This is a genomic window from Microthrixaceae bacterium (assembly GCA_023957975.1).
GTDB lineage: Bacteria > Actinomycetota > Acidimicrobiia > Acidimicrobiales > Microtrichaceae > JAMLGM01.
On the sequence record JAMLGM010000003.1, the window covers coordinates 1 to 57,384 of the forward strand.

Here is a 57,384-nt window from a genome sequence, read left to right on the forward strand (position 1 = left end):
TTTCCCCGCGTTCTGATCGCGCGGCGCGACCAGAACGCGAGGGGGCCGGACCGCCGCCGGCCCGCCCCACTCGCGTTGGTGCGCTGCGCAACTGCGACTCAGTGGCCTTCGGCAGCGAAACGCTCGATCGATTCGGCGATCTCCTTGGTGGCCGAGGCGAGGTCGGCCCACTCGCCCTTCTCGGCGGACTTGCCCGGCTCGAGCGTCTTGTACGACTCGAAGAAGTGCGCGATCTCGTCGAGGAGGAACTTGTTGACGTCGCCGAGGTCGGCGATGTCGTCCCAACGGGGATCCTTGGCCGGTACACAGAGCACCTTCGCGTCGTCCCCCGCCTCGTCGACCATGTGGTACACCGCCACCGGACGAACCCACAGGTGGGTTCCGGGCACGACCGACTCGTTCAACAACACGAGTGCATCGAGCGGGTCGCCGTCGCCGCCGAGGGTGTTTTCGAGGTACCCGTAGTCGGTCGGGTACGCCATCGAGGTGTAGAGGTACCGATCGAGCCACAGGGCCCCGGTCTCATGATCGATCTCGTACTTATTGCGGGAACCGCGGGGGATCTCGATGATTGCTTCCAGCTTCAGTGCATCGCTCATAACGGGGGTCATCGTACCGGTCGCCCTCGGGCGGCGGTATCTCAGCCGTTGAGCAGCGACGGGATCATGTCGAACAGCGCGTGGGTGAAGGTGATCGCCTCGGAGAGCATCCAGTTGCCGGTGATGATCAACACGATGCCGATGGCCGCGAACTTGGGGACGAAGGCGATGGTCGACTCCTGCAGCTGGGTCGCTGACTGGACGAGTCCGATCAACACGCCGACCGCCAACGCGGTCAGCAGCACCGGTGCCGCGAGCTTGGTGGTGAGGATCATCGTCTGGATACCGATGTGGGTGACGGCGGAATCGGTCATCGAATCTCCGAAGAATGGGTGCGCTATTTGAAGTTGGCGATGAGCGACTGGGCGATGAGCGCCCATCCGTCGACCATCACGAACAGCAACAACTTGAACGGCAACGAAACGAACGTGGGCGGCAGCATCATCATGCCGAGGCTCATCAGGCCGGCGCTGACGACGAGGTCGATGACGAGGAACGGCAACAGCACCATCACCCCGATGATGAACGCGGACTTGAGTTCGCTGAGGATGAACGCCGGGATGACCGTCATGAGCGACAGGTCGTGGAGATCGTCGGGGCGTTCCGAATCGGACGCCTTGATCATCAGGTTCAACTCGTCGTTGCGGGTGTTCGACAACATGAAGTTCTTGATCGGCCCCTCGGCCTCCTTGAACGCCACCGACTGCTCCATGTCGCCCTTGAGGTAGGGCTGGAATGCGTTGTCGTTGATCTCCTTGATCGTCGGTGCCATGACGAACAACGAGAGGAACAAAGCGAGCCCGGTCACGACCTGGTTGGGAGGGATCGACTGCAGGCCGATCGCGTTTCGGGCGATCGACAACACCACGACGATGCGGGTGAAGCTGGTCATGCACACGAGCAGTGACGGCACCAGCGACAGCAACGTCAACATGATCAGGATGACGATGCTGCGCGACGGTCCGGCGTTGCTGTCGGCGCCCGTGCCGTCGGGTCCGCTCTTGGCGTCGGTGTCGCCGAACATCGACCCGAAGTCCAAGTCGATGGTGATCTTGTCGTCGCCCGGGCCGGCGTCGCCGATCTCGGGAATGCTGGCTGCGGGCGTCGTCTGCGCTCGCGGCGGCGCAGGGGTTGCTTGCGCTGAGGCGCCGGACGCGGACGCGGTGAACCATCCCAACATCGCGACGCAGACGACGATGATCACACCGATTCGGCGCAGCATCAGTCGATTCGTCGTGGCGTGAAGTGACTCGGACATCACGGATCAGCTCGGGATGTGCCGGACGGTCTTGTCGCGAAGGCTGTCGAGCCACCCGCGACCTTCGATGGGCCGTGTCGTCGCAGGCCTGGTCGCAGCATGCCCGCCATCCGCCGGCGAACCGATCGCAGAGGTCGACACCGGGATATGGGCCGGTCCCATCGAAACGGCGTCGAGTTCAACGACCGTCGGCTGCGCCGTACCGTCGAGGTTCGCCTCGACGGTGACCTCGCCGAGAACCGTGACGTTCGATTCGCTGACCCCGAGGGCGAAAACGTTGTCGCCGACCCGAACGACGGCCACGGAGGTGTTGCGGCTCAGCGCCTTGCGTTCGATGATCTCGACATGGTCGTCGTTACGGCGAGCGGCGAGCGGCGAACGGCCCTTGACGACGCGTCCGGCAACCCACATCAGCCCGAAGACGAGGGCGAGGGAGAACCCCAGGCGCACAAGAAGAAGAAAGGTGTCGGCGCTCACGCCGGAACCCCACCGCCCACCAACTCGGTGATTCGAACGGCGTACTGGTTGTCCACCACGATGACCTCGGCGCGGGCGAAGAGGGTGCCGTTGACCAGCAGGTCGACGGGGCTGCCGGCCTCTCGTTCAAGACCGATGACCGAGCCGGGTTCGAGCGACAACAACTCGCTGACCCGCAGTCGGGTTCTGCCGAGTTCCGCGGTCACTTCAAGGTTGACATCGGCGAGGAGCGCCAGGCCGCGGGCGAGGCGGTGGTCGTCGACCTCGGGCCGGGTGCTGGATTCGGGCACCACGTCGGAGACGGTTGGCTCGATAGCGGGTGCACCCGGTTCGGCGAAGGCGATGTCGGGGATGATCGGGTCGGGGGTGGTGGCCGGGGCCTGTGTCGGGACCTGGGTCGGGGCCGTCGCCAGCGCGGGACCGGCGGCACCGAGCGTGGCGACGACGTTGTCGCCGTCGAAGACCCCGGCACCGACCAGGCCGGGCCGGCTGCTCAGGAACTCGACCAGGTCGTGTTCGTTTTCGAGGCCGACGACTTGGGCGAGCTGTTCGTGCCGGGCTCCGGCCAACTCCGCAATCGTGTCCGAGAGGGCATGTTGCAGCGCCGTCGGGGTCGTCTCACCGGCGAATTCGCTCGCGAACCCGTTCGTCAGGGTGATGGCCAGGACAATGTCATCGCCGTAGACCAATCCGATCCCGACACATCCCGACGCCAGATCGGGCACCAGTTCTGCGGCCGAGTCCTGCGGGGCAGCGGGCCCAGCAAGTCGAGCGTCTCCGATCAGGCCGACCGTGCCGCGCTGGAGCAGCTCGCTCAGGTCGTCCACGAACGTCGCAGTCGAATCGATACCGGTACTCACAATGAGCCTCCGAAAGTGTGGGAATCGGGTGTCGCTGAGCTGTCTGCGGTGCCGTCGCGGAAGGTGGATACGACCTGACACGCCACTTGGGTGCCGGAGCGGGCGGGACGCACCTCTGCGAGCCGCCGTTCGTCGACGAACAAGGGCAGGGCCGAGTCCGGCGTCATTCGCAGCGAGATGATGTCGCCCACATCGAGCGCGAGGACGCGATGAGAGGGCAACTTGATCGGCTCGAACGCGACGACGACCTCGACGCTCACCGACGCGAGTGCGGACTGCATCTTGAGTTCGCTCTCCGATTTCGACAGCGGGGTCGTGTGGGTCGACTGCGAACGCACTCCGGCGAGTTCGCGCGTCGCCGCCGGGCCGAGCACGATGTGCAGCGGCAGTCGTTCATCGCCGATCACCACCGTGATGGTCACGGTGGAGCCGGCAGCGAGCCGGTCGTTGAGTTCCGACTCGATGGTTTCTGTCATGCGCCCGATGGGAAGGTGGCCCTGCCCGGATGGGCGCAGCTCTCCGATCGCGCCGAAGGTCGGTTCCAGCACCGTCGACAACAGGTCGCGGTCGATGTCGGTGAGGCGACGGTTGTCGATCGTGCGTCCGGTTCCGCCGAGGAGCCGGTCGACCACCGTCAGGCCGAGGGCGGTGGGAACCACGACCGCGATGGCGTCGAGGTCGGGACCGAAGGTTGCGATCACCCGGTAGGAGCCGGCGCCAGCGACGTTGTCGAGCAGCGTGGCGGAGCTGGATGGATCGAGGGTCTCCGAGGTGGGATCCGGTCCGGGGGTCACCTCGGAGACATTGATGAGGACCTCCGAACCAAGCAGATTCGACCACCCGGCGGTCAGCGGAAAGGTCAACTCGGCGAAGCGACGCGCGACGACCTCGAAGTCGGCGGGGGAGAACTGGTGCATGCCGTCGCCGAACACGGCGCGTGGGTCACGGTTCGTTCGCCGAGGGTCCGCGGAATGGGTGGTCACAGGTACCTATCGGCACCCCGGGCCGAACGATGAGCGCTGATCTCGGATTTCTGGGCTGAATGACCCAGTCGCCCGCGCAGTGCCCTTACTGCATGACGAACTCGGTGAAGAACACGTCGACGACCTCACCCTCGTAGGTCTCCTTGAGGTGTTCTTTGAGTTCGGTCTTGATGAGTTCCCGACCCTCAGCGCTGGCGAGTTCCGCCATCGACCGCCCGCCGAGTTGGGAAATCAACAGGTCGTTGGCCTTCGACGTGGCACCCGCTTCGAATTCTTTCTTCTCCACGCCCTCGATGAGCTGCAACGCCACACCGACCCGGAGAAAGTGTCCGTCGGCCAGGTTGACGTTGATCGGTTCCATCGTCGCGATTTCGCCGAGCACCGGCGCCAGCGTTGTCGTGGGGTGTTCCGCGGCTTCGGCGCTTCCGCCAGAACCCATGAAGTAGCCGCCACCAAGGAGGCCCAAGGCCAAGATGATCGCCGGAACGGTGTTGGACTTTCCGCCCTTGTTTCCCTTGTCCTTCTTCGCCTTCTTCGCGCCTTCGTCGGCGTCTGCGCCGGTCTCGGCTGCTTCGGTCGTGTCACTCATGGGACCCCTCCTTGGGTGCGTGAGCTGTGGGATTTGAGCTGGTTGGAGCCGTGTCGAACGGGCTCGCCGGGGCGACGTCGGTGTCGAAGGCGGCGGTGTTGGACGCTGCGACGACGAGGCCCTCGGTCACGATGACAAAGTCGACCCGACGGTTGCGGGCGCGGCCTTCGGCGGTGGCGTTGTCGGCGACGGGGTGATGCTCACCGCGTCCGGATGCTGTGATTCGCTGTGCGGGCACGCCGCGTTGATCGACCAGGTGTCGCGTCACCGCGGTAGCCCTCGCGGTCGACAGCTCCCAGTTCGAAGGAAACAGTGCCGTCGAAATCGGCGTGTTGTCGGTGTGTCCCTCGACGATCACATCGTTGGGGATCGCTGCGATCACGGTCGCGAGCCGGTCGAGCACGACGAGTCCGTCGATGCGCAGCGCCGCCGACCCGGCATCGAACAGCACCCCCTCAGCCGCAACGGACACGATCAGTCCGCGTTCCTCGTTACGGAAGGTGACGTCGTTCGCAACGCCGGCCTCGGCGGCGCCCTGTTCGATCTGTTGGCGGACCGCTTCGAGTTGCTCCAAGGCCGCTGCGTGCGCTGCGGCGTTGAGCTTTGATTCCTCAAGCGCCTGGAGGGCTTGGCCGGTCAGGAGGTCGGGTTTCACATCGGGTTGAACCCCGCCGTCGAAAACCCCCTTGCCGCCGACGCCGTCACCGCTGCCGACGATGTGCAGTGAGTCGGCAAAGCCGGCCGCGACCTCGCGGGCCTTGTTGACGTCGACCTGGCTCGATGCCCACATGACGAGAAACAGCGCCATCAACAACGTCAACATGTCGGCATAGGGAATGACCCATGCCTCGTGATTGACGTGTTCCTCGTGTTCCTCGTGGTGCTTTTTCTTCTTGCTCACTTCTCATCCTTGAGGCGACGGTGACGCCGGCCTAGGCGCTCTTCTTGTCGGCGTCGCCCCGTTCCGACGGCGGCAGCGAGCTGCGCAACATGTCGTCGAGCAGGCGCGGGTTCGCCCCGGACTGGATCGACAGCACCCCTTCGGCGATGAGGCGCTTCTGTGCGATCTCCACCGCCGACATCACCGCCAGCTTGTTTCCGAGCGGCAGGAAGATGCCGTTTGCTGCGAACACGCCCCAGAACGTCGCGGTGAACGCGCCGGCGATGCCTTGGCCCAGTTCGGAGGGTGAATCGAGCAGGTGCATCGTGTGGATGAGGCCGATGACGGCACCGATGATGCCGAAGGTCGGTGAATAGATGCCGATCGAGGTCATCATCTTCGACCCCTGCTTGTGGCGGGCCGACATGGCGGTGATGTCGGCCTCCATGACGTCGCTCACCATGTCGGGGTCGGCCCCGTCGATCGCCAGTTGCAGCCCGCGACGAAAGAACGGGTCCTCGATGTTCTTGGCCTGATCCTCAAGGGCCAACAGTCCCTCGCGGCGGGCCATCTCGGCGAAGCTGACGATCTGGTCGATCAACTCGCCGTTGTCGCGGAGCTTCTGGCCCTTGATGCCTTTGATCAGCACCTTGGGCAGTGCCTTCGCATCGGCCATCGTGTTGGAGAAGAACGTCGCACCGAGGGCGGAGAGCAACACGATGAGAAACGCCGCCGGCGTGGCGAAGAAGGTCATCGGGCTGACGCCGTCGAGGATGGCTCCGACGAAGACGCCCACGAGCACCAACGCGAGTCCGAGAAGGGTTGCTGGATCCATCAATACTCCTGTGTGCCGGGTGCGGCGACCCCATGACGGTCGGTCACGAGATGCAGGGGTGCCGGATCGGCGATGATGCGGTCATTGTGTCGTTGAGCGGCGGCGATGACCCTGGCGCGGAACTCGATCACGCGGGCGATCACCTCGGTAGTCGGCTCCGAAACGACGTACTTGGTTCCGTCGATCAGCGCGATGACGGTGTCGGGAGTCGACTCGACGCGTTCGATCAGGTCGGGGTTGAGGCCGAGTTCCGATCCGTTGAGGCGAGTGAGGAGAATCATGGGAGATCCGTTGGCAGGGCCGCGACAGGGCGACGGTGGTGGTTGTTACATCGGACGTTTCGTCGCGAAGCTGAGGCGTTGACCCGATATCTCCGGGACGGTTCTCAGGTGACCGGGCGCGCCCCGGCGGGGCGCGCCCGGTCAGTGTCAGCGCTTGAGGTTGACGAGTTCCTGGAGCATCTCGTCTGAGGTCGTGATCACGCGACTGTTGGCCTGGAATCCCCGTTGAGCCACGATCAGGTTGGTGAATTCCATGCTCAAGTCGACGTTGGACATCTCGAGGGTGCCCGAGGACACAAGTCCTCGTCCCGCCCCGCCTCCGGGGGTGCCGACCTGGGGAATTCCCGAGTTCACCGACTCCTTGTAGTTGGTGCCACCCGAAGCGGTGAGACCTCCCGGGTTGGCGAAGGTGGCGAGGGCGAACTGGCCGATGAATCGTGTGCGGCCGTTGGAGTAGGTTCCGACGATGAGACCTTCATGGGAAACGGAGAAGGTCTGCAGCGAACCGGCCGCCGAGCCGTCCTGGACGAGGATGGCGACCGATTCGATGGTGCCGTACTGGTTGATCGGGCTTTCCGAGGCCAGATCGATGGTGACGGCCTGGGTTCCGAACCCGGGCAGGCCGCTGCCTGCCGGAATCGTGAGCTGTCCACTCGCTGGCGTGGCGAGCTTGCCGCTCGCGTCGAACACCAGGTTGGAACCGAGTCCGATACCGGCGGCCGGAGGTGCCGGCTGCAGGCCGCCTGCACCGTCCACATAGCGTGCCTCGGCCTGCCAGGTGTCGGGAACCCCGGCGACCTTGGTGAACTCGAGCCGCAGGCTGACGGGGTTGCCCTGGCCGTCGAAGATCGACGCCGCGGTGGTGAACACCGTGCCGTCTGCCGCTCCAGCGGGAAGGTTGCCGCCGACGGTGACCACCTGGGTCTGGATCGGGGGCACGAGGTCGCCGACCGGGATCGTGATCTTGTCGATCGGCTGGGTGATCGGAATCGTGCCGTCGAGCTGTGCCTGCCAGCCCTGGACGAACGAGCCGTCACTGGTCGTGAGCCGTCCGAGCGCGTCGACTGCGAAGGAGCCGGAGCGGGTGTAGCTCGTGCCGGTCGGGTTACTCAGGATGAAGAAGCCGTCACCTTGGATGCCGAAATCGGTGGAACGCCCGGTGGCCTGTAGCGAGCCCTGCCCGAAGTTCGTGGAGATGGCGGCGACCTTTGAGCCGAGCCCGATGGCCGACGGGTTGGTGCCGCCGGTCGTGGTCGTCGCCAGGCCTGCGCCGCGGTACTGCTGGCTGAGCACGTCCTGGAAGACCACCGACGACGACTTGAAGCCGGTGGTGTTGACGTTGGCGATGTTGTTGCCGACGACGTCCATCATCGTTTGATGGTTGCGAAGGCCGGAGATGGCGGAATACATCGAGCGGATCATGAATTACTCCTGGAGGTGAGAGGGTGGACCGTGTGGTGCGGGCCGTGGTGTGCGGGTCAGCCGGTCAGCTGATCCTGGTGACGGAGGTGAGTTCCGCTTCCTTGCCGCTCACCTGGAGGGTTGTCTTACCGGCGACCTTGCCGGCGCTTTCGACGACGCCGGAGGCTTCGACCCCGGTCGCTGCATCGATGTAGGTGACCGTTCGTCCGATCAGCGCGCTCGCCGTGGAGAGGTGCTGTGCGGCGGTCATGTCCTTGATCATCTCGACCTGACTGAGCGTCGAGGTTTGCTGCATGAGTGCGGCGGAGTCGGTCGGCTTCATCGGATCCTGGAACCGGAGTTGAGCGACGAGCAGGTTCAAGAAGGCCTGGTTATCGAGTTGCCCCTTCGGGTTGCTCACGGCCTTGCCTTCGCCGTTGAGCGAATCGATCGAGTACGACGCAGCGGCGGTTGAAGAGATGGGTGTGGTCATGGCTGCTCCTTAGAGGTCGACCTCGACGGACGCGGACCCGCCGGGGCGCTGGCGCCGCGTGGTCGGCGGCGCGGTGTCGGTGTGCTGATCGGTGTCGGTCAGCGAATCGGTCGCCGAATCGGTGCTTCGCGCAGTTGAGGTGTGGTCGCTCGAAGATGTGGCCTGGCCGCCACCGTGGTGCGGGGAACCCTGCTGTGAGAGGTCGACGCCGAGGTGGGCGAGCCGTACCCCGTCGGCTTCGAGGGTGTCGCGTAGCTGGGGCATCTGGGCGTTGAGCGCTTGGACCGCCTGGGCCTTGTCGGCATGGAGACTCAAGGCAACCTGACCCTCATGGAGGCTGAGCTCGACGCGGATCTTGCCGAGCGCCGCCGGGTCGAGGTTGATCGTGAGCGTGCTGGCAGCGCCGGGCCCGCCTCGGAGAAGTCGGGAAGCGCCGAGAATCTTGGTTCCGTTCGGACCGTGTTGAGCGAGCGCGGTTTCCAGTTCGGCGAGCCGGGCCTCGGCGATGACCCGAGTGGCAACCTCGGCCAACGGATCGGGGGCGCGGGTGGATCCGTCGGTCGCCACCGGTGGCGTCGAAGCCCTGGTGAGCGCCGCGAAGCCGGGTTCGAGCGCCGATTGGCCGTCCGACGGTGACCCGGTGGTCATCGGTGCAGTGTGGGCTCCGGTGGGCGGCGGGTCCGCCGTATCGGCTGGATCCTCGCCGGACCGGGGGTGCCCCTCGGTTGAGGCGGACGTGTTGGCGGCTGAAGCCGGCGTCGTTTCGGGACCTCGTGACCCAGCGACGAGTTCGGCGGTCATGGCGGACGGCTGGGTTGGATTCGGCGCGGCGGTTCGCGTGGTCGAGCCTGCGGTGCCGGCGCTCGGTGTGCGACCGGTGTTCACGGCGTCGGGTTCAACGTCATGGGTCTCGGAGGAAGCGACCGCCGCAGCGATAGTGAGGGCCGCCTCGGCTGGGGCGGGTGGTGTCGTGGCCGACGAAGCGGTTGAGGTGGGGTCGTGGGCGGTGCTAGCGACCGTCGCCGAATCGAGTGCCGATTCCGAGGGTGCGTCGGTCGTCGGGGTGGCGCTGTGCGCGTGAGCCGTGCCGGCGGGGGCCACCTGGCCGGTCGCCGCCGCAGCAACAGCAGCGCTGTCGTCCACCGCCGTCGGAGCCACCTGCAGGCCCTGGGCGGTCAGCGCCACCAACACTGCGACCTCAGCGGGTGAGTTCAACGATTCGTCAGCCGACGCGGCATCGGTGTCCGGCGAATCGTCGGAGGTTGACGTCGTGGTTGACGCGGCCTGACCGGCCTTGTCGCTCGTTGTTCCAGCGGTCTTGGACGTCACCCGCCGGAATTCGCGTCCGAAGGCGGCGCCCCCGTTCGATGTCGTGGCGTCGCGAGACCGGCGTTGCGCGACCGGTGGAGCCGCGGCGGCAGGGGCGAATGCAAGAAGATCGGTGCTCATGGTTCTCGGTTCTCGGAATCTCGCAAGGGGGGTGGCTACGGGGAGTGGAAAGCTGGTGTGGATGACCGTTGTCGGGGGGTCAACGAAGCGGTGAGGCGCCCCCGAGGAGGCCGGTCACCTTGGCGACGTAGTTGCGGGTCTCGGTGAAGGGCGGGATGCCTCCGTATTTCGCGACGTTTCCAGGGCCCGCGTTGTAGGCGGCCAACGCCAGTTCGATGGATCCGAAGCGATCGAGTTGTTGGCGGAGGTACCTGGCTGCACCATCGATGGCCTGCGCCGGGTCGCTCGGGTCGATGCCCAACCCGGCGGCGGTTGCCGGCATGAACTGCATGAGGCCCTGAGCACCGACGGGGCTTCGAGCGGTCGGGTCGAAGTTGGACTCGGTCTTGGCGATCGCCGCGAGCAGCGTCGGATTGAAGCCGTACTTCGCACCGGCGGTCTCGAACAGTGACGCGTATGGTGCGGCGCCGGCCATCGACGCGCCCAGCGAGGCGGAGGAACTGGCACCGACCCCCAGGGCCCGGGGGGACGCGACGGGGTTGGCGGCACCGAGGAGGCTCAGCGCCGCTGCCGCGTCGCTTGCGGTGGGAATCACTCGACGGATGGCGACGATCTCTCGGGTGATATCGCCGATCTTCACAACCTCGCCGCTACGTGGCGCGTGAAGCATCTTTCCGCCACCCACGTAGAGTCCGACGTGATTGACCGGTTGTCCGAACGCCAAGATGTCGCCGGGGCGGGCCTGGTCCAGCGATTCCACCGCCGTGCCGGACGTTGCCTGTTGGCGGCTGACCCGCGGCAGCTCGATGCCGAGTTCGCCATAGACACGTTGGATGAGTCCCGAACAGTCCAGGCCGGTTTCGGGGTCGGTCCCACCCCAGCGATAGTCGACGCCGAGGTACTTCGAAGCGGTGGTGATGACGTCGTGTCCGGTGGGGAGTGGCGAAGCTGCTCCGGTAGCGGTGGATCCTCTTCCCAAACCCCCGAGCGACGCGACGAGCGCGGCGTTCATCGGGTTGTTCTCGATCGCGGTTGCGAGCAACGGAGCCATCGACAGCTGGGATGTGTTCGTGGTGGCGGTGGCCCTCGACATGGCGGCTCCGAAGGCGCCGGCGTCTCGGTGCGAGGTCGGGCGAGTGGCCGCCGGAGCGAAGCGCTGTTCGATTTCGGCGATCCGCTGGGGGACGATCGAGATCGGGGTGCTCATTGTCGCGGCCCCCGGTAACGGATTGTGGCCGTCTCATCGGTCACGAGTTGCGCTGCTCTGGTGACCTCGAAGCGCCACTCTTCGCGCTTGCGTTCGTCGAGGCGATCCAGCGTCCGGACCTTGCGTGCGGCGGCGACGTAATCGTCGTGTCGTTGCTGCATGATCGAAAGCGCGTTGGCTTCCGCCGAGCGAGCGGCGATGACTGCGTCGCGATGGCGGTCGAGTTGCTCGCGCTCGGCGAGGAACTGTTGAGATGACCGTTGGCCGGTATCGGGAAGGACCGAGCCGATTTCGGCGAGGCGCGCCTGCAATGCAGCGCTCGCCTCGTCGGCGTCGTGGCGAGCATCGGCGAGTGCCGCCTTGGCCTGGTCCTCGGCGATTCGCTGAACCCGTTGTGCACCGGCAAGGGAGAAGCGGTACTTCTTCATGGCAACATCCCGGCGCTCGTCGCCGTCTGGGCTGCCATGGCCTGGGCCATCGGAATCTGCCCGGGAACCGGAAGCTGCATCCCGACCGGGACCGTGCCCCCACCGGTGTGGTCGGCGACGTTCGGCGTCGCCAACAGGTCGCGGAGACGTTGCCATGCGACGCCGGGCGCGTCGGTCTCGTTCATCGATTGACGCAGAAATGCGTTGATCTGGTCGTGCAGCGCCACGGCGCGATCGACGGTCGGGTTGGCTCCCGGCTTGTAGGCCCCGATCTCGATGAGGTCGCGCGCCTCCCGGTAGGCGGCGAGCAAGGCTCTCAACTCGCGCATCAGGGATTGTTGGTGGTCGTCGGTGACGGCGCCGGCGACGCGAGAGACCGAGTCGAGCACCTCGATGGTGGGGAAGTGGCCCTGCGATGCCAGTGACCGCGACAACGTGACGTGCCCATCGAGGATCGAGCGCGCAGTATCTCCGACCGGATCGTTCATGTCGTCACCCTCGACGAGCACGGTGTACAGGCCGGTGATGCTGCCGTGCTCGGCCGCGCCGGCGCGTTCGAGCAGCTTCGGGAGCAGGCCGAACATCGAAGGTGGATAGCCGCGCGTGGCCGGAACCTCGCCTGCGGCAAGTCCGATTTCACGCTGGGCCATGGCGAATCGGGTGAGGCTGTCCATCATCAGGTTGACGTTCTTGCCCTGGTCGCGGAACCACTCCGCGATTCGGGTGGCGACGAATGCCGCACGCTTGCGGACCAAGGCGGGTTGATCCGAGGTGGCGACGACGACGACGGCGCGCTGCAGTCCCTCCGGGCCGAGATCGTGTTCGATGAATTCGCGCACCTCGCGGCCGCGTTCGCCGATCAGCGCCAACACGGAGACGTCGGCTTCGGTGCCTCGGATGATCATCGACAGCAGCGATGACTTGCCGACACCGGAGCCGGCCATGATTCCGATTCGCTGGCCGCGGCCGCACGGCACGAGGGTGTCGAGTGCACGAACTCCGAGGTGCTGCGGTTGGCGCACGAGGGCACGTCGCAACGGATGCGGCGGCTCGGCGTCCACGTCGACGTGGGCGAGGGCATCGAGCGAGGGGCCGTCGTCGAGGGGCACGCCCATTCCGTCGAGGACCCGGCCGAGCAATTCGAACCCGACCGGCACTCCGGGCGCGGCGGCGTCGATGCGTGCCGGGGTGCCGATCTGCATTCCGCGAAGCTCGCCGAGGGGCATGCCGATCGGGCCGTGTTCGCCGAGCGCGACGATCTCTCCGAGCACTCCCGGGTGGTCGCCGAGCCGGACCATGTCGCCGATCGCGGCGGGAAGCCCTTCGATCTCGAAGGTGAGCCCGACCACGCGGACGACCCGGCCGGTGACGGTCGGCCTGGCGGCGTTCAACGCCTTGCGGATTGCGGGGTCGGTCAGAACTGAACTCATGGCCGGACCTCGTCGCGGCCGCCCCGGCCACGGGCCAACTCGCGCCGGACGCGATCGAGCGCTGGGCCGAGCTGCCCGTCGATCGTGGTGGAACCGACACTCAACACACATCCACCGCGTTCGACGGCGCTGTCTGCGATGAGTGCGATCGGGCGAGCGTCGAAGACCGGATCGGCGGCGTCGATGGTGGCCAGGTCGTCGGGGTTGAGGTGGGCGGCGACGTCGCCACGGTCGGGTGCGAGGGCCAAGGTGCGAACGAGCGCATCGCGCCCGGGATCCGCGGCGGTGTCCAACGCGCGACCGATCACCGCCTCGGCAATGGCCATGGCCAGGTCGACCACGTGGGCTCCGAACGCTTCAACGCCGGCAACGTCGCGGTGATGCAGGTCCTCGACCGCTTCGGTGAGCGCCGTGAGCGCGTAGGAGATCTGGGGGGTGGCCGCAGTCATGGCCGCGACACGACCCTCGTCGAGTCCGCGGCGGTACCCCTCGAGGCGCTGGCGTTCGAATTCCGCCTCCATGGCCGTGTCGAGAGCCTCACGGTCGACGACGCTTTGCGTGCTCATGGCGATGGTCCCGCCGGGCAACGACAGGTCCTCGATGGTCGGGAACGGATCAGTCAACAACATCATCGAGTCCTCGGTTGATCACGATGTCGCCGCTGTCTTCAAGGGTGCGGATGACCTTGACGACCTCGGTGCGGGCGAGCGCTACCTCGGCGGCGCGAACGCCTCGGAGCAGGTCGATCTCCTCCATCAGGTTCTCGGCAGCACGAGAGCTCATGTTCTTCAAGACCTTGGTCTTGGTGGTCTCATCGGCTCCCTTGAGTGCGACGGCGAGACCGCGGGTGTCGACCTGGCGCAGGATCTGCTGGACCGCCCGATCGTCGAGGGTGACGATGTCTTCGAACGTGAACAGCTTGGCCCGGACCTCGTCGGCCAATTCGGGATCGATCTGTTCGAGCTCCGCGAGCACGACCCGCTCGGTGGCCTTGTCGGAGCGGGTCAACAACGCGATCAAGCCCTCGGCGCCGCCGACCCGTTCTTCTGCGAGCTCGGCAAGCAGCGTCTGAGCGCGGTCGTGGAGCCGGTGTTCGATGGCGTCGATGGCGGCAGGATTGGTTCGTTCCATCGTCGCGACGCGGATGCCGAGGTCGCGCTGGGCTTCCTCATCGAACCCGGCGAGGACCCGGGCGGCGCGTTCAGGGCGCAGGTGGGCCAGCACGACGGCGACCGTCTGAGGATGTTCGTCGGCGAGCATCGACACGAGGGTCTCGATCTCGAACGGTGCGAGAAACCCGAACCGGCCGTGTTCGACCCGTCCGAACAGTTCCGCAGCGGCGATCGGACCGAGCGACAACTCGATGAGCTCGCGGACATCCTGGTGGGTGACCCTGACGTCGCCGCGTTGGCGTTCCGCGGTGCGAGCGAAGTCATCGATCACCCCGTCGATCGTCGGAGCGGTCACATAGCCGACCCGCTCAAGTTCTCGGGCGACCGCCGCGACGTCTTCGGTCGACAGCTCGCGCAACACGCGGGCAGCTCGTTGCCGGTCGAGGCTCATGATGAACACGGCGACCTTCTGCACGCCGCTGAGTCCGTCGATTCCATCAAAGCCGTCGACGGACGGCATCGTTGCGGTCATCGCGGGGTCTCGCGTCGATCGCCAAGCCACGACCGCAACAGGTCGGCGACTTCGTCGGGTTGGTTGTCGATGAGGTCACCGAGCGCCTCGCGTCGGCCGGTCGGATCGATCGACCGCGAGGTCGCCTCGCTGGAGGCGGCGTCGAGCGCGGCGCTTACGGCGACCAACTCGCCGGGGCCGTCCTCGCGGTCGCTGCCCCCATATCCCTCGACGAGGTCCCGCTCGCTGGTGGGGAGCTCGCGGGTCATCATCTCGATCGGTTCGAGCGTCAGGTTCTTGCGCTTGCGGCGGCGCAGCACGAAGCCGATTACGGCCACAGCAGCAACCCCGGCGACGGCGTACATCCAGATCGGGGTGGCGGTCGGTTCGTCGCCGTTCTCGCGAAATGCCAGTTCCTCGCGCATCGATTCCGTTGCGGTCTGGTCGAGCTTGAGCCGCGAGATCGCAACGGTGTCGCCACGGTCCGGATCCAAGCCGGCCGCGGCGGAAACCAGCGTCTGAACTTCGGTGATCTGGTCGGGGCCGATCGCATCCTCGTCGAGGACGACGGCGACCGACAGGCGATTGATCGCCCCGGGGGCCTTGGAGGTCTCCTCGACGACCTTGTCGACGGCGTTGTTCACCTGCCGTTCGTCGAGTTGGTACCCTCCGGAGCCGTCGGTCGGGGAGTTGGTCCCTTCGGCCGAACCCTCGGTCCCGAGGACTCCGGCGGCATTGTCGCCAGCCCCGGAGCCCGAGTAGTTCTCGCTCCTCGTCGATTCGTTGATCGCCAGCGCCTGGCCAGGCACGATCGTCGACGGTGGTGCGTAGGACTCCGACACCGACTTCGATGAGTCGAAGTCCAGGTCGGCGGCGACGGTGACGCTGGCATGGCCCTCGCCGACGATCTTGGCCAGCATCGACTCGATCGATCCGGCAAGCGAGGTTTCGTACGCCGCGGTCGTTTCCTGGTTGTCGACCCCGCCACCCCCGGTGCCCACCGGCCCGTTGGGGGAGGCGAGCACGCGCCCCTCGGCGTCGGTGACGGTGACGTCGCTCGGATCGAGGTTCTCAATCGCGCCCGAAACGAGGTTCACGACCGCTTGGACCTGGCTGCCAGACAACGAGGAATTACCTTCGGTCTTGACCATGACCGAACCGGTCGCGGCCTGGTGGTCGAGTGCGAACGTGCTGTTCTTCGGGAGCGCGAGATGGACGGTTGCGGCGACGACGCCGTCGATCGACTCGATCGTGGTGGCGAGTTCGCCTTCCATCGCCCGTTGGTAGTTGACGTGTTGACTGAACTCGGAGCTGGTCAGGTCGGTGTTGTCGAGGATCCCGTATCCGACCTTGCCGGAACCCGGGAGGTCGACCGAGGCGACGTCGATCCGCGTCTGATACACACGATCCTTTGGCACCATGATGGTCGAGCCTCCGCCGGCGAGTTCGTACGGAACGCCGAGCGAGTCGAGTTGTGCGGTGATGGCCTGGGCGTCCTCGGCGACCAGGTTGGTCATGAGCGGCGCGAACTCGGTCTTGTTGCCGAAGACGCTCATCGCCAGGACGCCGATCACCACCAGCGCCGCCGCGGCGCCCATCATGGCGCGCTGTCCCGGGGAGAACGCGGCCAGCGAGTCGGTGGCCTTGGCGTTCCAACCGGCAAGCCCTGCGGAGCTTTCGGCGTTGGGATTCATCGTGTCGACCATCTACCTCAGACCTGCATTCTCATGATCTCGTTGAACGCCTCGAGCGCCTTGTTGCGCACGGCGACGGTCAACTGGGTGCTGAGCTGCGCTTCGGTCGCAGCCATCATGTAGTCCTCGATGCTCTGCAGATTGCCGGTCGCAGCGTCGCGGGCGAGCTGGTCGGCGTAGAGGTGCTGATCGTTGAGGCTGTTCAGCGCGCCGGAGATCGCGGTGTCGAACCCCTCGGCCCCGCTGGAGCGGGTCGACAGGTTCGAGTCGGTCGGGGTCGCGACCGGGGCGACCGTGGCACTGGACAGTCCGGCGGAGACGGGGCTGATGATCGCCACGGCTACTTACCGATCTCGAGTGCTCGAAGGTACGAATCGCGAGCCCGCTCGAACACCGAGGTGTTCACCTGGTACGCGCGTTGGGCGATGATCATGTTGGTCATCTGTTCGCCGAGGTCGACGTTCGGCAAACGCACGAGACCCTCTTCGTTGGCGAGTGGATGATCGGGCTGATACGCGAGGATCCCCTCCGGGTCGTTCTCGACGATGCGACTCACCGAGGTCCCCCGACCGATCTGGCCGCGCACACCGTGGCCGGAGCCAGGTCGCGATTGTGCGACGACGTACTTCGACTCGTACGCGTTCTCGTCCATTCCACGCACGGTCGACACGTTGGCGACGTTGTCGGCGATGGCGTCGAGCCACACCTTGTAGGTGCTCATCCCCGAGGCCGCGACCCCGAGTGCGGAAAACATTGCGCCCATCGCCATCACCCCGTAATCACGGTGCGCAACAGGCCGTACTTGGCGTTCGCAGCGGAGATCAGAAGCTGCTGGCTCAACGCCGTCTCGGTGAGCGAGGTGATCTCGCGTTCGAGTTGCACGTTGTTGCCGTTGGGCAGCGGAGCGTCGTTGGTGAAGGTGGTCGTGGCCCGCGCCGTCTGCGGAGTGCCGGCGTCGACCGCCCGGGTGAGCTGCGACTCGAAATCGACGCGTCGGGCGCGGTAGCCGGGAGTCTCGACGTTCGCGATGGCGTCCTCGTGTTGGGACTTGCGCAGGTTCAGGCCACGCAGCCCCGATCCGAGGGTTTCGAGGGTGAGGTCGCTGATCATCACACGATCCTCGATCGGGATCGCGTTGATGCAGCGCAGTCGGTGCGCAGGGAACGCGGAATCATCAGATCTCCAACAAGTGGTCCGTCGCCGGTCCCTGGCGAGTGACGTGAGCGCTCCGTTGCTCCGACTTCTATCGGCACCCCGAAGCGCAATCTGAGGAGATCAGCGCGGATCTGTAGAAAAACCCGACGGTCGACCCATGATCGACCATCGGTGGTGGGTCTCGCGGCCCAGCGGTCGGCGAGATGAGGTTGGCCAGCGTACTTCTAGGCCGAGGTGTCGAGTCGGCTGGGTTCCGGGCTGGAGTGGGCCCAGCGCCGCGGTCCGCGAGACGTGGTCCCGCGCAGTTCGGAGTCGATCTCGCAGAGTCGTGAACGGCACAAGGTGGTGACGTGCCCGATGCGTTCGACGACCAGGTTCGCGAGTTCGGTGAGCTCCTCGGGGATGGGGCCGAGCTCCACCGGAAGACGCTGCGGCGAGACCGACTCGTAGTCTCCGGCATCGATGTCGGAGAGGATCGCCGAGAGCTCGCGCCGCCACGATGCCGCCGCTTCAGTCGGATCGTTCGTCGGCACGGTCACGGGTCCCACCTCGCACTTCACCGTCATCGCTGCGCGGCAGGGCCGCCGGCCATCACCGAGTTCGCGGCCTGCTCCCAGGCGTCGCAGAGCGGTTCGATGTGCGATCGGCACTCGCGAACCGTTGCAGCGTCTTTGGTCATGTTGGCGTCGAGGAGTCGGCGGTACAGGTACTCATAGAGTGCGCCGAGTTGTTCGGCCGCAGCCCAGGCGTCGCGATCGAGCGCCTCGTCGAGGGCCAACACGATGTCCTGGGCGTGCTGGAGATTCCGGCTCGTCGCCTCGAAGTCTCGATCCGCGATGCCCGCTTCGGCCGCGACGAGGTCCCGACACAGCCGTTGATACAACGCCACCAGCAGTTGCGGTTTGGACATCGTCGCCTGGCCATCGCGCGCGTAGCGGGCCCGCGCCGCAGCCACCTTCGTCGTGCTGCTTGGCGGAGTCGGAAGTGGCGCAGCAGCACGCTCGAGCGGCAACAGCGTTTGCGATGTGTGGCCAGCGGTGGGCAGTGCGGGAGCGGTCGGGTGCTGGACGGGGGCGAGAGGCATTCGGTCGAGTCCTAGGGCGTGCAGGGCTACTTGGAATTGTTCGAATTGAGCCCAGCGGTCATCGACGAGACCATCGAGCCGGTTGCGTTCATCGAGCTGAGCAACGTCTCGAGCGCCGCGAACTGCGCCTTGAGGCGAAGCTCGCGGGCGTCGAGCCGGATCTGGTATTGGTCGATCGACTTCTGGAAGTTGGTGATCTGAGTTTCACGGGAATTCTTCGCCTTGGCGAGGTAGCCGAACTCCTTGTCGACGGCGTTGTTCACCGCGCCGAGCAGGCGTTGGGCGATACCCGGCTCGTAGGTGAGGTCGAATGTGCCCGCTTGAGTGGTGCGTACCGACAGACCGCTGAGTTGCCCATTCGTGGTGGCCAGCGACAACGTCTGGCCGACGCCGGTGGCGCTTTGGCCGTTGATGGTTCCGATGACGTCGGTTCCCGATGCCGAGGTGTAGGAGGGGCTGCCGGCGATGTCATCCCAGCTGACATCGAATGACGTGCCGCTTCCGTAGGCGTTCGAACGGATCTCGATGCCGCCGCCGCTGGCAGTCGCCTGGAGTGCGAAACCGCCCACTTGGAGCTTCGTGTTCAGCGAACCCGCCAGCGTGGCCGCATCGGCGGGTCCGTTTGTCAGATCGATGTCGTTGCCGGCGCCGTAGCCGACCGCCATGACGATTTCGACCCCGTTCAGTTTGACCCGGATGGTCGCCGGGTTGGTGATCGGAACCTGTCCCACCATGCCCAGCTGGCTCGCCTGGGTGGCGGCCTGGGTGACGACCACCTGGTGGCTGCCCGCTGCGAGGAGCGCTCCGGCGGACGTGAGCGACACGGCGCTGGATGCAGATCCGCCGCTGGTGGCCGAGGAACCCTGGACGAACAGGCGCTCGACCGCGGTCGGGTCGGCGTTGTAGGCGGAGAGAAACTTGGCCTCGTCGAACTGGACGGCGCCGTTGCGGTCGACGGAGATTCCGGCGGCCCCCGCCGAGCCCAGCGGAGATTGAGCGACGGCGTCGGTCAACGCTCGCGTGAGCGCCTGGGTGGCCTGGCGCGCAGCGGCATCGCCCGACAGCGTGGATCCGCGGGAGGTGGCGGCGTTGAACGCCGTCTGCTTCTTGATCTCGGCCAGGGCGTCGTTGACCGAAGTGGCGAGCGCCTTGACCCGCTCGGCCAGCGCCTTGCCATCGCGCTCGACCGAGATGGTGACCGCTTCGTTCGACACCGCCTTCGCGGTGATCGTGATGCCCGAGACGAGCTCGGAGAAGGTGTTGGTGCTCGAGGTCACGCTATAGGCGTTGGCGCCTTCGCCGATCGTGAGCTGGGCGTCTCTGCCTTGGGACGTGACGGCTGCACCGTAGGCGGCGTCGAGCCCTGCGAGATCGAAGGTGGATGCCGCCCCGGAGGAGGCGGAGGACATCTGGAGGCGGAATCCGGATCCGGTGTTGACCACGGTGGCACGCACCCCGAGCCCAGCGTTGTTGACCGCCGAGGCGATCTCGTCGATCGATCCGGAACCCACCGAAAGGCTGGTCGTGGTGCCTGCGACGGTGAGCGAGATGGTGCTCGAACCTCCGGTGGTCATCGACGTGGTTCGATCGGCCACCTGGGCGCTGGTGAGGGTGTGGGCGGCGGCGAGTTGGGAGACGGTGAAGGTGAGCGACCCTGCCGCGGTCGTCGCTCCGCTGGAGACCTGGGCGGTGGCGAGGGCGATGTTCGACGAGGTGGTGGCGCTCAACGACCAGTCGTTGGTGCGGTCGAGGTTGTTCGCGGCGGTCGTCACCGCGGTCATTTTGGTCAGGATGGAGTTGTAGGCGTCGATCGCCGACTGCGCCTTGGCCTGGCGCGCCTCCATCTGGTTGACCGGGATCCGCTCGATCGCCATCAGGCTGGTGATGATTTTGGCGGTGTCGAGACCGCTGGCCAGACCGTCAATCGCCATGGCGGGCCACCTTTCGTGGGTGAGCGCCTACGGGATGCGAGGCACCATGTCTCGCATCCCGTAGTGCTGGTGGGGTTACTGCAGGAGGCTGAGCACCGACTGGCTGAGGCTGTTGGCCTGGCCGAGCATGGAGGTTCCGGCCTGCATGAGGACCTGGTTCTTGGTGAAGTTGGTCATTTCGGAGGCCATGTCGACGTCGCGGATGCGTGACTCCGAGGACACGAGGTTCTCGGTGGTGACCTGCAGGTTGTTGATGACCGATTCGAAGCGGTTCTGGGTGGCGCCGAGCTTGCCGCGTTCGGTCGACACGGTGGTGATGGCCGTATCGAGTGCGGTGATCGCCGCCGCCGGTCCGCCAGCGGCGGTGAGGTCGAGGGTGGAAATCGCCAGCGCCCCGGCCCCGGTGCCCATGTTGGCGACTCCGACCGTGATGGTGTCGCCATTGTTGGCGCCGACCTGGAAGACCCGACCGGTGAAGGTGCCGTCGAGCAGCGCCTGGGAACCGAACTTGGTCTTGGTGGCGATGTCGTTGATCTGGGTCCGCAACTCGGCGAACTCGGCCTGGTTGGCGGCGATCGCTGCGGTGTCCATGGTGCCGGTGTTGGCGGCGCCGACGGCGAGGTCGCGCATGCGGTTCAGCATGGAGTGGACCTCGGTGAGCGCACCTTCAGCGGTCTGTGCGACCGAGATGCCGTCTTGGGCGTTGCGGGTGGCCTGCTTGAGTCCGGAGATCTGGGCTCGCAGGTTCTGGGAGATGACCAGGCCTGCGGCGTCGTCCGCCGCGCGGTTGATGCGGAAACCCGAGGAGAGCTTTTCGAGGCTCTTGCCCATCGAGGTGTTCGTGCTGGACAGGTTGCGCCAGGCGTTGAAGGCGGCGACGTTGTTGTTGATACGCATGGTTGTCCAATCCTCCGTGATTGGGTGTGGTGGAGCGGCCACGCTCCTCGTGGCCGTTGTCGGCTCGGGTCGAGTCGGCAGGTGATGTATCGGCCGGCGGCCGCCGGTTCTGAAGCACTCATCCGAGAAATCGAACGGTTGAGTCGCCCGACCCGGCTGAGGCGACGGTCGTGGGTCCGACGGCCCTCGCCCGATTGCAGAGGTCGCCGATCGCTCAGGTTCTGACCGAGCTGGCCGATAACGACACCATGACTGTTGCCGACAACACGACGACCGACATTGCCGCATCGCTCGACGAGCTGTCGCGCGTGTTGTGGAGACAGCGCGAACTCATCGAGCTGCTCGACTACCGCCTCGAGGTGCAACGGCTCGTGCTCATGGGCGGCCGACCCGACCACCTCCAGCGTGCACTCGGCGACGTGGAGACGGCGATGGACGAGATCCGCCGATTGGAGCGCAACCGCGACCTCGTCGTACGCGAATGTGCCGGTCGAATCGGTCTCGCACCAGATGCGACACTGTCGATGCTCAAAGATTCCGTTGCCGAACCGTGGTCCAGTCGACTCGCCGAGCACCAGAACGCATTGCTGGCGCTCGTGGCGGCGACCGAACGCAACGCTGCGGCCAATCGCGAGATCGCAGCGCAGGGGGCTGCGGAGACCCGAGGGGTGATCGATGAGATCACCGGCACCCCGTCGTTGTCCGGTTACGGCCCCAACGGAACCCGAAACAGCGGTGGTGGCCTCAGCCGTCCGGCGTTGATCGATCGGGAGGTTTGAGATGTCGACATTCGGCGGACTCAACACGGCGGTCAGCGGGCTCAATGCGCACAAGCGCTCCATCGAGGTCATCGGCCACAACGTCGCCAACGTCAACACCGAAGGGTTTTCGCGGCGACAGGTCGTGCTCGAGCCGTCGGTCGGTCTGCGGACCGCGTCGAGGCACAACACGGGATTCTCCTGGTCGAACCTCGGGGTGAACATCGCGACGGTTCACCGGGTGCGCGACGCCTTCCTCGACGCTCGCGCCCGTTCGAGCGCGGCCGGATCGTCGGAGGCCAACAAGCTGACCGAGGTGCTCGGCACGCTCGAAGCAGCGATGCCCGAACCAGGTGACAACGGGTTGAACACCAAGCTCGCCAACTTCTGGAACGCGTTCTCAGATGCGGCGAACCAGCCGGGGGCCACCCCTCAACGCACGAGCGTGTTGGCCCAGGGGGAGTCGTTGGCGACCGGGATCCGAAACGCTGCGGAGAGCCTCCAGGTCGCTCACGACAACTATTCGAGGGAGCTGGGCGATGTGATCGCCGAGGTGAACTCGCTCAGCGATCAGGTGGCAGACCTCAACAGCCAGATTCGACAGTCCACGATCTCGGGCATGAACGCGGCGGACATGATGGACCAGCGCGACGTATTGATCGATCGACTTGCCGCGTTGACCGGAGCGACGACACGTCCGGGCGAGTACAACCAGACGACCGTGGTACTCGGAGGTAGCACTCTCGTGTCCGGAGAGTTACGCGAACACCTCGCCGTACGCGAGATCGGTCCGCTCAACCCCCCGCTCAACAACCTCGACCCGCAGATGACCCAGGTGCAGTGGGCCCGTGACGGTTATGCGGCAGCGTCGCTCGGCGGCACGACCGGCGGCATCGTTGCAGCATTGAACGACGTCATTCCGCGCTACATGAATGAACTCGACACCGTCGCTCAGACACTGATCTCCACGGTCAACGCACAACACCAACTCGGCGAGGGCCAAGACGCCGTCTCCGGCCGGAACTTCTTCGACGTCAGCGGCCCGGGGCCGGTCTCCAAGCGGATCATGTTGAGCTCCGACGTCGCCGGGCAGCCGCAGAACATCGCGTTGGCGGCATCGGGAGGCGGTGCCCTCGACGGGTCGAACGGGTACGCGCTCGCGGCGCTCATGACCTCCGCTACCGGCGCCAACGCGTCGTATGAATCGATGCTCGGTCGACTCGGGATCGAGGGGCAGGCCGCCGCTTCCCGGGCGGAGACCCAGGACCAGTTCGCACAACAGACCGAAACCCAACGTACGTCGGTGGCCGGGGTCAACGTCGATGAGGAGATGACCAACCTCATGATGTCCCAGCGCGCCTATGAGGCATCCGCGCGGATGCTGACCGCCATCGACGAACTGCTCGACGTTTTGATCAACCGCACCGGCATCGTCGGACGTTAGGAGCCCATCTCATGATGACCAGAGTCGCAACCTACGGCGGATCACGGTCGACGTTGGCGAACATCCAGCGGTCGTTCGTCCGCCTCGACCGCGCCCAGGAACAGGTCGTGACCGGCAAACGTGTTAACCGGGTGTCGGACAACCCGACCGACGGGGTGTCGTCGGTGATCAATCGAACCCTGTTGAAGCGCCTCGAGCAATACGAGCGCAACGCAACCGAAGCCGACGCCTGGCTGCTCGCCAACGATTCGGCCCTCGCCGACAGTGCGACCAGCCTGATCTCGGCTCGCAGCCGACTCGTGCAGGTCGGTGGTGCGCCGGACGCCGTCGCTCGAAAGGCCATCGCCGACGAACTCCGTGCGACGGCGGAGACGATGATCGGAACGGCGAATGCGACCAAGGCCGGCCGCCAGATCTTCTCGGGAACTGCGGATGTCGCGACCGCGTACGCCCTCGATGGCTCATATCTCGGCAACGCGACGCCGGTCACGATTCCGGTGTTCGATTCGATCGCCATCCGGGTCGACCGCACGGGTCCGGAGGTGTTTGGGGTCTACGACGCCGGCGACCCCTCGGCGGGCAACATCTTCCAACAGCTTCGGTGGATGGCCGATGAGATCGAGGCGGGCAACGTGGCGGTGGCGGCCTCCGGGCTCGGCACGATCGACCACGCGCTCGAACGCCTCGCGACCGCTCAGGTGGAGCTCGGAACACGCCACGCGCAACTCGAATCCATTCAGGCGAACATCGCCGGATCGAAGGTTTCGACCACGGCTGCGATCTCCAAGAACGAGGACGTCGATGCCGCCGAGGCGATCATGAACTGGCGCACACGCCAAAGCGCTTATGAGTCGGCGTTGAAGGTCTCCGCTCAGACGATGCAACAGAGCCTGCTCGACTTCATTCGCTAGGCGACTGCTCATCTCTGCGGCGGCGCCGCCGATAGTGAGGTGATGTCCGAGACGGTCGACTGCGCATCGTCGGCGAGGCCGCCGTGCGGTTGAGCCTCGACCCTCAGTTCTTCCTCGCGTTCATGTACGCCATGATCCGCTGCAGCGCGTGGTTGTTTCTCGCACCGCCGTTGCGCGGCAACGCCCCGGTCATGGTCCGGTCGGGGCTCGCGATGTCGCTCGGGCTGGTGATGGCGCCACGGCTCCTCAACGGCCCAGAGCCACTCGAGACCGATCTCGGTTCGATCCTGGCCGGGACGCTGCACAACGCCGTGATCGGCCTGGTGCTGGCGTTCGTCGTGTTCATGTTGTTCAGCGCCGTCTCCGCGGCGGGATCGATGATCGATACCTTCTCGACCCTGAGCTCCGCCCAGCTGTTCGACCCGATGCAGGCCGCGGCCGCCGGCCCGGTCAGTCGGCTCTACCAGATCCTCGGCACCGCGATGCTGTTCGCGACCAACGGCCACCTCATCTTGTTCGAGGGACTAGCGCGCACCTTCGATCTGTCGCCGGTGGACGGATTGAGCTTCGAGCGGATCGGGGCCGTGGTCACCTCGGACCTTCAGACCTTCCTCCTCGCCGCGATGCAGATCGCCGCACCGATTCTGATCGCGTTGTTCCTCACCGAGATCCTCCTGGGTCTCGCATCGCGGGCCGCACCGAAACTCAACATCATGGCCATCGGCTTCGGGGTGAAGACGCTGGTGACGTTCATGCTGTTGGGGGCCGCGCTGCCGCTGGTGGCCTACTTCACCGGGCAACTCCTCCAGAAGTCGCTGGGCTCGATGAGCGCGATCGTGGGCGGAGGCTGACGTGGCGGGAGGTGACAAGCATTCAAAGACCGAGGCCCCGACACAGAAGCGCAAGAAGGAGGCCCGCAAGGACGGACAGGTCATCCGCTCGGAGGACTTTGTCACCTGGGCTTCGGTGCTGGTTGCCACGATGGTCATGCCCATGCTGGTCCGCAACGGTTCCAACGCGGCACGAGATGCGCTGGCGATGATGTTGCAGGTGGCCCGCCGCCCTGATGAAGGGGTGCTTGTGAGTTCGGTGGGCGAGGTCATGACCTCGACGCTGGGCGCCATCATGCCGACGGTGGTGATCATGATGGTCATCGCCGTCGTCGGCAACATGGCCCAGGTCGGCCTCTTGCTCACCGGTAAACCGTTGAGGCCGAAATTCGATCGTCTGAATCCGCTCAAAGGGTTCAAACGAATGTTCTCCGTGCAAAGCGTCTGGGGAACGATCACCGCGCTGCTGAAGCTCACGGTGATCGTCGCGGTTGCCTACACGACGCTGCGTTCGTCGATTGCGGAGTTGGTCGCAGCATCTCCCCGGTCGATCTCCTCGCTGCTCGCCGAGGCTGCCTCGATGTCGATCTCCCTGGTTCGCACGATCGCCATCGCCGCGCTCCTGCTCGCAGCGTTCGACTACGCGTTCCAACGTTGGAAGCAGTACCGCGACATGCGGATGACGAAACAGGAGATCAAACAGGAGAGCCGGGATTCCGAAGGCGATCCGCACGTGAAGGGTCGACAGCGCCAGCTGCGCATGCAGGCGTCGCGCAACCGAATGTTGGCCGCCATCAAAGATGCGAACGTCGTCATCACCAACCCGACCCACGTGGCGATCGCCATCGAATACAAGGCGTCCTACGGCGTCCCTCGCGTCGTGGCACGAGGGGTCGACGCGTTGGCGATGAAGATCAAAGCGGAGGCGGCGACCCACAACATTCCTCAGGTCGAGTCGCGGCCCTTGGCCCGAACGCTCTACGCGCTGTGTCGTGTGGGAGAGGAGATCCCGCCGGAGTTGTATCAGGCCGTTGCGACGGTGTTGGCGTTCATCCAGCGCCTTTCCGATGCGCAGAGGACCTACGTATCGACCTTCGACCTTCACGTGCCGGACTCCTGGAGCGCAGACGGCGTGACGCCCGAGCGCGTCTCGCCGACGCGTCGCAAGATGTTGGAGCGACAGGCGGCCAAACATGCGACGTGAGCGGGTCCCTGGGTCGGGTGGCCCAGGAAATCATCGCGACCGCCTCAAGAATCCCGGCGAGTTGCCGAAGGGAAAGGACCTTCATGACGAAGGCGATGACCCGGCACGGAGGCCGTTGCGCGGACGCAGATGCGTCCGATTCGTTTGGCACGCACGGGAGCATTCGTGAAGGAAAACAAGCTCGGCCTCGGCGCAGCAGCCTTCCCGTTCGCCGTCATCGCCGTCGTGGCGCTCATGGTGCTGCCGATTCCGACGCATCTGCTCGACGTGTTGTTGGCCTTCAACCTGGGCCTCGCCATGTTGATGTTGTTGGCGTCGTTGAACGTCAAGCGGGCGCTCGACTTCTCGGCGTTCCCATCGCTGCTGCTCATCGCCACCCTGTTCCGCCTCGGCCTGAACGTCAGCACCTCACGGCTGATCCTCTCGCACGGGGATGCAGGCGAGGTCATCGAAGCATTCGGCAACTTCGTCGTCGGTGGCTCACTCGTCGTCGGCCTCGTCGTGTTCTTCATCCTGGTGATCATCCAGTTCGTCGTCATCACCAACGGTGCCACCCGCGTTGCCGAGGTCGCCGCCCGGTTCACCCTCGACGCGATGCCCGGCAAGCAGATGGCGATCGACGCCGACCTCAACGCCGGGGTCATCGACGACGACGAGGCGCGGCGACGGCGCGAGGATGTCGCCGGAGAGTCCGACTTCTACGGCGCGATGGACGGTGCGTCGAAGTTCGTCAAGGGCGACGCCATCGCCGCGGTGATCATCACCGCGGTCAACCTCATCGGCGGACTGCTGGTAGGTGTTCTCCAAAAGGGCATGGACGTCGGCGATGCGGTGAGCACCTACTCGTTGCTCACCGTCGGCGACGGCCTTGTGTCGCAGATCCCTGCACTGTTGGTGTCGATTTCCTCGGGTCTGATCATCACCCGAGCAGCGAGCAGCGGCGACCTCGGTAGCGATGTGATGGCGCAGTTCGCCCGTCAGCATCAGGCGTTGCTGATCGGTGGCGTCTCCCTCATCGCCATGGGCTTGGTGCCCGGGCTGCCGACCCTGCCGTTCTTCGTCGTCGGAGGGCTGCTGGTTGTTCTGTCTCGCAGGATGTCCGCCGCTGCCGATGCATCGGACCGGGCGGCCGCCGAGGCTCCGGCCCACCTCGAAGAGGAGGCCGATCCGAACTCGCCGGCCGAACTGACCCGGGCACTGCGCGTTGAACCGATCGGGCTGGAGCTGTCGATCGACCTGGTCGACCTCGTCGATCCCGGGTCGAACGGCGACCTGTTGGACCGGGTGCAGGCGCTTCGTCGAAAGCTCGTCGAGGAACTGGGCATCGTCATTCCGCCGGTGAGGACGCGTGACAACGTCGAGCTCGACCTCGGGACCTACGTGATACGGATTCACGGGGTGGAAGTGGCGCGAGGGATCGCCCCTGCGGGCAAGCTTCTCGTGATCGCCGACGACCTCAGCGTGTTCCCCGGTATGGAAGTGCTCGAACCCGTCTTCGGGCTTCCATCGAAGTGGGTGGGGCCAGAGCTGCGGTCGATGGCCGAAGCGATGGGCGCCACCGTCATCGACCGTTCGTCGGTGATCACGACCCATCTGGCCGAGGTGGCTCGCGAGCACGCCCCCGAGCTGTTGAGCCGCCAAGATGTCAAGACCCTCGTCGACCTGGTCCGCTCGACCGACAGCGCCGTGGTCGAGGACCTGATGGCCGCGGGGGTGAGCCTCGCCGAGACCCAGCAGGTACTCATGAGTCTGCTCGCCGAACAGGTTCCGATCCGGGATCTGTCGCGGATCCTCGAGGTCATCAGCGAGCGTTCGCGTCTGACCCGCGATACCGAGTTGTTGGTCGAGGCCGTGCGTCAATCGCTGGGCCCGGCGATCTGCGCGTCGAACGCCCGCAACGGTCACCTCGCGGTCATCACCCTCGACCCGCTCATCGAACAGGGGTTGCTGGGGTCGCTGCAACGCAACGAGACAGGGTCGTTCCTCGCCCTCGACCCCGACACCGCGTCGCGGGTCGGCCAAGCGATCATGAGCCAGCTTCGCAGTGCCGAACAACTCGGCCATGAACCGGTGCTCGTCTGTGCGCCGAGTCTACGGCCCGCCATGCGAAGCTTCCTCGCCCGGACCATTCCTCACATGCCGGTGTTGTCCTATGAAGAACTCGCCGATCACCTCACGATCGACGCGCTCGGCTCGGTGACCCTGGAGGCCAGCAATGCATGACCAAGCGCTCCTCGATATCGAAGGAGTCGCCGACCCCGAGGTGTCGACCCGATATCTGCAGTACGAGGGGTTCCCACTCGAAGCGGTGCTCGCCCGGGTCACGGCCGAACACGGGCCGTCCGCCACGATCACCGCGGCCGAACGCGTGCGGCGCGGCGGCGTTCGTGGCTTCTTCGCCCGCGAGGTGTTCCAGGTGGTCGTCGCCGTGCCCGACGACGCGGAGATCGATCCCGAGGACGTCGACGGTGCGCTGGGTCTCGAACTCGGGGAATCGGCTGAGTTCGGCGACGATCTCGTCGAGGAGGACTCCGAGCCGATCGACCTCACCGTGGGAGCCTTCGCGACCGATCAGCGCGTCGGTGGTCCGCAGGACGACGAGCTGTGGGCGTTGCTCGCGGCGCCGTTGCCGCGGGACCCAGAGCCTCGCGCTGCGGATCGTCGAGGGCAGCCGGGCTCCACCGTCGTCCCCCCGCCGTATCCGGGTGCGCCCGGCACCCCAACCGACCCACACCTGATCCGACTCGCGCCGCCGCCGCCTCGCTGGCCGTCGACCCACCAGGAACCGCTGGTCGACGCCGTGGTTGAACCGGTGGTCGAGGCGGGGGTGGCCTCGCTGCCCTTCGTCGTCGACGTCGTCGAATCCGAAGCGATCCTCGCCGAACTGGTGCAACCGCTGAAGTCGCTCGGACCGATCGCCTCGACGACGCTCGTCGCCGGCCCGGCCCGCCGGTCGGGAGTCGAGTCGATCGCCGAACCCCGCGCCGAGGTCGTACGCGCCGAAGCGGTGCGTCATGCCAAAGCAGCGTTTCGGGCGAGTGAACCGTCACGCCCAGTCGTTTCGTCCCGTGCCGGCGGGCCCGAGGTGGACCTGTCGGCCATGCTGGGAGCCCTCGAGACCTCACTCGTAGCGGTTCCCGCACCGCCTGCGGCCGGGGTCATAGCGCTCGTCGGCGACCTCGCGGAAATCATCACCGCTGCGCAGAGCCTGGCGCGGCATCTGGGGGTGGCGGCCCACGATGTGCACGTTGTCGCTCGCGGTGCGTCGGCTTCGCCGGTCCTCGGCGTGGTCCGGCCACGCTCCGACGCGGCACGAAACCCGCAGAACCGGACCCTCGTCGCCATCGAACTGGCGGCCGGCCGCGACGGGCACGAGTGGACGCGCTCGGCGTTGGCAGCCCTCGATCCTCGTCAGATTCGATTCGTCGCCGACGCTCGTCGGTATCTTTCCCATCAGCATTTCAGCGTTGCCGCGGTGGGAGGGGTCGACGTGGTCGACCTGAGTGGGGTTGGGGCGCTTGCCGAACCCGCCGATGCTCTGGCACTTGGTGTGCCGGTCGCGACCATCGACGGGCGCGGGGCAACCCCCGAAATGTGGGCGGCAGTGTTGCTGGCCCATCGCTGTTCACAACGACAAGGCACCACCTGGAGTGGTGCGGAGGATGAGTAGTGTCATGAGTGTGTTGGTCCGGTCAGAACGGTTCGGCGATGTCGAGTGTGACGATGCTGCAACCGTCGTGTTCCCCGATGGCCTACTCGGCTTCGAGGAAGAACGCGAGTTCGTGGTGATGCCCGCCGACCCGGAGGGTATCTACAGCTGGTTGCAGTCGACCCGGACGCCGTCGTTGGCATTCCTGACGACGTCTCCGACGTGCTTCTTCGCCGACTATGCGGTCGAGATCGACGACGCGGAGGTGGCGGAGATCGAGATCCTGGATGAGTCCGAGGCGATGGTGCTGGCGATCGTGACGATCGCCGAGGATCGAGCCACTGCCAACCTGCTCGGCCCTATTGTGGTCAACACCCGGACGCGCCGGGCTCGCCAGGTCGTCCTCGCCGACTCCACCTGGTCGACCAAGGAACTGTTGGGCGAGTTCTAGATGCTGGTTCTGTCACGTCGGACGAACGAATCGATCATCGTCAACGGCAACATCACGATCACGGTGTTGGAGATCCGCGGCGACCACATACGCATCGGGATTGATGCCCCGCGCGAGATCTCGGTTCATCGCGAAGAGATCCACGCCGAGTTAGCCCGCGCCAACAAGGCAGCGACCGGCTCTCGCGCCGCCGACGTCGCCCGTCTTCCCCGGCCAGGAGTCTGACTCGCACGACCCCCGATCCGGCGATTATCCCGGTGTCGCTGGCGGAGGTGTGGCGACCGTCGCCTGGCGAACCGACAGTGCGATGCGGCGCTTGTCGAGATCGACCGACAGCACTTTGACGACGATGGCCTCGCCGGGGGTGACCAGCTCGTCGGGTCGGTACCCCGGGAGTTCGGACAGCTCGGACAGGTGCACGAGGCCGACAATCTCGCCGTCGTTGAGTTGGGCGAACACCCCATAGTCGACGAAGCGGGTGACGGTGGCGTGGTGTACCGAGCCGATCTCGAGCGAGGCATACGGGTCGGGTTGGCGTCGTCGCAGCGACAACCCGATGCGGCGCTTCGATTTCTGCACCTCGATGACCTCGGTCTCGATCTCATCGCCGACGCTGAGGTACTGGGACACCTTTGAGACGCGACCCCATGACACTTCGCTGCGATGCAGAAGGGCGCGGACGCCGTCGATGTCGATGTATGCGCCGTAGTCGAGGAGCTGGGTGACGCGTCCGGTGACGACATCGCCGACCTTCACCCGCGAAAACACATCGCGTTCGACCTGGCGTCGTTGGCGGCGCAGGTGGTCGCGTCGCGAGACCACGACCCGGTCGAGTGCACGGTCGAGCTCAGTGACGATCACCGTGACCTCGGTCCCGACGAGCTTTTCGGGCTCCATTGCCTCGGGATCCTGGGGGCCGTGCTCGCCGATCATCGAGCTGGGAAGGAACGCCCGAAGCCCGAGGTCGACGAGAAGTCCGCCCTTGATGGTGCGTTCGACAGTGCCCGTGAGCGGCTCGCCCGACGCCTTGGCAGCCTCAACGCGTTCCCAGTGGCGCAACTTGCGCGCCCACGAATTGCTCAGCGCGACGCGTTCTCGCGGATCTTCGCGGGCGAGGACTGCGGCGTCGATCGTCGAACCCGCCGTGGGGACGGGTCGGTCGCGATACTCGCTGCGGGCGATGACGCCGATGCGGCCATCGGCCAACTTCACCTCGATCTCCGCGTCGTGGACGGCGGTGACGATCACCTCGATCACCCGGCCGACTGTTGAGCCCGGTGCAGGGGTTCGCACACCGGCGGTCGGCGGCGCCGGCGGGTGCTGCGGTGTTGACCACGACGAGGAGGGCGAAGTCGGCACGTAGTCAGTTTGCCTGAGAGCCACCGAAAATGCGCCGGATTCTCTCTACGGGTACGCGAGCACGTACCGACTGCGGAATTTCTTTCGTCTTGGCTCAAGCGGGTGGGATTGGTGCCGAACGGGTTGGGGTGCCCGTGTTGGCGCCCACTACCGAGGCGCTGTCAACGTCACTGCAGGTGCTCCGTTGGAGTTGTCGAGCGCGGGCGGCTACGAGCAGGTCGTGCGTGAGGATCATCCGTCGTCGTATTGGCGTTTGGGCGACGGCACGACCGCGGACGCGGCCGATGCCTCGACTGCGGGAACCTCGGTGGGTAAGAACCGGGTCGGTCAGTCGACGCTGACGGTTTCGGGGGCGATTGCCGGTGACCCGAATGGGGCGACGCAGTTCAACGCGTCGGCGTTCGATGTGGCGTCGGGGTTGGTGTCTGGGTCGTCGAGTATCGAGTTGTGGTTCAAGACCGCGAATCAGGGCGGCCTGATCATGGCGATGAAACCCGATGCTTCGCAGTTCGTGCCGTTGGCCTATGTCGGAACCGACAACAAGTTGCATGCCGGGTTCTGGCCGATGCCCCAGGTCGTCTCACCGGCAACGGTGACCGACAACCAGTGGCATCACCTCGTGATCTCCTCGGCGTCGACGTCGGTCACGGTGTTCCTCGACGCCGTGCCGATCGGAATGCAACACGGCGCGCCGAACATGTTGGAGATGACCGCAACCTATTTCGGTACGTCGTTGGAGACGGGGTGGCCCTACAGTCCTGGTGGTTGGCGCCCGTTGAACGGCGCGTTGGACGAGATCGCGATCTATCCGGGGGCTCTGAGTGGCGTGCAGGTCAAGACGCACTTCGACGCAGCCCGGATCGGTGTTGTCGACGCCCAGCCGCACCGGATCCGAGTGGACTTCCAAGACAAGGCGGGTACGGCCGCGTTGTCGCTTCGCCAGGGCACACCTGGCGCGACTGCGGCGTTGGCGAGTTCTCAGTTGAGCCCGCGTTACAACCTGGTGACCAGGACCATTGACCCCGACGGCAAGGTCACAGCGTCGCAGTATGGGGTACCCGAACTCGGGATGAAGACCGCCGACATCGTTGATCCGGCAGGGCTGAACCTACGCACCGAATACACCTACGAAGGCGCGTCGTCGGCGAACAAGGCGTTTCGCCGTCAGCTCACTCGAAAGCTCCCCGCCCTGGTCGGGACCTCGGTGACGCCGACGACCTACAGCTATTACTCCCAAGGCACGAACCCTGCCACCGCGGACAATCCGTGCACGGTGCCGGTGGAGGCGATTCCTCAAGGTGGCGCTCAATGGAAGAGCGTTGGTGTCGACCCCGACGGTGCGGGTTCTCAAACCGGCGAGGTGATCGAGTCGGTGTATTTCGGCGATGGCCTGGTCGCGGCGACGCGGCGGAGCGCGAACGGCACGACCGATCCGTGGACCTGCTACACCTATGACGGTCGCGGTCGTCCACTCACGGTGTCGTATCCGGCCTACGGTGGTGCGGTGGCACGTACTGTGACCTACAGCTATCGGGTCGATCCCGACGGTGCCGGGCCGTTGAGTTCAAGTGTGGCGTCGGTATCGGTGTCGGACGACTCGACAGGTTCGGGTATCTCGTCTCCGACGGTAACGACGACGGTCGACTGGTTGGGTCGCGTCGTTCGCTATCAGGACGCGCTCGGGGTGGTGACCACCACGACCTATGACCAGGCGAACCGGCCAACAACGGTCACGGCATCGAACGGATACGGGACGGTCGGCTACACCTATGACGCTGCGGGGCGCCTGGCAACCCAGACACTGGGAGGCAACGTCATCGCGCAGCCGACCTACAACGGTTCGAGTGGGATGATGACCTCGGTGTCGTACCCGTCGGGGGCGAACAAGGCCGGCAACGGAACCAGCGGGGCGTTCGGTTTCGATTCGCGAGGTCGCCCCAATGCGATGACCTGGACTGGGCCGTCGTCGACACTGTTGACCTCATCGGCGGTGACTCGCAGCGCTGGTGGGCGCATCGTGGACCAAACGATCGATGGTGTCGATCCGACGCCGGGCACGGACGCGTTCACCTATGACGCGGCGGGCCGCCTCACGATCGCCGGGCCGTCGGCGCCAAGCGGTGGTGGGTCGTCTCCGGGGCTGATTCCGCCGTCGGGGACGCGGGTGAAGGTGCAGCATTCCGGTCAGTGTTTGGACATTCGCAATATCAGTTCGAACAACGGTGAGTATGTCGACCAGTACGGTTGCTATACGTCGGGTGCGTTGAACCAGGTGTTCGATTTCCTCGATCTCGACGGCACCTGGTTCACGATGAAACCGAAGCATTCAGGGATGTGCATCGGGGTCCCGAACAACACCGCAGGTTCGTTTGTCCAACAGCAGACATGCAGCGGAGCGACCACCCAGAAGTGGAAGGCGGTGGCGGTCGGTAGCGGCTACCAGTTGGTGAATCAGTCGTCGAATCTGTGTGTGGAGGTTCCGGGGTCGTCGATGGCGTATCAGACGGCGACGAAGCAGAACACGTGTGGTACGTCGACGGACACGAACCAGATTTGGCAGTTCGTCGACCCGGCCACACACGCGACGGTCGCATTCCCGAGCACCGGTGGTGGGTCGTCTCCGGGGCTGATTCCGCCGTCGGGGACGCGGGTGAAGGTGCAGCATTCCGGTCAGTGTTTGGACATTCGTAATATCAGTTCGAACAACGGTGAGTATGTCGACCAGTACGGTTGTTTTACGTCGGGCGCGTTGAACCAGGTGTTCGACTTCGTGTCGTCGGATGGCACTTGGTTCACGATGAAACCGAAGCATTCGGGGATGTGCATCGGCGTGCCGAACAACACCGCAGGTTCGTTTGTGCAACAGCAGACGTGTAGTAGTGGTGCCGCGCAGCTGTGGAAGGCGGTGGGGGTCGGTAGCGGCTACCAGTTGGTGAATCAGTCGTCGAATTTGTGTGTGGAGGTTCCGGGGTCCTCGATGGCGTATCAGACGGCGACGAAGCAGAACACGTGTGGTACGTCGACGGACACGAACCAGATTTGGCAGTTCGTCGACCCGGCCACACACGCGACGGTCGCATTCCCGAGCACCGGTGGTGGGAGCGATGCTCAGGGCTACGACTTCACCTCCAACCAGTCGGGTTCGTGTGCGGTGCCGGCGTCGAACTCGGGCCGGAACGGGAACCGGGTGAACCATGTGGTTGGTTCGTTGTCGTTCGGGTCGTGTTATGACTGGGCGGACAAGCTGACGTCGACCACTGAGCCCGGGTTTACTGGGACGATCGGATACGACTCGCATGGCAACGCGACCACGATCGCCGGCGAAACCCATGGCTATGACGCGACGGATCGTCACCTTGGCACGGTGAAGGGTTCGACGACGGTGACGTATCGGCGTGATCCGTTGGATCGAATCGTTGTGCGTACCGAGGCGGTTTCGGGTGGTGCGACTACGACGACGCGTTATGGGTACGTGGCGGGTGGCGATAGCGGTCAGATGACGTTGTCGTCATCGAACACGTTGATTGAACGCACGATGGTGTTGCCCGGTGGGGTGATCTACACGAGCCGTGCGAGCGGTGATGTGTGGTCGTATCCGAACATTCACGGTGATGTCGCGGCGACTGCGACCAGTGCGGGTGTCAGAACCGGTGTGACGGTCGCGTACGACGCGTTCGGGAATGTCGCGGCTGGTGTGTTGGCGGACAATAGTGACGGGAACTTCGATTACGGCTGGCATGGTCAGGCTCAGCGTCCTGTGGAGCACGGTGTCGGGTTGGTGTCGGTGATCGAGATGGGTGCGCGCCAGTACATCCCTGCTTTGGGCCGATTTATCGAGAAGGACCCTGTTGAGGGTGGTGTCGACAACGACTACACCTACGTCAACGACCCCATCAACATGACCGACCTCACCGGCACCTTCGGTGTACCGAAGTGGGCGAAGAAGATGGTGAAGAAGTACCGCCATCAGATAATAAACGTTGCTACGGGAGTCGCTGCCGCAGTTGCGGTTGGAGCATGTGCTGGGCTCGTAGTATGCGGTCTGGCGTTGGCGGGAGTCGCTGCAGCTGGCACAGTCGCGCACTTGAGTTCGGATAGGTTGGCAAGAGATCCTGCCAGGAACTATACGGTACGCCGCGCTTTGGGCGAATCCGTGGTGTCCACCCTAACAGGCGGTACGTGCAGGGCCGTTCTGGGGAATGGATGCGGACTCGGAGCTATTAGGAATGGAATCGCCAGAAACTGGCAGGCAGTTGTTGTTGGGCTTGGTGGTGCGGCATCGGCATGGATGTTGAAATATCGAGGTAAGAGTAGGTGAACGAAGACCATGTAGCGGTCGTCCGATCTGGTGATGATACGATTCTTCGGTACCCGCGTTCCGGACTTGACGTTAGGATTAGTTCCGACAGGTCCAATCTGTGCTCGGACAAGTCCACTCTTAAAATGAAATCACCGTTCTTCACTAGCGACCGAAATCTTGGAATGCGTTCGGTCGATTTCAATTGGAATCTCGATGGTGACGAGGTCGGCAAACGCATCATTGATTTCTGGCCTCGCCCGAAAAGCCGATTCCTCCAGTTTGGCGCAGAAATATCTACCCAGTTCGCATCAGTAGTGTTTGTCCGGGGCGCTCGGCGATTGGTTAAAATCGGTGCATCCAATCAGATTTGGGAGATAGACGCCCTCACGCCACCGGAGGCGCTTTGGGTAACTGCATGCCTGATTTGTGAGAATGATAACCTCCACAAACTGCCGTTGCTGCCACTGGTAGATATCTTGAATCCGAGGCCTGGTCAGAGGGCACGTATCCCACGTTCCCCTTGGCGATATCAATGGCAATGGGGGTGAGTCCAAGTGGCGACAGGGCAACAGCAGACGTGTAGTAGTGGTGCCGCGCAGCTGTGGAAGGCGGTGGGGGTCGGTAGCGGCTACCAGTTGGTGAATCAGTCGTCGAATTTGTGTGTGGAGGTTCCGGGGTCCTCGATGGCGTATCAGACGGCGACGAAGCAGAACACGTGTGGTACGTCGACGGACACGAACCAGATTTGGCAGTTCGTCGACCCGGCCACACACGCGACGGTCGCATTCCCGAGCACCGGTGGTGGGAGCGATGCTCAGGGCTACGACTTCACCTCCAACCAGTCGGGTTCGTGTGCGGTGTCGGCGTCGAGCTCGGGCCGGAACGGGAACCGGGTGAACCATGTGGTTGGTTCGTTGTCGTTCGGGTCGTGTTATGACTGGGCGGACAAGCTGACGTCGACGACTGAGCCCGGGTTTACTGGGACGATCGGTTACGACTCGCATGGCAACGCGACCACGATCGCCGGCGAAACCCATGGCTATGACGCGACGGATCGTCACCTTGGCATGGTGAAGGGTTCGACGACGGTGACGTATCGGCGTGATCCGTTGGATCGAATCGTTGTGCGTACCGAGGCGGTTTCGGGTGGTGCGACTACGACGACGCGTTATGGGTACGTGGCGGGTGGCGATAGCGGTCAGATGACGTTGTCGTCATCGAACACGTTGATTGAACGCACGATGGTGTTGCCCGGTGGGGTGATCTACACGAGCCGTGCGAGCGGTGATGTGTGGTCGTATCCGAACATTCACGGTGATGTCGCGGCGACTGCGACCAGTGCGGGTGTCAGAACCGGTGTGACGGTCGCGTACGACGCGTTCGGGAATGTCGCGGCTGGTGTGTTGGCGGACAATAGCGACGGGAACTTCGATTACGGCTGGCATGGTCAGGCTCAGCGTCCTGTGGAGCACGGTGTCGGGTTGGTGTCGGTGATCGAGATGGGTGCCCGCCAGTACATTCCTGCTCTGGGCCGATTTATCGAGAAGGACCCTGTTGAGGGCGGTGTCGACAACGACTACACCTACGTCAACGACCCCATCAACATGACCGACCTCACCGGCACCATCGGTGTACCGAAGTGGGCGAAGAAGATTGTAAAGAAATCTGTCAAACTGGCGCGGGCAGCAAGGAATGCTCCCGCGTCGGTCGTTGGATTCGCTGTCGCAAAACGTGGTGGAGGATCGTGCTCTGTAGATCGCGCTGAGCTAACCATCATATGCACTGGGGTGAAGCGGGGTGCGTTCAATCCACGCGACGCGATCACCTATGGAAACGTAATCATTTCTAAGGAGACCTTGAACAGCGGCCAGATTCGTCACGAGATGGCACATGTGAACCAGCAGGCATGGATGGGAGACTCCTTTCTCCAGGCATATGGCATAGCAGAAGCGGCTGGATGGGTATACTCCAAGGTATCTCGCAGCAAGAAATCAGCTAGCTGTTTCAACGTCTTCGAGCGCAACGCCGATTTTAACAGAGACAACTACTCTTCGTGTCGGAACTAATGAAATTGGCATTCGGTCAGGTTCGGGCGCGTCGTTCTCGAATTTATCTGTTGAGCGTTGTACTCGTCTCCAGTTCCTGCGTATGGGGTACTGAAGGGCATCAATCTATTCCGTTCGTTGTGTCGGGCGATGCGATGAACTACGTCCTGCAGGTACCAATCTGTTCAGGCGACTGGCTGGCAAGCATTGAAGTCGTATTGCCAGGACAGACAATAATCCAAGAGGCAAGCGGCAAGCTTGAGGATAATCGGGCCCGATTTCAAGGTATCATGGATGTTTCTATCAACCTCGATGAAGTCGAGAACGTACCCATCATATCGTCGTTCGATTTAATCAAGAGTTCGAAGAATTACCTGTCCAAAGAGGATAATGGGACTGTGATATTTGTTACCAACGAGGGGTATGGAGCATCAATTGAACTTGAGGACGTTGCTACTCGCCCGCAACTTTGGTTGCGCAATGATAGCGGAGACTACGATCGGACCGAAGTCGATCAGGACATACCTAGTGTGATCAGTTCCTGGTGCAGTTCCGACTGATGCGATCAGGACATGGTATCGGTGTCGGACGACTCTTCCCGAGGGGGTATCGTGCAAGTTAGAACGTTGTCCAAGGGCGAGAAGATCGGCTTTGCCATCTTGCTGGCCTCGATAGCTTCTCTTTGGATCGTTGGGAATATCTTCGTTCGGGAGGCTGGTGGAGAGATCGCTCCTGTCTCGATTGGGCCAACTATGTTGGGTTGCGTCGTGGGGCTTTCCATCGTCCGACTCCAGAAACGAGGCAGGAAGTCTGAGCTTGGCAATGGCCAGAATAATGAGTAATCCGAGTGGCTTCGCCCCAGTCGGTGGGTTCCACCACTACCGTGCCCACATCGTGCGCTTCCGGCTGGAAGCACCTGCCTTTGCAGGCGGTACGAGTGGTGGATCAAAGTCTGCTGGCTGTATGATCGGACGGTAGCGCGGTGGAGCGTACTGCTAACGGTGCTCACTTTCGAATGCGGAACAGGGTGGCATCTTCGATTGGTTCCTTGCTATGGCTCATCCTGGCCGGTGTATTAATGTCTGGACTCGCGATGGGCACGTCTGCCCTGACGATCGGGTCAGCGTCAATAGGCGTGGTCTTGATCGTCCTAGCTGTCCGTTCAGCTCGCGCTGGATTGACGGTTCGGAGCAACGGAACCATTGTGATGCGTGGCCTCTTTCGCACCCGAAGTATTCAGAACGACGTACCCATCGACGCCACGGTTATTGCTGAGTTCGGCGGACTGCGGGAGTGGCTTGAAGTCAGCGCTGATGGTCGATCTGCCAAGGTTGAGGCCCCTCGGTTCATGGGTCGATTCGGGCCCGACCTGGAGGCTGCGGCGACGCTGCTATCCGCCAGCAGGCAAATCCCAAGCGATCGACTGCTGGCGAGGAAAGAAGTCTGAACTTGGCAATGACCAGAATATTGAGTAATCCGAATGGGCCTGCCACGGTCGCTAGGCTCCACCACTGCCGTGTCTTCACTACTCTAGGAGAGCCGCAGTCCTATGCCTAGCGGTCAAGTATCATTCGGTGTCGTGGTGGTGCTTGGAGTTATACTCGCCGTCGCTAGTGTGATTTCTCACATACGAATGGTTCAGGCGGATTCTCCGGGCCGCCTGTTTCGCAGGATACTCGCGGGATTCGTTGACACAGGTGAGGGATTTGCAAACCTGGTGAGGATATTGATCGGATTAGGCCTGTTGGCGGGCTACGTGTTCAGCAGATAGCTAGATAGGACAGGTAGTCAGGCGACCAATCATATTAACGCGGTGGGCGTGCGCTGGAGGCAACCAGATCCAGATCGATATTAGTGGATATCGGGCGACTCCATTAATCAAATTCGGCATCGAAGGGCTGGGGTTAGTCGAAGACGACCGTGCGGTTTGCGTAGGTCAGGATGCGGTGCTCGATGTGGAGTCGCACGGCATCGGCGAGTACTACGACCTCGAGGTCGCCACCCATGCGGATGAGTCGCTCCGGGTCGTCGCGGTGGCTCACCGGGGTGACGTCTTGGCGGATGATTGGGCCTTGGTCGAGTTCCGCCGTGGCGTAGTGGGCGGTCGCTCCGATGATCTTCACTCCGCGGTCGTACGCCTGGTGATAGGGCTTTGCCCCGATGAATGCGGGCAGGAACGAGTGGTGGATGTTGATGATGCGGCGCGGATATCGGTCGATGATCTCGGGTGGCAGGATCTGCATGTAGCGGGCGAGCACCACGAGGTCGATGTCATGTTCCTCCAGCGCTTGGAGCACCGCGCGCTGTTGGGCCGACTTGGCGTCTGGGTCGACCGGGAGGTGGAGGAACGGGACCCCGAACTTCTCGGTGATCTCCCGGAAATCGGGGTGATTGGAGATCACCACCGGGATGTCGACGTTGAGGAGGCCGAGATGATGTCGCGATAACAGGTCGAGCAGGCAGTGACCTTCCTTCGACACCAAGAGCGCCACTCGTTGGCGGTCGGACTCCTCGGCGAGGGTCCACGACATGCCGAGGCGTTGCGCAAGAAGTGAGAACTCCGTACGGAACGCGTCGTGATCGGCGCCGGGTTCGAGCGTGAACTCGATGCGTTGTAGGAATAGATCGTGGCGTTGGTCGGCATGCTGGTCGGCGTGGACGATGTTGCCGCCGTGGTCCTGGATGAACCCGCTGGTCGCGGCCACGAGCCCCGGTCCGTCGGGGCAGGAGAGAAGAAGGATCGTCATCGATGAAATCAGCCGTAGGTGAGGCGGTCGATCGACCAGTAGGCGCGGAGTGCCTCGACACGTCCGGCGTCGTCGATCCGGTAGGTGAACACCCCGTCGGTGTGCACGACTAGTCCATCGGCCATCGTCGTCGTAATTCGACCTACGTTGGCCACCTCGTTGCCGGCCTCCCAGGATTCCTTGATGGTGAAGCGCACCTGGTTCGGGCCGATCACCGTGTCGTAGAAGGCGGCGATCGCCTCCAAACCGCGGTGGCCGTTGCCATCGGGGTCGAGCGGGGAGGGGCCGATCGGGTCAGCGACCACGGCGTCGGGAGCGAACAGCGACAGCCAGGTCGCTCGGTCCCCGTTCTCGATGGCGGTCATCGAGGCGACCGACGCGTTGCGCGCCGGGTGGTCGGGAAGTTCGTCGGGGAACTGCATCGGGGGCTCCTTCGGTGAGAATGGGTGGAACAGGGTCAGTCTGTTGACGGTACCGAACTTCCGAGTCAGCGGGTCGCATCCGAGGTGTGACCGGAACGGTTCCGGTCATGTCGGTGGAGGCTGGCAGACTATTGGGTCCCCTTGCCCCGACTCCCGTTCACGGACGCTCACCCACCCCCATGGCGACATCGATCAGGCTTCGGCCCTGGCAAAAAGCTGCGCTCGAAAAGTTGCTCGCGAAGGACGCGGACAACTTCCTCGCCGTCGCCACCCCTGGTGCCGGCAAGACGACCTTCGCGCTCACCGTCGCCGCGCAGTACCTGTCCTCGGGGCTTTGCCAGGGGTTGTTCGTGGTCGCCCCGACCCAGCATCTCAAGGTCCAGTGGGCCGAGGCGGCGCATCGCATCGGCTTACACCTCGACGACGACTGGGCCGCAGCGGACGGCGAATTGCCTTCCGACATGCACGGAATCGTGACCACCTATCAGCAGGTGGCGACATCGGGCGCGGTGCTGCGCAAGTTGACCCCCGGCTCGTTCGTCATCCTCGACGAGGTACACCACGCCGGCGACGACAAGTCGTGGGGCGAGAGCGTGCTGAATGCGTTCGGCCCGGCGCGCAAGCGACTGTCGTTGTCGGGGACTCCGTTTCGATCCGATAGTTCGGCCATCCCGTTCGTCGAGTACCACATGGACGAGGCGTTACCCGACTTCGAGTACGGGTATGGCGATGCGCTCAGCGACGGGCGCGTCGTGCGCCCGGTGTACTTTCCGGCCTACGGCGGGCACATGGAATGGGTCGCCCCCGATGGAAGCGAGATGTCGGCTGGCTTCGACGATGCGCTCGACCACCAGAGATCCAACCAGCGACTTCGGGTGGCGCTGTCGCTTGAGGGGCAGTGGCTCACGAAGGTGTTGACCGAAGCCCACGTACAACTGCAGAACATCCGTCGTACTCATGTGGATGCCGCGGGTCTGGTCATCGCCATGGACCAGGACCATGCCAACGGCATCGCGCGACTCATGAAGTCGCGTTTCGGCATCACCCCGACCATCGCGGTGTCCGACGACCCGACCGCCTCGGCGAAGATCGCCAGGTTCGCGGCGTCGAACGATCCGTGGATCATCGCGGTGCGCATGGTGTCCGAAGGGGTCGACATCCCAAGGTTGCGCGTCGGGGTGTATGCGACAAACACCACCACCGAGTTGTTCTTCCGACAGGTTGTCGGCCGTTTCGTCCGCTGGACGCGCGGGGTGAAGAACCAGCGAGCATTCCTGTTCCTCCCCGACGATCCACGCCTGCGCCGTTACGCCGCCGAGATCGCCGCGCAGCGGCGTCATTCACTCAAGAAGCGCCGCGGTGACGACGACACCGACGGCACCGAGTTCGACGACCTCGGTGACGCCGAGCGCGAGGAACAGGGAGGCGAGGAGCAGATGTCGCTGTTCGCCGTCATCTCGGCGGTCGCCGAGGAGGCGGAGCTCGCCCCGTCGGTGTTCAGTACAGATCACGGAGACGACTGGGACGACGACGCGGAGGTCGAGCTCGACGAGTCGCTGGAGGTGCGCCTCGCGGTACCGCCACCGAGAGGTGCGAGGGGTGCAGCGCCGACGACGAAGACGCGCAAGCATCTGAAAAAGGACCTGCGAGACGCCAACGCCGAGTTGGTGCGCGAACTCGTGCGCTTTTCCAAGCTCGATCATCGGCAGGTGAACGCGGAACTCAACCGGCTCGCCGGCATTCGCAAGGTCACCGAGGCGACCGTGGAGCAACTCCAGACCCGCCTCGACCGTGGCGAACGGTGGCTCAAGAAGCTGTAACGGACCTCGGTGTTCAGCAGTACCAGAGCGAGTCGTCGTGGCGGTGGTGATCCCTCGCGATCGCGTAGCGGGCGATCAGCGTTGCGAGCAACGCGCTGAGTGTGGTGGTTCCGAGCTTTCTGGCCATGTCCCCTCCTCGGTTCGGTCCCCTTGGGTTGGTGTAAAGGACGGGTCGCGCCGGCACAAGTGACGCTTCGATGTCAATTTGGCGACGAAACGGCTCGGTCCTGGCCGAAGCGGATCGAAACGTACCGGGATGGCGGGTCGGTTTGTGCCAGTGTTGGCAACTCGCCAACACTGCTCCCATGACTGAACGTGTCGGTGAAGCGACGGCCTCCGGCGGAGCGGGCCTACGGGTCTTTCCTCGATATCTCCCGCCGGCCAAGCGCGGCGCCATCGCCCGGCGCGCCGCACAGATCGGTTGGGTCGCGACGAAGCACTTCGGGCCGCTCGGTGTGCGCAGCGCGATGGGTCGTGCGCTCAAGCGCGAGGTCGCTCCGGATGCCTTCGCCCGTCCTCTGCGCAAGACCTTCGAGGAGTTGGGAACGACGTTCATGAAGTTCGGCCAGCTCGTCGGATCGTCGCCCGGGGTGTTCGGCGAAGAGGTCGCGGCCGAGTTCCGATCCTGTCTCGACACCGGGCCGGTCGTGGCCTTCGACGAGGTGCGTCGCGTGATCGAGTCCGAACTCGGGATGCACCTCGACGAGGCGTTCGCGACCTTCGATCCCGATCCGATCGGTCGTGCATCGATCGCGGTCGTTCACCGCGCCACGTTGCACGACGGCACCGACGTGGCCGTCAAAGTGCTGCGGCCGGGAATCGAAGAACGCGTCGCGGTCGACATGGATCTGTTCGAGCCGCTGTTGACCCTCGCGGCGCGCACGACGGGGGAGTACGCGGCGGGGCAGCTGGTGCAGATGTTCGACGGGTTCCGGCTGCAGCTCGGCGAGGAGCTCGACTTGCGCAACGAGGCCCGGGCGATTCGCCACATGCAGGGGCTGTTGGGGGTGGTCGACCTACCGCTTGTGACCGTGCCCACGACCTATGAGAACTTCAGCGGTGCTCGGGTGTTGACCATGGAATTCTTCGACGGTGTTCCCGTCGATGACCTCGAACGCATCGCGGAGTACGGGTTCGATCCGGCGCCGGTCGTTACCCAGACGGTCAAGGGGTTCCTCATGACCGCAGTACGGTGGGGGTTCTTCCACGGAGACGTCCACGCCGGGAACCTCCTGTTGTTGCGCGACGGCCGTGTGGCGGTGATCGATTGGGGCATTTGTGGTCGCCTCGACGCCGACACGCACCATTTTTTCCGGCGCATCTGCGAGGCGGGCCTCGGCGACGACACGGCGTGGGCCGATATCGCAGCGCACACGATCAAGCAGTACGGAGCCCTGCTTGAAGAGGGTCTCGGCATGGGCCACGACGACGTGACGGCGTTCATGAAGCTGACCCTCGAACCGCTGCTGCGGGCGCCATTCGGTGAGGTGTCGCTCGTGGCGATCCTGAATGCTCCACAGGCGAAGGTGGCAGAGGCGAAGGGGCTGGAGGTCGAGCGTCGGAGCGTGCGCTCTGTCCTCAAGCGTTTCCGGGAACAGCGCAAGTTGCGCCTGATGGCCGAGGCCGAGGGCATCATCGAGAGCGACTTCGAACGTGGCCTGTTCCTGTTGACCAAGGCGCTGATGTATTTCGAGCGCTACGGAAAGATGTACATGAACGACGTCAGCATCTTCGGCGACGAGGAGTTCTTCCGCGCCGCGCTCGACGCCCCGGTTGAGACGCTGCGCGAGGTGAACGGTCGGTAGCTCAGGGACGGAATCCAGGCGACCCATTTAGAAAGTGACTTGTCACTTTCTAAATGGGGGCGTACGGTGAGGCCATGGTCTCCGCCTCCACTGGAACTCGACGCACCCAGGCCGAACGTCGCGAGGCGACGCGCTCCGCGATCCTCAACGCCTCGCTCGAACAGCTCCTCGACGGAGGACTCTCGGGCTTCACCACAACCGAGGTCTGTCGGCGTGCCGGGGTCAGCCAGGGGGCGTTGTTCAAGCACTTCGACTCAAAGTCCGCGCTGCTCGCCGCAGTCATCGAACACCTCTTTGAGGCGCTGCGTGACGACTACGAGGTGGCGTTCGTCGAACTCGGCGACGCCGCCCAGCCGGCGCACGGCGTCGACCTGTTGTGGGCGCGCATGTTCGACCCCCGCCTTGGCGCCGGATTCGAGCTCTACACCGCAGCGCGCAGCGATGCCGATCTGCGCGCCGCACTCGAGCCGGTCGTGTCGTCCCACTGCCAGCGGATCCACGAGCTCGCCGCCGGCCTACTCCCCGAGATCGACCCCCAGCGCCTCGCCCCGCTCGTCGACTTGGCGATCCTGTCGATCCAGGGGCTGGTGCTGAACCAGATGGCCGCTCCGGACCCCGGTCAGGTGGAGCGACTTCGCAACATGTTGGACGAGCTCGTCGAGTTCGTCGTTTCGTAACGGACCAGAGGGGGGAACCGTGTTGGAGGAACTGATGAACCCGGCGGTGCTGGCGATTCCGCTGTACTTCGCACTGATGTGGTGGGAGGTGCGTGCGTTGAAACGCCAGCGACGTGAGGGCCGCGACGTGTTGGGATACGACCGACGAGACGCCTCGGCGAGCATCCGCCTCGGGGTGGTGTCACTCGTGAGCGTCGGTGCGTTGAACGTGGTGTCGCTGCTGTTGTCGCAGTGGCTGTGGCAGTTCCGCCTCATCGACCTCGGCACGGGTGTTGCCGCGTGGGTTGTCGCCATGATCGGGTGGGACTTCGCCTACTACTGGCTGCATCGCTTTGAGCATCAGTCGCGACTGTTATGGGCGGCGCACGTCAATCATCACTCCAGCGAGTACTACAACCTGTCGACCGCGCTGCGTCAGGCGCTGCTGCCGGTTGCGGCGATCGTGTTCTTCCCGCCGCTCGCCCTCATCGGGGTTCGCCCGTGGATCATCGCGGTGTCGGGCGGGTTCAACCTCGTCTACCAGTACTGGATCCATACCGAGGCGATCGACAAGCTGCCGCGTTGGTTCGAGTTCGTGTTCAACACGCCGTCGCATCATCGAGTCCACCACGGCAGCCAACGCCAGTACCTCGACCGTAACCACGGCGGCATCCTCATCATCTGGGACCGCATGTTCGGTACCTTCCAAGCCGAGGGCGAACGGGTCCGTTACGGACTGACCAAGAACATCCACTCGTACTCGTTGTGGACGATCTTCAGCCACGAACTCGTTGCGATCTGGCACGACGTCGGTTCGACGCGGTCGTGGCGTGAGCGGTGGAACTACACCTTTGCCGGTCCGGGGTGGAAGCCACCGAGACTAGGGGGCGCTCAGTCGAGCGCGAACGCCTCGGCAATGCCGGCCGCTCCGAGCTCCCAGGTCGGTGGCCGGTAGTCGACCAGAGCCGCCCTCATCGCCTCATAGTGGGCGTGGTCGCGGTAGGCGCGCCGGATCAAGGCGACCAACTCGTCGAGGTCGACCGGATCGAAGTACTCGGCGTAGGTGCCGCCCGCCTCGGGCAACGAGCCCCCGCTCGAACTCAACGTCGGCACCCCGTTGCCGAGGGCCTCGATCACCGGAGTGCCGTAGCCCTCATAGAACGCCGGTTGAACGGCCAGGTACGCGTGGCGAAACAGCGCGTTGAGCAACGTGTCGTCGACTTTGTCGAGCCAGCGGAACCGTCCGCCGTGATCCGGGTGGCTGCGCATGCGGTCCTGCAACTCGTCGGTCATCCAACCCGCCTTGCCGACGAAGACCACCGACAGGTCATCGATTTCGTCACGAAGGGTGTCGTAGGCGCGGATCAACAGGTCGTGGTTCTTGCGGGGCTCGACGGTGGCGACGCTCAGGATGTACCGGCCAGGCGGTGCCTCTGGGGGGCGCGCAAGGTCGGCGTCGGCGCGTTTGAAGTTGGCTCCCATGGTGATGATCGGCACCTCGAGCCGTCGCTGGACCCCCTCGGCCTCGGCGACGGCGAGCAGGTCGCGCCGGCTGCACTCCGAGATGGCGATGAACTTCTCGGAGTAGGTCAGGTGCGCCTGCATGAACGAGGTGAACAGCCGGATCTGCCCGGCGTCGAACCAGTCGTGGAACAAGAACGGCATGACGTCGGCCACCAGCACCGCGGTGTGCACGCCGCGGTTGCGCAGCCACGGCAACAACTCGCTGCGGTGCGGCACGTTGTGCCAAGCGGCCTCGAGGTCGAAGAACCACGACTCGTCGGGCCACTCGTCGATGCGCAGCGCGCCGTGGGCGGCCGGGTGGTTGCGGAGGCGACGTCGGCGCGCGAGTTCCTCGCGCGCCGATGTCGCCGCCCGCGTGCGAATGAGTCGCCGCCCGAACCGCTTGAGCGAGGCAGGGAGCGGATCGGCGAGCGTTGCAAGGCGCGAGCGTGGGGGATCGGGTCGAGGGACGAAGTGGGCGAACGCGTCGAGCTCGGCGGTGGTGAGGTGGCGAAAGGTCTCGCACTCCGAACACCACAGCACCGGGATATACCGCACCGGACCGTCGAGTTGCATGAGACGACCGAGCATCTCGCGGGTGTGTCGTTGAAACCCGGTGATGTAGTTGACCGCCAGGGTATTGGTGACCTCGACGAAAACCGTGCGCCGAGGCATCGCGTCGGACCCGGTTTCGAAGGCCTGGTCGGGGATCTGGTCGGGGATCTGGTCGCGGTGGTCCTCGGTCATGATGGCGTCGACTCTACGACGAGGGCAGCGAACCGATCGGCGATGACCCGCCAGTCGCAATTGGCCTCGACGTAGTTGCGGCCGGCGAGGACCCGCTCGTTGCCATCCTCGCTCAACAGTGCGTCGAGGCCGGCGGCCAGTGAACCGACCGATGTCGTCATCACCCCAGCGGCCTCGGGGTCGATGCCACGGGTGCCGACGGTGGTCGACAGCACCGGGAGCCCGGCGGCCAGGTAGGTGAAGAGCTTGAGGTTCGATCCGCTTCCGCCCCCCATCGGGTTGAGCGCGACCGTGGAGCTGGTCAGCAACAGCTCCAGCAGGTCGTCGCCGACGGCTCCGATCGCATGGACGTTCGGAGGCAGGTTGGCGAGGCCGAGCCGGGTCGAGTGGTCGCCGGCAAGGACGAAGTCGACGCCGGGAACCTGGCGGGCCAGCGAGACGATGTGGCGTCCGGCCTCGATGTTCGGCAGGTGCCCCGAGCCGACGAACAGTGCGACCGGTCGGTTCCGCTCGAGGCCGAGGTGCGGATCGAGGAGCTGTCGGCGAGCGACGCGGGCGGTTCCGACGATGAATTCGATGTCGCCGGTATCGACCCCGTTGGGGATGACCTCGGTGGTCGCATCGATCCGGTAGCGGGCCGACAGCGTGCGCAGGTCGACCTCGGTGGTCGTCGTCACCAGCACCGAGCCTTCACTCGCTCGACGTTCGAGGTCGTCGACCCAACGTTCCAGCCAACGGCCACCGACGGTGTGGCGGGGAAGGATCGTGGCCTTCAGCTCAACCTCGTCGTTGTGGGAGTCGTACACGGTCGCGATCCCCGACGCGAGCGTGTCGATCGCGTCGATGAGGTAGGGCTGCACGGCGATGGCGGCACAGGCCTGGTCGAGCGCTCGGGTTGCCACCTCGGTGAACCCGGAGATTCCCGGCCACATCAGGCCGCTTGCGATGTCGGTGATCGACACGTCGCCGGTGACGAGGCGCAACTCGGTTTCGCGCCGGGCTGCGCCGTGGTCGATGAGGACGCAGTGTTCGGTGACCCGATCGCTGAGCGTGTGGTCGCCGGCCAGGTCGGGGTTGGTCGTCAGGCTGACGATGGTGACCTCGGTGTCCTCGCGGCGTCCCAGCCCATCGGCCAGGTACCAACCCCGGAGTTGCCCGCCGCCGCGGCGGGGATGGATGGGGTAGGTGCTGAACGCTGCGATACGGCGTGGAGATCGCACCGCAGGGGTCGACGCCGGGGTTCTCGCCGGTCGCGGAACCGAGGTGACGACATCGGTCATGTACTGCGGAATCGAACGGTTGAGCGCAACCGCCCGCGCCTTGGCCACGCCGCGTCGCGCCGCCCGCAGTCCGTCGGCGATGGTGCCCTCACCGCGGCGCAGCGCGTCGAACGACGACCTATCCACGTCGGTTCGCCCAGGTGCGGAGCCGCTCGCAGCCTTCGGTGACGTCCTCTGTCGAACCGGCGAAGGACCACCGGACCCAGCGGTGCCCGTCGCGGTGATCGAAATCGACCCCGGGCGCTGCGGCCACACCGATCTCGGCCAGCCACCGTTGCACCAGTTCGAAGCTGTCGATCCCCCAGTGGTCGACGCGGCCGTAGGCATAAAAGGCGCCGTCACACGGGGCGACGTCTTCGACGCCGAGGTCGCTCAGCGCCGCGAGCAGAATGCGGCGGTTGTGCGCGTAGCGCTCGACCCGTGCATCGAGCACCGCGACGTCGTCGAATGCGGCGATCGCGATGTGTTGGGCGAGGGTTGGCGGCGACAGATACGCGTGCTGGCTCAGCCGGTCGACGGCGTCGATCAGCGGTGCCGGTCCGAGCATCCAACCGAGCCGCCATCCGGTCATACAGAAGTATTTCGAGAAGCTCCCGATCACGATCGCGGATTCGTCGCCGCCAGCAGAGGGGGCCGGTCGATCGAAGGTGATTCCGTGATACAGCTCGTCCGCGATGAGCTGAACCCCGCGATCCCGGCACCACTGCGCCAGTTGTCGGAGCTGTTCGGGGTCGTACTGGGTGCCGGTCGGGTTCGCCGGGCTGGCGACGAACACCCCATCGATCGGGGCGACACCCGAGCCGATCAAACGGTCGAGCTGCTCGGCGCCAAGGACGAACCCGTCCGCCGCTCCACACGGCACCGGAACCCCGATCAGGCCGAGCGCGGCGATGAGCTGGGGGTAACAGGGATACCCGGGTACCGCATAGGCAATCCGCTGTCCCGGGTCGAAACGGGCCAGCAGCGCCAACATGACCGCCCCGGAGGCCCCGGCGGTGACGGCGATGCGCCCCGGGTCGGTTTCGAGGCCGTAGCGCTCGTGATACCACCCAGCGATCCGCTCGCGAAGCGCGGTGATGCCAAGTGCCGGCGTGTAGCCCAGAGCGTCGCCCGATGCGAGCAACTCCTGAGCCCGTGCCACCGCCGAGGGCGGGGCGCCGTCGCTCGGCTGGCCCACCTCGAGATGCACCACGTCTCCGCGCGCCGCTGCGGCAGCGACCACCTCCATGACATGGAACGGTTCAACGCCGGAGCGGGCGGAGACGTGATGGCTCATCGTCGGGTGTCAGTCGGTGATCCCGATACTCGCCGCCTTCGTTAGATCGACGAAACGGTCCAATTCGGACGAGTCGAGCGCCTCATAGGCCAACGAAACGATGCGGTTGGTGGTGCGCTCGATGGCCTCCATCGTTTCGCCGAGTTGGGAGACGTCGGGGTAAGGCTCGGCGTAGCCGAACAACTGGGCGTTGGGAACACCACCCGTGTGCAACACGGCATCGAGCGGCTCGACCCCGGCGGCGGTGACGGCCACGAGGTGGGCGCCTCCGCGCAGCTCACGCAGCGCGGTGAGCAACACCATGGCGGCGCCCTTCGCATCGTCGGTCGACACCGACGCTGCGGCCTTTTGCCACCCGGCAAACAGCGGGAACCCAGCGGTTGGGCCGGCGGCCACGACGCGGGCGCTCAACTCGGCCAGCTCCGCGTAGTCGATGTCGGCGCCGAAGTGGTTGCGACCCCATTTCGCGCAGGCCGCCAGGTATTCGCGCGAGGCCTGGCTCGCCGCCATCACCGAGGTGCCGCTCGCCCACATCAACTCGACGACGGCCGGCGGGAAGAACCCGAAGGCCGCTGCCGCCACTGCGGGCTCGACGTCGCCGAGCATCCCGCCGCGGCCAACGAAGTAGAAATCCATGCCGTGGAACCCGTGGTCGGCGTCGCCTGCGGCGTAGACGGCGGGGTCAAGCATGAACCTCGCGCCGATGTTGGCGACGGATCGTGCGCTTCGTTCAGTGGCTTCGAATGCGGTGGTCATCGTCGCCCTACTTCGCCACGATCACGGATGAACCGTGACCGAACAGTCCCTGGTTGGCGGTGATGCCGACCTTGGCCCCCTCGACCTGACGCCCTTCGGCCTGGCCGCGCAGCTGCCAGGTGAGCTCACACACCTGAGCGATCGCCTGGGCCGGAACCGCCTCGCCGAAACAGGCCAGGCCGCCCGAAGGGTTCACCACGACGCGTCCACCGAAGGTGGTCTCGCCGTCGCGCAGCAGTTTCGACGCCTCGCCCTCCGCGCAGAACCCGAGGTCCTCGTACCAGTCGAGTTCGAGCGCGGCCGACAGGTCGTAGACCTCGGCGACGTCGATGTCTTCGGGGCCGATGCCGGCCTGTTCGTAGGCGGCGTGGCCGATGTCTTGTTTGAACGTGCGCTGTGGAATCGGCAGACCCGCGGCCGAGTCGGTCGCAAAGTGCGGCATCTCGATGATCGTGTTGGGGAAGGTCGGCGTCACCGTCGACACGCCCTTGATGACCGGGTTGTCGGACTTCGAGTGCTTGGCCGCCCACTCCTTGGAGGCCAAGATGAGCGCCGCGCCGCCGTCGGAGGTCGCGCAGATGTGCAGGAGGCGCAGGGGATCGGCCACCATCGGCGAGGCCTGAACCTCTTCGAGGGTGAACTCCTTGCGATAGCGCGCGTACGGGTTGTTGAGACCGTGGCGCGCGTTCTTGATCTTCACCTGCGCGAAGTCCTCGTCGGTCGCCCCGTACAGGTCCATGCGGCGACGCGCATACAGGCCGAAGTAGGTGGGGTTGGTGGCGCCGAGGAGGCGAAAGCGCAGCCAGTCCGGGTCGTCGCCGCGCTCGCCCTTCGCCGGAGCGAGGAAGCCCTTCGGGGTGGTGTCGGCACCGACGACCAGGGCGACGTCGCACAGTCCGGCCATGATGCGCTGACGGGCGGCTTCGATGGCCATGACCCCCGACGCACAGGCGCCGTAGGCCGAGGTCACCGGAATGCCGGTCCAGCCCATCGCCTGGGCGAACGTCGCGCCGGCCACGTAGCCGGGGTAGCCGTTGCGCATCGTGTCGGCGCCGGCGACGAATTGGATGTCGCGGTAGTCGATGTCGGCGTCTGCGACCGCGTCACGGATCGCTGCGACGCCGTACTCGACGAAGTTGCGGCCCCACTTGCCCCACGGGTGCATCCCCGCTCCGATGATGACGACCTCGTCGACTGCCATCACTGATCACCCTTCTCGCCGGACCAGCCCACGGGCTGCCATTTCCACATCATGTAATCGTTGTCCTCGTCGCTGTAGAGGACGTCGAGGACGAGCTCCATCTGTGCGCCCACCTTGATGGCCTCGCGGGGAACGTCGGTAGCGACCTGGCCGAGCACCACCATCTGTTCGGCCTCGAGATGCACCGCAGCGATCCAGAACGGTTCGTAGGGATCGGTCACCGCGATGTAGGGCTCGGGCGGCTGGTAGCCGGCGTTGGTGTAGCTCCACAGGGTGCCGGTGCGGCTCAGGTTGACCTCGACGAGTTCGCTCGACGCAAACCCCGGGGCTCGCGACATGGTCGTCTCGGGAGGGAAGAAGATGGTGCCGCTGTCGACACACTTGGTGCCGATCAGGCGTGGTTCGTCATCGAGGGTGAACCACCCGTCGATGGCCGGAACTCGGGTCCGGGGCATCATTGCCACCTTTCTAGGGGGGAGTACTGCTGGGAGGTGCTGTTGGTCTGGTTGTCGCTCTGGGCCGAGCGAACGATGGACAGAGGGTACCGCGGCCCCCTCCGGTAGGCGCCAAGTGCAACCGCGCTGAGCCGGTTGATTCAAATGCATTCCGGCGTGCCTCATCGCGACGGACCCCCTCTACCGTGACGCGCATGATGACCTCTGAGACCCTTCAGGGAACCGGCCTCCAGGGCACCGGTCTCGATTCCGTGATCGGCATGTACGCGGTCGTGCATCGACTTCGTTCGACGGTGGTGACGCCGCTGGTTGCCGCCGGCCTCGGAGACCCGCTGGTGCGCGCCCCGAAGCGAGTCCTGGTCTACGGGCCGCCGCAGTGCGGTGTGCGGTTCATCGCCGACTGTCTGGCCGCAGAGCTCGAGGAGATGCCGGGGGTCAGCGTCGCCGTGCTGCCGTGCCTGGACGACGACCCGTTCACGACCTCGGTGAACGAGGCGGTCGCCATGGCCGCAGGCACCCACACCGTGGTCGTGGCGACGAGCCATCAGCCATGGACGCTCGACAGCGAGCTTCTCGATGGGTTCGACCGCACGTGTTTCGTACATCCACCGGATTGGGAGGCACGGCGATTCCGGCTGTGGGAATCGCACCTCGGACGCCTCGTCGACACCGATGCGCTCGACAATTTCGTGACGGTCACCGAAGGCTGGTGCGGCACCGACCTTGCGGCCGGGTTCGAATCGGTGGATACGTCGGATCTCGACGCCTCGGTCGCAACCGCTCACCAGACGGGCGCTCCGGTGACCGCCCAATGGCTCGATGATGCGGTGCAGCTCATCCGTGAGCGGTCCGGCGCAGGATTCGACGACCTGAAGTCGTATCTCCAACGCGTACGGCGCTGGTAGCGGCTCCCTCCGGGCCAGGCCGTTGCGGTCAGCTCCAGTGCCCGTGGCCGGGCGAACGTTCGTGGGAACGGTCGGTGATGCGATGGGGCTCGTCGTCTCGCGGTAATACCACGATGTCGTCAGCGCGTTGACGTCGAGCGAACACGAACGCCGCACCAGCGACGACGAGCAGTAGGAACGCAATGGCCGTCGCAACGGCCACCGTCCACCAACTCGAGCCGTTGGCGGTGAAGCGCACGGCGAGGCGAACCGGCTCCGCGCTGTGGGGCTCGGCGTCGGCCTTGGCGATCGTTCGATCGAGGCGGGCACGGCACTCGTCGAGGGAGGAACGCGCCGAGGTCACGGCATTTTCCCCGAGCTGGTTCGAGACCCGGTCGATGCACCCATCGAGTTCCGCCAGCCCGGACGCGACCGACGGGGCGTCGTCGAAGGAACCGCTGAGATCGACCTCGGTGCTGGTCACGTCTCCGACCGCGTTGAGCGTGTCGAGCACGGCGTTCAGCTGAGCGGCCGGGACTTGGAAGATGACTTCGGAGGCATCTGCCCCTCGAGTGTCTTCGGCCCGGATCGATGCTCCCAACTCGGACAGTCGGGCGATCACGATGTTGCGCGATGCCCGAATGTCGTCGCTCTTGAGCGTGACCGCCGCATCGAAGCGCTGGGAGAACGCGCCGCTCAACACCGCGACCACGACGAGTGAGAGCGGGAACATGATCAGCACGAGCATCCGCTTCATCGATTTGACACTACGGCGCCGAGAACCGGCTTCGGCGGACCTCCGTGGTTCGGCGACGGTTCAGACGTGGAGGTCGGCGGCGTTGAGGAAGGCGGGGAGTTCGCCTCCGCCGTGCAACAGCACCTGAGAGCCGTTCGCATAGGCCGCCAGCGGGGATGCGAAGAACACACACGCGTTGGCGACGTCATCCGGGGTGCCCATGCGTCGCAGCGGGACGGTTGCGGCCACCCTCGCGATGCCCTCGGCGTCGCCGTAGTGAAGCTCAGCCTGGTCGGTTTCGATCAGCCCGCACGTCACGGCATTGACCCGGACCTTGGGCGCCCATTCGATGGCCAACGAGGTCGTCAGACTCAACAGGCCGGCCTTCGCCGCTCCGTACGCCGCCGTGCCGGGAGATGGCCGGATGCCGGACACCGAGGTGATGTTGATGATCGTTCCGCCGTCCTGCTGTTTCTGCATCACCGCGTTCGCGGCGGTTGCGAGATACAGCGGGGCGAGCAGGTTGAGCTTGATGATCGACTCGCTGAATCGGGGTGAGGCGTCGGCGGCATTGACGTGTGGACTTCCGCCGGCGTTGTTGATCGCGATGTCGAGGCGTCCGAAGCGTTCCACGGTCGCATCAACGAATGCCTGCACCTGTTCGGGGTCGCGCACGTCGCAGGCGAAGAACGCGGCGCTTCGATCTCCCGATGTCGGCAGCGATTCGGGTTCGCTTCGGCCACAGGTCATCACCTGCGCGCCGAGTGCCAGGAACCGCTCGACGATCGTGCGGCCGATGCCCTTCGTGCCGCCGGTGACGACGGCGACCTTACCCGTGAAGTCGATGCTCTCCATGGGGGCGAGGGTATCGAGGCTTCCGCGGGCGGGTGAAACCTGTTCTAGATCTCCGGGTCTCGGGTCGGGAACAATGGGGTGACCATTCCACCACCCGGCCGTCGCGGCCGATGAGGAGATTTCGTGCCTATTACGTGCACCATCACCGACGGCATCGCCGAGATCGTCATGGACAACCCGCCAGTCAACGCGCTCACCGTCGCCGGCTGGTTCGAACTCGGCGAGGTGATCACCGCCGCCGGGCGCGACCCCGAAGTCGGCGCCGTCATCCTGCGCGCCGAAGGCAAGGGATGGAACGCCGGGGTCGACATCAAAGAGATGCAGAACACCGAGGGGTTCGACGCGTTGATCGGTGCGAACCGCGGCTGTTACGCAGCGTTTGCCGCCGTCTATGAGTGCGAGGTGCCGGTGATCGCTGCGGTGCACGATTTCTGTCTGGGCGGCGGCATCGGCCTCGTGGGCAATGCCGACATCATCGTCGCAGCCGAAGGCACCCGGTTCGGGCTTCCCGAGGTGAACCAGGGAGCCCTCGGCGCCGCCACCCACCTTGCCCGTCTCGTGCCGCAGCACAAGATGCGCGAGATGGTCTATACGGCGCTGCCGGTCGATGCCCAGTACCTGGCCGACTACGGCTCGGTGACCCGCGTCGTGCCGCTCGAGGAACTGCGCGACGCGGCCTTTGAGATCGCCCGGGTGATCTGCACCAAGTCGCGGCTCGTGATCCGCCGTGCCAAGGAATCGCTCAATGCGATCGACCCCGTCGACGTGAAGCGGTCGTACCGCTTCGAACAGGGTTTCACCTTCGAACTCAACCTGTCGGGCGTGTCCGACGAGGCCCGTGACGCGTTCGTGGAAAAGCGCGACGCGTCCTATTCGAAGTAACGCGGCAGCCTCGGCGGGCGAATAACGCGTTGAGGGCGGCCGCAGTGGCCGCCCTCAACGCGTTTCAGCTCAGCTGTGACCTACTCGGCCGCGCATTGGGCGCCGAGTCGTGTGTTGAGTTCGGTCTGCGCGGCGACGTATTCCTCGTTGGCCAACATCGTCGGCCCGTGATCGACATAAGCGGCGACATCGAGGTCGTCGGCGGTCGCCTCGGCTTCGATCTCATCGGCGAGCTTCGCGATGGCTTCGCGGGTCTCGGGCGTCAGCCCCTCGGTCAGCTCCCCGAGGCGCCGGTAGGTCTGGGCGAAGAACTTGCCCGCAGCGCGGGCTCCGGCCTCATCGGTCGGGGACAACGACTGCTCCGACACCGTGAGCTCGACAACCTCGCAGGCATCAGTAGCCGCCTCGAGTTGGGCCGTCGACTCATCGATCCAGGCGAGAAGCGCGGTGCTGTTCTCGGCCTCCTGTTCGGGAGACAGCGTTGTCGTCGGCAGTTCTTCGGTTGACTCGGTGGTTGCGCCGTCGTCGCCGTTGGCCGATGCGGACGTCGTGGTGGTCGCATCAGGCTTGTCGGAGTTGTCGTCGGATCCGCCGCAGGCGCTGGACAGGAGCAGTGCGGCGGCGACGGCGGTGGTGGCGGCCGCCCGGATCGTGCGGGAGGTGAACATCGGGGTCCTTTCGAGATGGGTGCTCTCGCGAGCCTCTTCACCCTACGGAGTGCCGGCGTGATCGACGCGCCATGGCCTCTCAGGTGCTCAGGCGGCACCCCTGTGATCAGGTGGTCGGATCGCTGATCTTCACGACGGTCTTGCCGATGTTGGCACCGGTGAACAGTCCGTTGAGGGCCTCCACGG

At 64.9% G+C, this 57,384-nt stretch carries 56 protein-coding genes and 1 pseudogene (1 of these 57 only partly in view); 18 read left to right on the top strand and 39 right to left on the bottom strand.

The genetic code is table 11. From position 1 onward, the window contains the following. Positions 1-98: 98 nt before the first annotated feature. From M9952_04920 to M9952_05045, 26 genes and pseudogenes are all read right to left on the bottom strand, one after another. The gene (locus M9952_04920; protein MCO5312263.1) at positions 99-587 is read right to left on the bottom strand and encodes an inorganic diphosphatase; all 489 of its coding nucleotides are present in this window, start codon (positions 585-587) and stop codon (positions 99-101) included. A 53-nt stretch (positions 588-640) separates the two neighbouring features. Continuing rightward, positions 641-913 carry a flagellar biosynthetic protein FliQ gene (locus tag M9952_04925; GenBank protein MCO5312264.1) on the bottom strand — a complete coding sequence of 91 codons (273 nt, stop codon included), beginning with the start codon at positions 911-913 and terminating at the stop codon, positions 641-643. A gap of 23 nt (positions 914-936) precedes the next feature. Continuing rightward, positions 937-1,857: a flagellar type III secretion system pore protein FliP gene (fliP, locus tag M9952_04930; GenBank protein MCO5312265.1), complete on the bottom strand. Its 921-nt coding sequence runs from the start codon at positions 1,855-1,857 to the stop codon at positions 937-939. Between the two features lie 6 nt (positions 1,858-1,863). Next, entirely contained in the window at positions 1,864-2,334 is a 471-nt protein-coding gene (locus M9952_04935; protein MCO5312266.1) for a flagellar biosynthetic protein FliO, read from the bottom strand. Then, positions 2,331-3,194, bottom strand: coding sequence for a flagellar motor switch protein FliN (gene fliN, locus M9952_04940; GenBank protein ID MCO5312267.1), 864 nt, complete (start codon positions 3,192-3,194; stop codon positions 2,331-2,333). The genes M9952_04935 and fliN overlap by 4 nt, the downstream gene beginning before the upstream one ends. Next, positions 3,191-4,177 (bottom strand): FliM/FliN family flagellar motor switch protein, encoded by a 987-nt coding sequence (locus M9952_04945; GenBank protein MCO5312268.1) that lies wholly within the window; start codon positions 4,175-4,177, stop codon positions 3,191-3,193. Before M9952_04945 ends, fliN begins: the two co-directional genes overlap by 4 nt. A gap of 85 nt (positions 4,178-4,262) precedes the next feature. Continuing rightward, on the bottom strand, positions 4,263-4,766 hold the full coding sequence (locus M9952_04950) for a flagellar basal body-associated FliL family protein (protein ID MCO5312269.1): 504 nt from the start codon (positions 4,764-4,766) through the stop codon (positions 4,263-4,265). Further along, positions 4,759-5,667: a flagellar motor protein MotB gene (locus M9952_04955; protein ID MCO5312270.1), complete on the bottom strand. Its 909-nt coding sequence runs from the start codon at positions 5,665-5,667 to the stop codon at positions 4,759-4,761. The genes M9952_04950 and M9952_04955 overlap by 8 nt, the downstream gene beginning before the upstream one ends. 31 nt (positions 5,668-5,698) lie before the next feature. Continuing rightward, positions 5,699-6,481 carry a motility protein A gene (locus M9952_04960; GenBank protein ID MCO5312271.1) on the bottom strand — a complete coding sequence of 261 codons (783 nt, stop codon included), beginning with the start codon at positions 6,479-6,481 and terminating at the stop codon, positions 5,699-5,701. After that, positions 6,481-6,762, bottom strand: coding sequence for a flagellar FlbD family protein (locus M9952_04965; protein MCO5312272.1), 282 nt, complete (start codon positions 6,760-6,762; stop codon positions 6,481-6,483). The genes M9952_04960 and M9952_04965 overlap by 1 nt, the downstream gene beginning before the upstream one ends. Positions 6,763-6,909: 147 nt before the next feature. Then, positions 6,910-8,184 carry a flagellar hook protein FlgE gene (locus M9952_04970; protein ID MCO5312273.1) on the bottom strand — a complete coding sequence of 425 codons (1,275 nt, stop codon included), beginning with the start codon at positions 8,182-8,184 and terminating at the stop codon, positions 6,910-6,912. 64 nt (positions 8,185-8,248) lie between these two features. Next, entirely contained in the window at positions 8,249-8,656 is a 408-nt protein-coding gene (locus M9952_04975; protein MCO5312274.1) for a hypothetical protein, read from the bottom strand. Between the two features lie 9 nt (positions 8,657-8,665). Beyond that, entirely contained in the window at positions 8,666-10,105 is a 1,440-nt protein-coding gene (locus M9952_04980) for a flagellar hook-length control protein FliK (GenBank protein ID MCO5312275.1), read from the bottom strand. A 79-nt stretch (positions 10,106-10,184) separates the two neighbouring features. Continuing rightward, positions 10,185-11,312 carry a transglycosylase SLT domain-containing protein gene (locus M9952_04985; protein MCO5312276.1) on the bottom strand — a complete coding sequence of 376 codons (1,128 nt, stop codon included), beginning with the start codon at positions 11,310-11,312 and terminating at the stop codon, positions 10,185-10,187. After that, positions 11,309-11,740 (bottom strand): flagellar FliJ family protein, encoded by a 432-nt coding sequence (locus tag M9952_04990; protein ID MCO5312277.1) that lies wholly within the window; start codon positions 11,738-11,740, stop codon positions 11,309-11,311. Before M9952_04990 ends, M9952_04985 begins: the two co-directional genes overlap by 4 nt. Before the next feature lie 167 nt (positions 11,741-11,907). Next, positions 11,908-13,170: pseudogene (locus tag M9952_04995) on the bottom strand (FliI/YscN family ATPase). Further along, on the bottom strand, positions 13,167-13,799 hold the full coding sequence (locus tag M9952_05000; GenBank protein ID MCO5312278.1) for a FliH/SctL family protein: 633 nt from the start codon (positions 13,797-13,799) through the stop codon (positions 13,167-13,169). The pseudogene M9952_04995 and the gene M9952_05000 overlap by 4 nt, the downstream one beginning before the upstream one ends. Beyond that, the gene (fliG, locus tag M9952_05005) at positions 13,786-14,814 is read right to left on the bottom strand and encodes a flagellar motor switch protein FliG (GenBank protein ID MCO5312279.1); all 1,029 of its coding nucleotides are present in this window, start codon (positions 14,812-14,814) and stop codon (positions 13,786-13,788) included. Before fliG ends, M9952_05000 begins: the two co-directional genes overlap by 14 nt. Then, positions 14,811-16,487, bottom strand: a complete 1,677-nt coding sequence (gene fliF, locus M9952_05010; protein ID MCO5312280.1) for a flagellar M-ring protein FliF — start codon at positions 16,485-16,487, stop codon at positions 14,811-14,813. Before fliF ends, fliG begins: the two co-directional genes overlap by 4 nt. A gap of 17 nt (positions 16,488-16,504) precedes the next feature. Further along, positions 16,505-16,825, bottom strand: coding sequence for a flagellar hook-basal body complex protein FliE (fliE, locus tag M9952_05015; protein MCO5312281.1), 321 nt, complete (start codon positions 16,823-16,825; stop codon positions 16,505-16,507). Positions 16,826-16,827: 2 nt separating this feature from the next. After that, positions 16,828-17,250: a flagellar basal body rod protein FlgC gene (gene flgC, locus M9952_05020; protein MCO5312282.1), complete on the bottom strand. Its 423-nt coding sequence runs from the start codon at positions 17,248-17,250 to the stop codon at positions 16,828-16,830. A gap of 5 nt (positions 17,251-17,255) precedes the next feature. After that, positions 17,256-17,597 carry a hypothetical protein gene (locus tag M9952_05025; protein MCO5312283.1) on the bottom strand — a complete coding sequence of 114 codons (342 nt, stop codon included), beginning with the start codon at positions 17,595-17,597 and terminating at the stop codon, positions 17,256-17,258. Positions 17,598-17,866: 269 nt separating this feature from the next. Beyond that, positions 17,867-18,181, bottom strand: coding sequence for a hypothetical protein (locus M9952_05030; protein MCO5312284.1), 315 nt, complete (start codon positions 18,179-18,181; stop codon positions 17,867-17,869). A gap of 23 nt (positions 18,182-18,204) precedes the next feature. After that, entirely contained in the window at positions 18,205-18,726 is a 522-nt protein-coding gene (gene fliS / locus M9952_05035) for a flagellar export chaperone FliS (GenBank protein MCO5312285.1), read from the bottom strand. Between the two features lie 26 nt (positions 18,727-18,752). After that, positions 18,753-20,657 (bottom strand): flagellar filament capping protein FliD, encoded by a 1,905-nt coding sequence (fliD, locus tag M9952_05040; GenBank protein ID MCO5312286.1) that lies wholly within the window; start codon positions 20,655-20,657, stop codon positions 18,753-18,755. A gap of 75 nt (positions 20,658-20,732) precedes the next feature. Further along, positions 20,733-21,554, bottom strand: a complete 822-nt coding sequence (locus tag M9952_05045; protein ID MCO5312287.1) for a flagellin — start codon at positions 21,552-21,554, stop codon at positions 20,733-20,735. Positions 21,555-21,802: 248 nt separating this feature from the next. On the opposite strand from M9952_05045, the gene M9952_05050 reads away from it, so the two are divergent. The 9 genes from M9952_05050 to csrA all read left to right on the top strand — a co-directional run bounded on the left by M9952_05050 (position 21,803) and on the right by csrA (position 31,026). Beyond that, positions 21,803-22,333 (top strand): flagellar protein FlgN, encoded by a 531-nt coding sequence (locus M9952_05050; protein MCO5312288.1) that lies wholly within the window; start codon positions 21,803-21,805, stop codon positions 22,331-22,333. 1 nt (position 22,334) lies between these two features. Beyond that, positions 22,335-23,756, top strand: a complete 1,422-nt coding sequence (gene flgK / locus M9952_05055; GenBank protein MCO5312289.1) for a flagellar hook-associated protein FlgK — start codon at positions 22,335-22,337, stop codon at positions 23,754-23,756. Between the two features lie 11 nt (positions 23,757-23,767). Beyond that, the gene (locus tag M9952_05060) at positions 23,768-24,667 is read left to right on the top strand and encodes a hypothetical protein (GenBank protein ID MCO5312290.1); all 900 of its coding nucleotides are present in this window, start codon (positions 23,768-23,770) and stop codon (positions 24,665-24,667) included. Positions 24,668-24,750: 83 nt separating this feature from the next. Continuing rightward, positions 24,751-25,518, top strand: coding sequence for a flagellar biosynthetic protein FliR (locus M9952_05065; protein ID MCO5312291.1), 768 nt, complete (start codon positions 24,751-24,753; stop codon positions 25,516-25,518). A gap of 1 nt (position 25,519) precedes the next feature. After that, positions 25,520-26,701 carry a flagellar biosynthesis protein FlhB gene (gene flhB, locus M9952_05070; GenBank protein MCO5312292.1) on the top strand — a complete coding sequence of 394 codons (1,182 nt, stop codon included), beginning with the start codon at positions 25,520-25,522 and terminating at the stop codon, positions 26,699-26,701. A gap of 165 nt (positions 26,702-26,866) precedes the next feature. Further along, positions 26,867-28,924 carry a flagellar biosynthesis protein FlhA gene (gene flhA / locus M9952_05075; GenBank protein ID MCO5312293.1) on the top strand — a complete coding sequence of 686 codons (2,058 nt, stop codon included), beginning with the start codon at positions 26,867-26,869 and terminating at the stop codon, positions 28,922-28,924. Next, positions 28,917-30,371: a hypothetical protein gene (locus M9952_05080; protein ID MCO5312294.1), complete on the top strand. Its 1,455-nt coding sequence runs from the start codon at positions 28,917-28,919 to the stop codon at positions 30,369-30,371. Before flhA ends, M9952_05080 begins: the two co-directional genes overlap by 8 nt. 4 nt (positions 30,372-30,375) lie before the next feature. Next, complete coding sequence (locus tag M9952_05085) at positions 30,376-30,801, top strand: flagellar assembly protein FliW (protein ID MCO5312295.1); 426 nt, start codon at positions 30,376-30,378, stop codon at positions 30,799-30,801. Next, complete coding sequence (gene csrA, locus M9952_05090) at positions 30,802-31,026, top strand: carbon storage regulator CsrA (GenBank protein ID MCO5312296.1); 225 nt, start codon at positions 30,802-30,804, stop codon at positions 31,024-31,026. Positions 31,027-31,050: 24 nt separating this feature from the next. Here the strand turns inward: csrA and M9952_05095 are convergent, their stop codons facing one another. After that, positions 31,051-32,058 (bottom strand): S1 RNA-binding domain-containing protein, encoded by a 1,008-nt coding sequence (locus M9952_05095; protein MCO5312297.1) that lies wholly within the window; start codon positions 32,056-32,058, stop codon positions 31,051-31,053. A gap of 286 nt (positions 32,059-32,344) precedes the next feature. On the opposite strand from M9952_05095, the gene M9952_05100 reads away from it, so the two are divergent. The 3 genes from M9952_05100 to M9952_05110 all read left to right on the top strand — a co-directional run bounded on the left by M9952_05100 (position 32,345) and on the right by M9952_05110 (position 39,065). Beyond that, positions 32,345-36,478, top strand: coding sequence for an RICIN domain-containing protein (locus tag M9952_05100; GenBank protein MCO5312298.1), 4,134 nt, complete (start codon positions 32,345-32,347; stop codon positions 36,476-36,478). An 875-nt stretch (positions 36,479-37,353) separates the two neighbouring features. After that, complete coding sequence (locus tag M9952_05105) at positions 37,354-38,526, top strand: hypothetical protein (GenBank protein MCO5312299.1); 1,173 nt, start codon at positions 37,354-37,356, stop codon at positions 38,524-38,526. A gap of 50 nt (positions 38,527-38,576) precedes the next feature. Then, positions 38,577-39,065 carry a hypothetical protein gene (locus M9952_05110; protein MCO5312300.1) on the top strand — a complete coding sequence of 163 codons (489 nt, stop codon included), beginning with the start codon at positions 38,577-38,579 and terminating at the stop codon, positions 39,063-39,065. Positions 39,066-40,409: 1,344 nt separating this feature from the next. Here M9952_05110 and purU read toward each other — a convergent pair. Both purU and M9952_05120 read right to left on the bottom strand, forming a co-directional pair. After that, positions 40,410-41,252, bottom strand: a complete 843-nt coding sequence (gene purU / locus M9952_05115; GenBank protein MCO5312301.1) for a formyltetrahydrofolate deformylase — start codon at positions 41,250-41,252, stop codon at positions 40,410-40,412. 8 nt (positions 41,253-41,260) lie between these two features. Beyond that, a complete protein-coding gene (locus M9952_05120) occupies positions 41,261-41,674 on the bottom strand; it encodes a nuclear transport factor 2 family protein (protein MCO5312302.1) in 414 nt (137 codons plus the stop codon). A 179-nt stretch (positions 41,675-41,853) separates the two neighbouring features. On the opposite strand from M9952_05120, the gene M9952_05125 reads away from it, so the two are divergent. The 4 genes from M9952_05125 (at position 41,854) to M9952_05140 (ending at position 46,910) form a co-directional block, all read left to right on the top strand. Beyond that, a complete protein-coding gene (locus M9952_05125) occupies positions 41,854-43,494 on the top strand; it encodes a DEAD/DEAH box helicase (GenBank protein ID MCO5312303.1) in 1,641 nt (546 codons plus the stop codon). Between the two features lie 305 nt (positions 43,495-43,799). After that, complete coding sequence (locus M9952_05130) at positions 43,800-45,299, top strand: AarF/ABC1/UbiB kinase family protein (GenBank protein MCO5312304.1); 1,500 nt, start codon at positions 43,800-43,802, stop codon at positions 45,297-45,299. A 74-nt stretch (positions 45,300-45,373) separates the two neighbouring features. Beyond that, positions 45,374-45,976, top strand: a complete 603-nt coding sequence (locus M9952_05135) for a TetR/AcrR family transcriptional regulator (GenBank protein MCO5312305.1) — start codon at positions 45,374-45,376, stop codon at positions 45,974-45,976. Positions 45,977-45,995: 19 nt separating this feature from the next. Next, positions 45,996-46,910, top strand: coding sequence for a sterol desaturase family protein (locus tag M9952_05140; GenBank protein ID MCO5312306.1), 915 nt, complete (start codon positions 45,996-45,998; stop codon positions 46,908-46,910). Here the strand turns inward: M9952_05140 and M9952_05145 are convergent. Genes M9952_05145 through M9952_05170 form a run of 6 tightly spaced genes read right to left on the bottom strand, consistent with a single transcriptional unit; the run spans position 46,847 to position 53,173 of the window. After that, positions 46,847-48,205: a glycosyltransferase family 4 protein gene (locus M9952_05145; protein MCO5312307.1), complete on the bottom strand. Its 1,359-nt coding sequence runs from the start codon at positions 48,203-48,205 to the stop codon at positions 46,847-46,849. The genes M9952_05140 and M9952_05145 overlap by 64 nt on opposite strands. Next, positions 48,202-49,611, bottom strand: a complete 1,410-nt coding sequence (locus M9952_05150) for a glycosyltransferase family 4 protein (protein ID MCO5312308.1) — start codon at positions 49,609-49,611, stop codon at positions 48,202-48,204. The genes M9952_05145 and M9952_05150 overlap by 4 nt, the downstream gene beginning before the upstream one ends. Continuing rightward, positions 49,604-50,761: an aminotransferase class I/II-fold pyridoxal phosphate-dependent enzyme gene (locus tag M9952_05155; protein MCO5312309.1), complete on the bottom strand. Its 1,158-nt coding sequence runs from the start codon at positions 50,759-50,761 to the stop codon at positions 49,604-49,606. Before M9952_05155 ends, M9952_05150 begins: the two co-directional genes overlap by 8 nt. A 9-nt stretch (positions 50,762-50,770) precedes the next feature. Continuing rightward, the gene (locus M9952_05160) at positions 50,771-51,517 is read right to left on the bottom strand and encodes a hypothetical protein (protein MCO5312310.1); all 747 of its coding nucleotides are present in this window, start codon (positions 51,515-51,517) and stop codon (positions 50,771-50,773) included. A gap of 7 nt (positions 51,518-51,524) precedes the next feature. Then, the gene (locus M9952_05165) at positions 51,525-52,718 is read right to left on the bottom strand and encodes a lipid-transfer protein (protein ID MCO5312311.1); all 1,194 of its coding nucleotides are present in this window, start codon (positions 52,716-52,718) and stop codon (positions 51,525-51,527) included. After that, positions 52,718-53,173, bottom strand: coding sequence for an OB-fold domain-containing protein (locus tag M9952_05170; protein MCO5312312.1), 456 nt, complete (start codon positions 53,171-53,173; stop codon positions 52,718-52,720). Before M9952_05170 ends, M9952_05165 begins: the two co-directional genes overlap by 1 nt. A gap of 194 nt (positions 53,174-53,367) precedes the next feature. Here M9952_05170 and M9952_05175 point away from each other — a divergent pair, with 194 nt between their 5' ends. Then, positions 53,368-54,078, top strand: coding sequence for a hypothetical protein (locus M9952_05175; GenBank protein MCO5312313.1), 711 nt, complete (start codon positions 53,368-53,370; stop codon positions 54,076-54,078). Between the two features lie 28 nt (positions 54,079-54,106). On the opposite strand, the gene M9952_05180 is transcribed toward M9952_05175, so the two are convergent. Beyond that, positions 54,107-54,814: a hypothetical protein gene (locus tag M9952_05180; GenBank protein ID MCO5312314.1), complete on the bottom strand. Its 708-nt coding sequence runs from the start codon at positions 54,812-54,814 to the stop codon at positions 54,107-54,109. A 60-nt stretch (positions 54,815-54,874) separates the two neighbouring features. Then, positions 54,875-55,648: an SDR family oxidoreductase gene (locus M9952_05185; GenBank protein MCO5312315.1), complete on the bottom strand. Its 774-nt coding sequence runs from the start codon at positions 55,646-55,648 to the stop codon at positions 54,875-54,877. A 123-nt stretch (positions 55,649-55,771) separates the two neighbouring features. Here M9952_05185 and M9952_05190 point away from each other — a divergent pair, with 123 nt between their 5' ends. Next, positions 55,772-56,530: an enoyl-CoA hydratase family protein gene (locus M9952_05190; GenBank protein ID MCO5312316.1), complete on the top strand. Its 759-nt coding sequence runs from the start codon at positions 55,772-55,774 to the stop codon at positions 56,528-56,530. A gap of 80 nt (positions 56,531-56,610) precedes the next feature. Here the strand turns inward: M9952_05190 and M9952_05195 are convergent, their stop codons facing one another. Continuing rightward, positions 56,611-57,198, bottom strand: a complete 588-nt coding sequence (locus M9952_05195; protein ID MCO5312317.1) for a hypothetical protein — start codon at positions 57,196-57,198, stop codon at positions 56,611-56,613. A gap of 106 nt (positions 57,199-57,304) precedes the next feature. Further along, a protein-coding gene (locus M9952_05200) for an NADP-dependent oxidoreductase (protein MCO5312318.1) crosses the window boundary here: on the bottom strand, positions 57,305-57,384 show its 3' portion. It continues 937 nt past the right edge of the window; the window shows 80 of its 1,017 coding nt (coding positions 938-1,017); its start codon lies off the right edge, out of view; its stop codon occupies positions 57,305-57,307.

Excerpts from the sequence above, each read along its gene's own strand:
- fliD (MCO5312286.1), bottom strand. The coding sequence starts at position 20,657 with ATGGCGATTGACGGTCTGGCCAGCGGTCTCGACACCGCCAAAATCATC.
- M9952_05185 (MCO5312315.1), bottom strand. The coding sequence starts at position 55,648 with ATGGAGAGCATCGACTTCACGGGTAAGGTCGCCGTCGTCACCGGCGGC.
- M9952_04960 (MCO5312271.1), bottom strand. The coding sequence starts at position 6,481 with ATGGATCCAGCAACCCTTCTCGGACTCGCGTTGGTGCTCGTGGGCGTC.
- M9952_05060 (MCO5312290.1), top strand. The coding sequence starts at position 23,768 with ATGATGACCAGAGTCGCAACCTACGGCGGATCACGGTCGACGTTGGCG.
- M9952_05160 (MCO5312310.1), bottom strand. The coding sequence starts at position 51,517 with ATGACCACCGCATTCGAAGCCACTGAACGAAGCGCACGATCCGTCGCC.
- fliP (MCO5312265.1), bottom strand. The coding sequence starts at position 1,857 with ATGTCCGAGTCACTTCACGCCACGACGAATCGACTGATGCTGCGCCGA.
- M9952_05120 (MCO5312302.1), bottom strand. The coding sequence starts at position 41,674 with ATGCAGTTCCCCGACGAACTTCCCGACCACCCGGCGCGCAACGCGTCG.
- M9952_05145 (MCO5312307.1), bottom strand. The coding sequence starts at position 48,205 with ATGACCGAGGACCACCGCGACCAGATCCCCGACCAGATCCCCGACCAG.
- M9952_04975 (MCO5312274.1), bottom strand. The coding sequence starts at position 8,656 with ATGACCACACCCATCTCTTCAACCGCCGCTGCGTCGTACTCGATCGAT.
- M9952_05170 (MCO5312312.1), bottom strand. The coding sequence starts at position 53,173 with ATGCCCCGGACCCGAGTTCCGGCCATCGACGGGTGGTTCACCCTCGAT.
- M9952_05050 (MCO5312288.1), top strand. The coding sequence starts at position 21,803 with ATGACTGTTGCCGACAACACGACGACCGACATTGCCGCATCGCTCGAC.
- M9952_05155 (MCO5312309.1), bottom strand. The coding sequence starts at position 50,761 with ATGAGCCATCACGTCTCCGCCCGCTCCGGCGTTGAACCGTTCCATGTC.
- M9952_05045 (MCO5312287.1), bottom strand. The coding sequence starts at position 21,554 with ATGCGTATCAACAACAACGTCGCCGCCTTCAACGCCTGGCGCAACCTG.
- M9952_05165 (MCO5312311.1), bottom strand. The coding sequence starts at position 52,718 with ATGGCAGTCGACGAGGTCGTCATCATCGGAGCGGGGATGCACCCGTGG.
- flgC (MCO5312282.1), bottom strand. The coding sequence starts at position 17,250 with ATGGGCGCAATGTTTTCCGCACTCGGGGTCGCGGCCTCGGGGATGAGC.
- M9952_05080 (MCO5312294.1), top strand. The coding sequence starts at position 28,917 with ATGCATGACCAAGCGCTCCTCGATATCGAAGGAGTCGCCGACCCCGAG.
- M9952_04965 (MCO5312272.1), bottom strand. The coding sequence starts at position 6,762 with ATGATTCTCCTCACTCGCCTCAACGGATCGGAACTCGGCCTCAACCCC.
- M9952_05125 (MCO5312303.1), top strand. The coding sequence starts at position 41,854 with ATGGCGACATCGATCAGGCTTCGGCCCTGGCAAAAAGCTGCGCTCGAA.
- M9952_04950 (MCO5312269.1), bottom strand. The coding sequence starts at position 4,766 with ATGAGTGACACGACCGAAGCAGCCGAGACCGGCGCAGACGCCGACGAA.
- M9952_05025 (MCO5312283.1), bottom strand. The coding sequence starts at position 17,597 with ATGATCAGCGACCTCACCCTCGAAACCCTCGGATCGGGGCTGCGTGGC.
- M9952_04985 (MCO5312276.1), bottom strand. The coding sequence starts at position 11,312 with ATGAGCACCCCGATCTCGATCGTCCCCCAGCGGATCGCCGAAATCGAA.
- fliF (MCO5312280.1), bottom strand. The coding sequence starts at position 16,487 with ATGAATCCCAACGCCGAAAGCTCCGCAGGGCTTGCCGGTTGGAACGCC.
- M9952_05135 (MCO5312305.1), top strand. The coding sequence starts at position 45,374 with ATGGTCTCCGCCTCCACTGGAACTCGACGCACCCAGGCCGAACGTCGC.
- purU (MCO5312301.1), bottom strand. The coding sequence starts at position 41,252 with ATGACGATCCTTCTTCTCTCCTGCCCCGACGGACCGGGGCTCGTGGCC.
- M9952_05000 (MCO5312278.1), bottom strand. The coding sequence starts at position 13,799 with ATGTTGTTGACTGATCCGTTCCCGACCATCGAGGACCTGTCGTTGCCC.
- flgK (MCO5312289.1), top strand. The coding sequence starts at position 22,335 with ATGTCGACATTCGGCGGACTCAACACGGCGGTCAGCGGGCTCAATGCG.
- M9952_04980 (MCO5312275.1), bottom strand. The coding sequence starts at position 10,105 with ATGAGCACCGATCTTCTTGCATTCGCCCCTGCCGCCGCGGCTCCACCG.
- M9952_05180 (MCO5312314.1), bottom strand. The coding sequence starts at position 54,814 with ATGAAGCGGATGCTCGTGCTGATCATGTTCCCGCTCTCACTCGTCGTG.
- M9952_05195 (MCO5312317.1), bottom strand. The coding sequence starts at position 57,198 with ATGTTCACCTCCCGCACGATCCGGGCGGCCGCCACCACCGCCGTCGCC.
- M9952_04925 (MCO5312264.1), bottom strand. The coding sequence starts at position 913 with ATGACCGATTCCGCCGTCACCCACATCGGTATCCAGACGATGATCCTC.
- csrA (MCO5312296.1), top strand. The coding sequence starts at position 30,802 with ATGCTGGTTCTGTCACGTCGGACGAACGAATCGATCATCGTCAACGGC.
- fliS (MCO5312285.1), bottom strand. The coding sequence starts at position 18,726 with ATGCCTCTCGCCCCCGTCCAGCACCCGACCGCTCCCGCACTGCCCACC.
- M9952_05175 (MCO5312313.1), top strand. The coding sequence starts at position 53,368 with ATGATGACCTCTGAGACCCTTCAGGGAACCGGCCTCCAGGGCACCGGT.
- M9952_05085 (MCO5312295.1), top strand. The coding sequence starts at position 30,376 with ATGAGTGTGTTGGTCCGGTCAGAACGGTTCGGCGATGTCGAGTGTGAC.
- M9952_04990 (MCO5312277.1), bottom strand. The coding sequence starts at position 11,740 with ATGAAGAAGTACCGCTTCTCCCTTGCCGGTGCACAACGGGTTCAGCGA.
- M9952_05130 (MCO5312304.1), top strand. The coding sequence starts at position 43,800 with ATGACTGAACGTGTCGGTGAAGCGACGGCCTCCGGCGGAGCGGGCCTA.
- fliG (MCO5312279.1), bottom strand. The coding sequence starts at position 14,814 with ATGACCGCAACGATGCCGTCCGTCGACGGCTTTGATGGAATCGACGGA.
- M9952_04970 (MCO5312273.1), bottom strand. The coding sequence starts at position 8,184 with ATGATCCGCTCGATGTATTCCGCCATCTCCGGCCTTCGCAACCATCAA.